General features: G+C 43.1%; 55 protein-coding genes (2 of these 55 running past the window's edge). 27 read left to right on the forward strand and 28 right to left on the reverse strand.

From position 1 onward, the window contains the following. The 6 genes from ACFOHL_RS05040 to ACFOHL_RS05065 form a co-directional block, all read right to left on the reverse strand. Positions 1–265: the start of a hydrogen peroxide-inducible genes activator gene (locus tag ACFOHL_RS05040; protein ID WP_376919111.1), read on the reverse strand. It extends 647 nt beyond the left edge of the window; the window shows 265 of its 912 coding nt (coding positions 1–265); the start codon lies at positions 263–265; its stop codon lies off the left edge, out of view. A 66-nt stretch (positions 266–331) separates the two neighbouring features. Then, positions 332–1,624: an inorganic phosphate transporter gene (locus tag ACFOHL_RS05045; RefSeq protein ID WP_376919112.1), complete on the reverse strand. Its 1,293-nt coding sequence runs from the start codon at positions 1,622–1,624 to the stop codon at positions 332–334. Between the two features lie 113 nt (positions 1,625–1,737). Continuing rightward, complete coding sequence (gene phoU / locus ACFOHL_RS05050; protein ID WP_376919113.1) at positions 1,738–2,451, reverse strand: phosphate signaling complex protein PhoU; 714 nt, start codon at positions 2,449–2,451, stop codon at positions 1,738–1,740. A gap of 69 nt (positions 2,452–2,520) precedes the next feature. After that, positions 2,521–3,327, reverse strand: a complete 807-nt coding sequence (gene pstB / locus ACFOHL_RS05055) for a phosphate ABC transporter ATP-binding protein PstB (protein WP_376919114.1) — start codon at positions 3,325–3,327, stop codon at positions 2,521–2,523. Beyond that, positions 3,328–4,872, reverse strand: coding sequence for a phosphate ABC transporter permease PstA (gene pstA, locus ACFOHL_RS05060; RefSeq protein WP_376919115.1), 1,545 nt, complete (start codon positions 4,870–4,872; stop codon positions 3,328–3,330). Continuing rightward, positions 4,862–7,036: an ABC transporter permease subunit gene (locus ACFOHL_RS05065; RefSeq protein WP_376919116.1), complete on the reverse strand. Its 2,175-nt coding sequence runs from the start codon at positions 7,034–7,036 to the stop codon at positions 4,862–4,864. Before ACFOHL_RS05065 ends, pstA begins: the two co-directional genes overlap by 11 nt. Before the next feature lie 91 nt (positions 7,037–7,127). Between ACFOHL_RS05065 and ACFOHL_RS05070 the strand changes: the two genes are divergently transcribed. The 3 genes from ACFOHL_RS05070 to ACFOHL_RS05080 are packed head-to-tail and all read left to right on the forward strand — an operon-like array spanning position 7,128 to position 11,267. Further along, complete coding sequence (locus ACFOHL_RS05070) at positions 7,128–7,655, forward strand: glycine cleavage system protein R (RefSeq protein WP_376919117.1); 528 nt, start codon at positions 7,128–7,130, stop codon at positions 7,653–7,655. Between the two features lie 3 nt (positions 7,656–7,658). Continuing rightward, positions 7,659–9,722 (forward strand): polyphosphate kinase 1, encoded by a 2,064-nt coding sequence (gene ppk1, locus ACFOHL_RS05075; RefSeq protein WP_376919118.1) that lies wholly within the window; start codon positions 7,659–7,661, stop codon positions 9,720–9,722. After that, positions 9,723–11,267: a Ppx/GppA phosphatase family protein gene (locus tag ACFOHL_RS05080; RefSeq protein WP_376919119.1), complete on the forward strand. Its 1,545-nt coding sequence runs from the start codon at positions 9,723–9,725 to the stop codon at positions 11,265–11,267. Between the two features lie 42 nt (positions 11,268–11,309). On the opposite strand, the gene ACFOHL_RS05085 is transcribed toward ACFOHL_RS05080, so the two are convergent. The 6 genes from ACFOHL_RS05085 to tkt all read right to left on the reverse strand — a co-directional run bounded on the left by ACFOHL_RS05085 (position 11,310) and on the right by tkt (position 18,120). Further along, positions 11,310–12,209 (reverse strand): fructose bisphosphate aldolase, encoded by a 900-nt coding sequence (locus tag ACFOHL_RS05085; RefSeq protein WP_376919120.1) that lies wholly within the window; start codon positions 12,207–12,209, stop codon positions 11,310–11,312. 222 nt (positions 12,210–12,431) lie between these two features. After that, positions 12,432–12,704 carry a hypothetical protein gene (locus tag ACFOHL_RS05090; protein WP_376919121.1) on the reverse strand — a complete coding sequence of 91 codons (273 nt, stop codon included), beginning with the start codon at positions 12,702–12,704 and terminating at the stop codon, positions 12,432–12,434. Between the two features lie 114 nt (positions 12,705–12,818). Continuing rightward, complete coding sequence (locus ACFOHL_RS05095) at positions 12,819–13,325, reverse strand: S8 family serine peptidase (protein ID WP_376919122.1); 507 nt, start codon at positions 13,323–13,325, stop codon at positions 12,819–12,821. Between the two features lie 566 nt (positions 13,326–13,891). Further along, complete coding sequence (locus ACFOHL_RS05100) at positions 13,892–15,067, reverse strand: phosphoglycerate kinase (protein ID WP_376919123.1); 1,176 nt, start codon at positions 15,065–15,067, stop codon at positions 13,892–13,894. A 21-nt stretch (positions 15,068–15,088) separates the two neighbouring features. Next, complete coding sequence (gene epd, locus ACFOHL_RS05105; protein ID WP_376919124.1) at positions 15,089–16,102, reverse strand: erythrose-4-phosphate dehydrogenase; 1,014 nt, start codon at positions 16,100–16,102, stop codon at positions 15,089–15,091. A 26-nt stretch (positions 16,103–16,128) separates the two neighbouring features. Further along, positions 16,129–18,120, reverse strand: coding sequence for a transketolase (gene tkt / locus ACFOHL_RS05110; RefSeq protein WP_376919125.1), 1,992 nt, complete (start codon positions 18,118–18,120; stop codon positions 16,129–16,131). A gap of 356 nt (positions 18,121–18,476) precedes the next feature. On the opposite strand from tkt, the gene metK reads away from it, so the two are divergent. Continuing rightward, entirely contained in the window at positions 18,477–19,628 is a 1,152-nt protein-coding gene (metK, locus tag ACFOHL_RS05115) for a methionine adenosyltransferase (protein ID WP_376919126.1), read from the forward strand. Continuing rightward, positions 19,615–20,421: a M48 family metallopeptidase gene (locus ACFOHL_RS05120; protein WP_376919127.1), complete on the forward strand. Its 807-nt coding sequence runs from the start codon at positions 19,615–19,617 to the stop codon at positions 20,419–20,421. Before metK ends, ACFOHL_RS05120 begins: the two co-directional genes overlap by 14 nt. Before the next feature lie 67 nt (positions 20,422–20,488). Here ACFOHL_RS05120 and ACFOHL_RS05125 read toward each other — a convergent pair whose 3' ends face one another. Then, on the reverse strand, positions 20,489–21,316 hold the full coding sequence (locus tag ACFOHL_RS05125; protein ID WP_376919128.1) for a mechanosensitive ion channel family protein: 828 nt from the start codon (positions 21,314–21,316) through the stop codon (positions 20,489–20,491). A 281-nt stretch (positions 21,317–21,597) separates the two neighbouring features. On the opposite strand from ACFOHL_RS05125, the gene ACFOHL_RS05130 reads away from it, so the two are divergent. The 5 genes from ACFOHL_RS05130 to ruvX all read left to right on the forward strand — a co-directional run bounded on the left by ACFOHL_RS05130 (position 21,598) and on the right by ruvX (position 24,775). Beyond that, complete coding sequence (locus tag ACFOHL_RS05130) at positions 21,598–21,834, forward strand: hypothetical protein (protein WP_376919129.1); 237 nt, start codon at positions 21,598–21,600, stop codon at positions 21,832–21,834. A gap of 117 nt (positions 21,835–21,951) precedes the next feature. Next, positions 21,952–22,680, forward strand: a complete 729-nt coding sequence (locus ACFOHL_RS05135) for a 16S rRNA (uracil(1498)-N(3))-methyltransferase (protein ID WP_376919130.1) — start codon at positions 21,952–21,954, stop codon at positions 22,678–22,680. Positions 22,681–22,808: 128 nt separating this feature from the next. Continuing rightward, positions 22,809–23,756: a glutathione synthase gene (gene gshB / locus ACFOHL_RS05140; RefSeq protein ID WP_376919131.1), complete on the forward strand. Its 948-nt coding sequence runs from the start codon at positions 22,809–22,811 to the stop codon at positions 23,754–23,756. Between the two features lie 26 nt (positions 23,757–23,782). Then, on the forward strand, positions 23,783–24,358 hold the full coding sequence (locus tag ACFOHL_RS05145; protein ID WP_376919132.1) for a YqgE/AlgH family protein: 576 nt from the start codon (positions 23,783–23,785) through the stop codon (positions 24,356–24,358). Positions 24,359–24,361: 3 nt separating this feature from the next. After that, positions 24,362–24,775: a Holliday junction resolvase RuvX gene (gene ruvX, locus ACFOHL_RS05150; RefSeq protein WP_376919133.1), complete on the forward strand. Its 414-nt coding sequence runs from the start codon at positions 24,362–24,364 to the stop codon at positions 24,773–24,775. Positions 24,776–24,785: 10 nt separating this feature from the next. Here the strand turns inward: ruvX and ACFOHL_RS05155 are convergent, their stop codons facing one another. The 4 genes from ACFOHL_RS05155 to ACFOHL_RS05170 all read right to left on the reverse strand — a co-directional run bounded on the left by ACFOHL_RS05155 (position 24,786) and on the right by ACFOHL_RS05170 (position 28,882). After that, on the reverse strand, positions 24,786–25,859 hold the full coding sequence (locus tag ACFOHL_RS05155) for a Gfo/Idh/MocA family protein (RefSeq protein ID WP_376919134.1): 1,074 nt from the start codon (positions 25,857–25,859) through the stop codon (positions 24,786–24,788). 182 nt (positions 25,860–26,041) lie between these two features. After that, complete coding sequence (locus ACFOHL_RS05160; protein ID WP_376919135.1) at positions 26,042–26,377, reverse strand: putative signal transducing protein; 336 nt, start codon at positions 26,375–26,377, stop codon at positions 26,042–26,044. Positions 26,378–26,707: 330 nt separating this feature from the next. Beyond that, complete coding sequence (locus tag ACFOHL_RS05165) at positions 26,708–27,826, reverse strand: PilT/PilU family type 4a pilus ATPase (RefSeq protein WP_376919136.1); 1,119 nt, start codon at positions 27,824–27,826, stop codon at positions 26,708–26,710. A gap of 12 nt (positions 27,827–27,838) precedes the next feature. Beyond that, positions 27,839–28,882 carry a type IV pilus twitching motility protein PilT gene (locus ACFOHL_RS05170; protein ID WP_376919137.1) on the reverse strand — a complete coding sequence of 348 codons (1,044 nt, stop codon included), beginning with the start codon at positions 28,880–28,882 and terminating at the stop codon, positions 27,839–27,841. A gap of 39 nt (positions 28,883–28,921) precedes the next feature. Here ACFOHL_RS05170 and ACFOHL_RS05175 point away from each other — a divergent pair, with 39 nt between their 5' ends. Genes ACFOHL_RS05175 through ACFOHL_RS05190 form a run of 4 tightly spaced genes read left to right on the forward strand, consistent with a single transcriptional unit; the run spans position 28,922 to position 31,486 of the window. Then, the gene (locus ACFOHL_RS05175) at positions 28,922–29,623 is read left to right on the forward strand and encodes a YggS family pyridoxal phosphate-dependent enzyme (protein WP_376919138.1); all 702 of its coding nucleotides are present in this window, start codon (positions 28,922–28,924) and stop codon (positions 29,621–29,623) included. 34 nt (positions 29,624–29,657) lie between these two features. Next, the gene (gene proC / locus ACFOHL_RS05180) at positions 29,658–30,476 is read left to right on the forward strand and encodes a pyrroline-5-carboxylate reductase (protein WP_376919139.1); all 819 of its coding nucleotides are present in this window, start codon (positions 29,658–29,660) and stop codon (positions 30,474–30,476) included. A gap of 15 nt (positions 30,477–30,491) precedes the next feature. Next, the gene (locus tag ACFOHL_RS05185) at positions 30,492–31,037 is read left to right on the forward strand and encodes a YggT family protein (RefSeq protein ID WP_376919140.1); all 546 of its coding nucleotides are present in this window, start codon (positions 30,492–30,494) and stop codon (positions 31,035–31,037) included. A 14-nt stretch (positions 31,038–31,051) separates the two neighbouring features. After that, positions 31,052–31,486, forward strand: coding sequence for a DUF4426 domain-containing protein (locus ACFOHL_RS05190; protein WP_376919141.1), 435 nt, complete (start codon positions 31,052–31,054; stop codon positions 31,484–31,486). A gap of 3 nt (positions 31,487–31,489) precedes the next feature. Here the strand turns inward: ACFOHL_RS05190 and yaaA are convergent, their stop codons facing one another. Beyond that, the gene (gene yaaA, locus ACFOHL_RS05195) at positions 31,490–32,269 is read right to left on the reverse strand and encodes a peroxide stress protein YaaA (RefSeq protein ID WP_376919142.1); all 780 of its coding nucleotides are present in this window, start codon (positions 32,267–32,269) and stop codon (positions 31,490–31,492) included. A gap of 345 nt (positions 32,270–32,614) precedes the next feature. On the opposite strand from yaaA, the gene tal reads away from it, so the two are divergent. From tal to ACFOHL_RS05210, 3 genes are all read left to right on the forward strand, one after another. Continuing rightward, positions 32,615–33,568 carry a transaldolase gene (tal, locus tag ACFOHL_RS05200; protein WP_376919143.1) on the forward strand — a complete coding sequence of 318 codons (954 nt, stop codon included), beginning with the start codon at positions 32,615–32,617 and terminating at the stop codon, positions 33,566–33,568. A gap of 35 nt (positions 33,569–33,603) precedes the next feature. Beyond that, the gene (gene pgi / locus ACFOHL_RS05205; protein ID WP_376919144.1) at positions 33,604–35,238 is read left to right on the forward strand and encodes a glucose-6-phosphate isomerase; all 1,635 of its coding nucleotides are present in this window, start codon (positions 33,604–33,606) and stop codon (positions 35,236–35,238) included. Positions 35,239–35,436: 198 nt separating this feature from the next. Further along, positions 35,437–35,613 carry a DUF3545 family protein gene (locus ACFOHL_RS05210; protein ID WP_376919248.1) on the forward strand — a complete coding sequence of 59 codons (177 nt, stop codon included), beginning with the start codon at positions 35,437–35,439 and terminating at the stop codon, positions 35,611–35,613. A gap of 78 nt (positions 35,614–35,691) precedes the next feature. Here ACFOHL_RS05210 and ung read toward each other — a convergent pair whose 3' ends face one another. Genes ung through thrA form a run of 4 tightly spaced genes read right to left on the reverse strand, consistent with a single transcriptional unit; the run spans position 35,692 to position 41,075 of the window. Beyond that, positions 35,692–36,351: a uracil-DNA glycosylase gene (gene ung / locus ACFOHL_RS05215; protein WP_376919145.1), complete on the reverse strand. Its 660-nt coding sequence runs from the start codon at positions 36,349–36,351 to the stop codon at positions 35,692–35,694. Between the two features lie 12 nt (positions 36,352–36,363). Continuing rightward, positions 36,364–37,647: a threonine synthase gene (gene thrC / locus ACFOHL_RS05220; protein ID WP_376919146.1), complete on the reverse strand. Its 1,284-nt coding sequence runs from the start codon at positions 37,645–37,647 to the stop codon at positions 36,364–36,366. Between the two features lie 11 nt (positions 37,648–37,658). Further along, positions 37,659–38,609, reverse strand: a complete 951-nt coding sequence (thrB, locus tag ACFOHL_RS05225; protein WP_376919147.1) for a homoserine kinase — start codon at positions 38,607–38,609, stop codon at positions 37,659–37,661. After that, positions 38,610–41,075 carry a bifunctional aspartate kinase/homoserine dehydrogenase I gene (gene thrA / locus ACFOHL_RS05230; protein WP_376919148.1) on the reverse strand — a complete coding sequence of 822 codons (2,466 nt, stop codon included), beginning with the start codon at positions 41,073–41,075 and terminating at the stop codon, positions 38,610–38,612. It lies immediately after the preceding gene. 340 nt (positions 41,076–41,415) lie between these two features. Here thrA and cobB point away from each other — a divergent pair, with 340 nt between their 5' ends. The 4 genes from cobB to ACFOHL_RS05250 all read left to right on the forward strand — a co-directional run bounded on the left by cobB (position 41,416) and on the right by ACFOHL_RS05250 (position 45,159). Further along, positions 41,416–42,177 carry a Sir2 family NAD+-dependent deacetylase gene (gene cobB / locus ACFOHL_RS05235; RefSeq protein WP_376919149.1) on the forward strand — a complete coding sequence of 254 codons (762 nt, stop codon included), beginning with the start codon at positions 41,416–41,418 and terminating at the stop codon, positions 42,175–42,177. 216 nt (positions 42,178–42,393) lie between these two features. Then, entirely contained in the window at positions 42,394–43,464 is a 1,071-nt protein-coding gene (locus tag ACFOHL_RS05240; RefSeq protein ID WP_376919150.1) for a GMC oxidoreductase, read from the forward strand. After that, positions 43,464–44,552, forward strand: coding sequence for a ferritin-like domain-containing protein (locus tag ACFOHL_RS05245; protein WP_376919151.1), 1,089 nt, complete (start codon positions 43,464–43,466; stop codon positions 44,550–44,552). The genes ACFOHL_RS05240 and ACFOHL_RS05245 overlap by 1 nt, the downstream gene beginning before the upstream one ends. Then, the gene (locus ACFOHL_RS05250; RefSeq protein WP_376919152.1) at positions 44,542–45,159 is read left to right on the forward strand and encodes a DUF952 domain-containing protein; all 618 of its coding nucleotides are present in this window, start codon (positions 44,542–44,544) and stop codon (positions 45,157–45,159) included. The genes ACFOHL_RS05245 and ACFOHL_RS05250 overlap by 11 nt, the downstream gene beginning before the upstream one ends. An 18-nt stretch (positions 45,160–45,177) precedes the next feature. Here ACFOHL_RS05250 and ACFOHL_RS05255 read toward each other — a convergent pair whose 3' ends face one another. Then, positions 45,178–45,975: a GGDEF domain-containing protein gene (locus tag ACFOHL_RS05255; protein WP_376919153.1), complete on the reverse strand. Its 798-nt coding sequence runs from the start codon at positions 45,973–45,975 to the stop codon at positions 45,178–45,180. A gap of 220 nt (positions 45,976–46,195) precedes the next feature. Here ACFOHL_RS05255 and ACFOHL_RS05260 point away from each other — a divergent pair, with 220 nt between their 5' ends. Together ACFOHL_RS05260 and ACFOHL_RS05265 are read left to right on the forward strand one after the other, a co-directional pair. Then, the gene (locus ACFOHL_RS05260; protein WP_376919154.1) at positions 46,196–46,879 is read left to right on the forward strand and encodes a response regulator transcription factor; all 684 of its coding nucleotides are present in this window, start codon (positions 46,196–46,198) and stop codon (positions 46,877–46,879) included. Beyond that, positions 46,880–48,256: a sensor histidine kinase gene (locus ACFOHL_RS05265; protein WP_376919155.1), complete on the forward strand. Its 1,377-nt coding sequence runs from the start codon at positions 46,880–46,882 to the stop codon at positions 48,254–48,256. Between the two features lie 56 nt (positions 48,257–48,312). Here ACFOHL_RS05265 and ACFOHL_RS05270 read toward each other — a convergent pair whose 3' ends face one another. From ACFOHL_RS05270 to ACFOHL_RS05290, 5 genes are all read right to left on the reverse strand, one after another. After that, positions 48,313–48,876 carry a DUF3833 domain-containing protein gene (locus ACFOHL_RS05270; protein ID WP_376919156.1) on the reverse strand — a complete coding sequence of 188 codons (564 nt, stop codon included), beginning with the start codon at positions 48,874–48,876 and terminating at the stop codon, positions 48,313–48,315. 5 nt (positions 48,877–48,881) lie between these two features. Further along, the gene (locus ACFOHL_RS05275; RefSeq protein ID WP_376919157.1) at positions 48,882–49,385 is read right to left on the reverse strand and encodes a chalcone isomerase family protein; all 504 of its coding nucleotides are present in this window, start codon (positions 49,383–49,385) and stop codon (positions 48,882–48,884) included. 385 nt (positions 49,386–49,770) lie between these two features. Beyond that, on the reverse strand, positions 49,771–50,274 hold the full coding sequence (locus ACFOHL_RS05280; RefSeq protein WP_376919158.1) for a RidA family protein: 504 nt from the start codon (positions 50,272–50,274) through the stop codon (positions 49,771–49,773). A gap of 5 nt (positions 50,275–50,279) precedes the next feature. Then, positions 50,280–50,918 carry a c-type cytochrome gene (locus ACFOHL_RS05285; protein ID WP_376919159.1) on the reverse strand — a complete coding sequence of 213 codons (639 nt, stop codon included), beginning with the start codon at positions 50,916–50,918 and terminating at the stop codon, positions 50,280–50,282. A gap of 10 nt (positions 50,919–50,928) precedes the next feature. Then, the gene (locus tag ACFOHL_RS05290; protein WP_376919160.1) at positions 50,929–52,482 is read right to left on the reverse strand and encodes a flavin monoamine oxidase family protein; all 1,554 of its coding nucleotides are present in this window, start codon (positions 52,480–52,482) and stop codon (positions 50,929–50,931) included. Positions 52,483–52,986: 504 nt separating this feature from the next. Here ACFOHL_RS05290 and ACFOHL_RS05295 point away from each other — a divergent pair. The 4 genes from ACFOHL_RS05295 to ACFOHL_RS05310 form a co-directional block, all read left to right on the forward strand. Next, positions 52,987–54,888 (forward strand): DUF885 domain-containing protein, encoded by a 1,902-nt coding sequence (locus ACFOHL_RS05295; RefSeq protein ID WP_376919161.1) that lies wholly within the window; start codon positions 52,987–52,989, stop codon positions 54,886–54,888. Beyond that, a complete protein-coding gene (locus ACFOHL_RS05300; RefSeq protein WP_376919162.1) occupies positions 54,885–55,868 on the forward strand; it encodes a 1-aminocyclopropane-1-carboxylate deaminase/D-cysteine desulfhydrase in 984 nt (327 codons plus the stop codon). Before ACFOHL_RS05295 ends, ACFOHL_RS05300 begins: the two co-directional genes overlap by 4 nt. Positions 55,869–55,945: 77 nt before the next feature. Beyond that, positions 55,946–56,362 (forward strand): hypothetical protein, encoded by a 417-nt coding sequence (locus tag ACFOHL_RS05305; protein WP_376919163.1) that lies wholly within the window; start codon positions 55,946–55,948, stop codon positions 56,360–56,362. Positions 56,363–56,466: 104 nt separating this feature from the next. Next, positions 56,467–57,671: the 5' portion of a saccharopine dehydrogenase family protein gene (locus ACFOHL_RS05310; RefSeq protein ID WP_376919164.1), read on the forward strand. The gene runs 1 nt beyond the window's last position; only the first 1,205 of its 1,206 coding nucleotides appear in the window; it begins with the start codon at positions 56,467–56,469; only part of the stop codon is in view: it crosses the right edge, with 2 bases visible at positions 57,670–57,671.

A 57,671-nucleotide genomic window follows, 5' to 3' on the forward strand; every position in this document is an offset into this window, starting at 1 on the left:
CCGCAGATTCTGCAAAGTCTAACCAGTCTTGTACTTGCTTCAATAAATCTTTAGAACGTTCCACCATAGCTTCACCAAAATCGGTAAATACAAAGGTTTTGTGTTCGCGTTCTAATAATTGGTGTCCTAGCACCTCTTCTAGATTTTGAATGGCTGTACTGAGTGTCGATTGACTAACATTGCACTTTTGTGCAGCACGTAAAAAGTGCTGTTCTTTGTGGAGTATGGTTAAATAATATAAATGCTTTAAATTTGGGAAACGCAATGATTGAAGTCTATGTTGTGCTTAAGTTTCGCAAATTTACAATAAAATGGCAGCTTACGGAACCGTCTATACCCCAAAAATAAAGCAAAGGGCAAAGAATATTATTATCGACAACGCCGCTCCGGCCGGCAAAGTAATTACCCAAGACGCCACTATCTTGCGTATTGTTTTACCGTCTACCGCAGAAATTCCTTGCGCTATCCCCACTCCCAAAACGGCACCCACCAATGTTTGAGTGGTGGATATTGGCAGCCCAGTTCCCGACGCAACAAGTACTGTAGTCGCTGCAGCTAATTCAGCCGCAAATCCTCTAGATGGAGTAAGATGCGTAATTTTTTGACCAATGGTTTTCATTACCCTGTGGCCAAAAAATGCTAAGCCCATGACAATCCCAAAACCGCCTAATGGCAAAATCCACCAAGCAAGTGGTGAGCTATCCAATATTACGCCTTCATTGCTCACAACACTGACAACCGCAGCTAAAGGACCAATTGCATTTGCTACATCATTCGAGCCATGCGCAAATGCCATACAGCAAGCAGTCAGCACCATTAATACAGCAAACACTTTTTCGACACGGGCTTGCTGTTGTTGGGGCGTCATCGCATCAATGCCCGCGTTTGAAGGTAATTTACCTTTGTTGAGTTTTCGGATTATGACCGCACCAACAAGGGCAACAATCACGCCAATCAACGCTGCCAACGCATATCCCTCAGCAGCAGGTAAACCCAAGCCCACGTGCTTTAAGCCTTTTTTTATGGTCACAAGTGACATAATAAAACCGGCTAGCCCCATGTAGATGGGCACGTATTTATTTGCATAGGCCAAGGGGTGATCGCGGTCAAATATCAGTTTCTTTGCGCTCATAAAAATAAGCACAGCGATGAGTCCTGATATCGCGGGTGTGACTACCCAACTGCCGACAATACCCCCAATTTTTCCCCATTCTACTGCGTCAGCACTCACACCGACCGCAGTAAAACCAACAATAGCACCAATGATTGAATGAGTGGTTGAAACGGGCCAACCGTAGTAAGAAGCAATGACAAGCCAAGTACCAGCTGCAAGAAGAGAGGCAATCATACCCAAAACAAGTAACTCAGGGACAGTTTGAAAATAGGCGCTATCAATAATACCTTTGCGAATAGTCGAGGTGACCTCACCACCAGCTAAATAGGCACCGGCAAACTCAAACACCATAGCAATGAGTATTGCTTGTTTAAGGGTAATAGCTTTTGCACCAACAGATGTGCCCATGGCATTTGCAACATCATTTGCACCAATTCCCCACGCCATAACAAAACCGAAAACAGCGGCAAGGATAACTAGAACCAAGCTATAGCTTGTTAAAATGTCCATTAAAAAATACGAGCCTTTTTAGCAACTGTGAGTGCTGAAAAAATTTGATGCGAAATATAAACCTTTACCCGCACGATAGCAACATCAAGAAATATCTATGGGCAAATACCTGCTTACTTTAACAACTTCTTAACGGTTTTCTTCATTGACGAGCTTTTTAAGTTGCGACCATAGGTCAGATAAATCACATACTCACAAATATTTTGACACCTGTCACCAACGCGTTCAAAAGCGCGAATCGCCCATAAGACATCGAGCCAGTTGTTGATATCTTCTGGGTTGGATTGAATTTCAGCTGCCGTTTGTTCCAGTACCTTTTTATATACTCTGTCAATATCGTTATCCAGTTGATGCGCTAAAATCGCCGCCTTGTCATCTTGGCGCGCAAAAGCATCTAAGGTAGCGCGCATCATGCTGACAATTCTATTTCCGATGTCTAATATCCCTGAAATCACCAAATCGGAATTCGGCATCTGACCTGATGAAACAAGTCTTGCCACTCGCGCTATTTCATCACCGATGCGCTCAAGATCAGTGGCAGTTTTAGCTACTGTCATCACCAATCTTAAGTCACCTGCTGTCGGATTTCGTTTGGCAATGATACGCATGCATTCTTGTTCAACCTGAGATTCCATCGCATCAACTTTACTGTCATTCAAGCTAACTCGTTCCGCTAAGTTGGGGATCTTTTCCTGCATCGCCATCAAGGTATTGACCAACTGCTGTTCGATCAACCCTCCCATTGTCAATACGGAATGTTTTAATGCCTCAAGTTCTTGATTATATTTTGCTGAAATATGCGTGTTTAATTGCAGTTGTCTACGCATTGCAAGTACCCGAGCGACTCACCAGTGCAGAGCCTGCAACGGGATGGCTTATCAGTTTATTCATTGTGCTTATCCGTATCGCCCAGTAATATAGTCTTCTGTTTGTTGTTTTTCAGGCATCGTAAACAAAGAATCACTATCTGAAAACTCGATTAATTCACCATGATGCATAAACGCGGCATAATCAGATACCCTTGCTGCCTGTTGCATATTGTGCGTGACAATTACAATAGTACATTGTTTTTTCAGCTCGTTGATCAGTTCTTCAATATACAACGTGGTAAGTGGATCCAAAGCCGATGTTGGCTCATCCAACAGTAAAATTTCTGGTGACAAAGCCAAGGCTCTGGCGATCATCAACCGTTGCTGTTGCCCTCCTGAAAGCAACAATGCTGAGTCAAACAATCTGTCGCGTACATCGTCCCACAATGCTGCCTGCTTTAGTGAGCGTTCGACAGTATCATCCAGTACCCTACGATTTTTTTCACCTTTAATCTTTAAGCCAAAACACACGTTTTCGTAAATGCTCATGGGAAAGGGATTAGGCCGTTGAAACACCATGCCGATTTGAGCACGAAGCGTAGCAACGCGCTCCTTGCGATTATAAATGTTTCGCTCGTTTATCCATACCTCTCCGTCACACTTGTGGTAACGGTTGAGATCATTCATACGATTAAAACTATTCAGTAAGGTTGTCTTCCCGCAACCACTTTGCCCTATTAATGCAGTAATGCGATGTTTGGGAATACGTATCGATACATCGTTGAGTACTTGTTTGCGATTTAACCAAACATTTAAATGTTTCACATCTATACCGGTTTGCGCCTTTGAGATCTCATCTACAGCGAGCGTCTCTCTTTCAAACAACTTGAACATTTACAACTGACTCCTCTCATATTTATCGCGCAAACGCTTTCGGAACAATATTGCAGAGATATTTAGTAAAAAAACGATAATAAGGAGTAGCATACATGAAGCAAACATCATCGACGAACCTTGGCTTTCGAGCTGGTTGTGAAAGGCGCCGTCATAAATAAACACACCCAAATGCATAAACTGGCGTTCTAAATGAATAAAGGGATACTCTTCGTCGAAAGGTAAGTTAGGCGCAAACTTAACCGCCCCCACTAAAATAAGCGGCGCGACTTCCCCTGCTGCTCGGGCTATGGCCAAAATGATTCCAGTAAGCATGCCAGGACTTGCCATGGGTAGCACGACCTTTTGAATAGTCTCTAATTTGGTGGCACCAAGCGCATAACTGCCTTCTCGCAGTCCCTGAGGAACCCTTTTTAAGCCTTCTTCGGCCGATACGATCACCACTGGTAGGGTTAATAAGCCCATTGTAAGCGCTGCCCACAACAAACCAGGCTTGCCAAAAGTAGGGCTGGGTAAACTATCCGCATACAACAATTGATCAATGGAGCCACCCAGCGTATAGACAAAAAAACCCAGTCCAAATACACCATAAACCACCGAAGGTACTGCCGCCATATTACTGATTCCAATACGAATCATCTCAGTCACACGATTAGCGGGTGCATACTCATGCAAATAAATCGCGGCTATCATGCCAAAAGGGGCAACGACTATCGTCATAATGATAACCATGAGGACTGTGCCAAAAATGGCGGGAAATACCCCACCTGCCGTCGCAGCTTGTTTGGGAACATCACTGACAAATCGCCACACCTTGCTCACAAACTCAACACTGACCTCGAAAAAGCTGAGTCTGTTTGGCTGAGTTAGTGTAATGATCGAGGGCAACTCGATATCAAAAGGCTCACCTTGTGCATCTTGCAAAAACACTTTGTATTCTTGTAATTGATCATTGATGCTATTCGCATATGTCTGCCAACGCAAAAACTCAGTGTTTGCCCTAACTAAGGCAGGACTATCAGCTTGGACTTGTTCACTATGCATTTTAGCGATTTGCCGATGAAGTGGCATAAGTTTGGTAGACTGAATTTCGCTCAATTCGGACAACAAAATTTTGCTTGTAACATGCAAATTATCAAAATCCGATAGCATAATTTGATTTTGTGAAGGGGACTGAATAAAAACAAATCGACCAAAATAACGTTTACCGTTCTCGCTTAATATGCCCACAAGTTCATTGTCTATTTCGACCATCACTTGTGGCTGTAACTCGGGCTGCTGTGAAAACTGCTTTGCCAGTCTCTCATCAATATACTCTTTTACGGATGTGATGCTTTTTACAGATGACTCATAGTAGCGCTCTTGCTTTCCCGTGGGATAAGTTACGTTTATTGTATAAACGTTTTCTGGCATAAAATGCCGGATACCTTGAAAGCTAATAAAGATGACCATTGCACTTAAAAAAATAAATAGAATGGCTATGCAGACTATACTTAAGCTTTCCGCACCAATTTGTCGCCAAGAAACTTGAAAATCAAAAGTCATGGTTTGCCCTCGTTTGCAGACGACTTTTTAACATCGCCGCAAAACTGTTAATGGTAAAGGTAAAGGCAAACAAAATAGCAGCCGTCAAAAACAAAACATGATAGTGAGCGCTACCCACATTGGCTTCTTGTAACTCAATTGCGAGATTAGATGTTAAGGAACGCAGGCCTGACAACAAATCCCAATCGGCTATGGGTGTATTCCCCGTCACCATAAGCACAATCATCGTTTCACCAAACGCGCGACCAAAACCAAGCATAACCGCAGAAATAATACTCGGCATGGCAACCAACAATACCACCCTGCCCAAGGTTTGAAGTTCCGTCGCTCCGAGCGCAAAAGCAGCCTGTTTTACGCCATCCGGTACTTCAAATAAGGCGTCATCAATCAATGAATAGATGGTTGGGGTTATGGCTATTCCTAGCGCAAGCGCCACCACGATGGCCGTCTTTGTTAACGTAACATTGCTCGCAAAACGTGTGAAAGCATTTTCCGGCGAGTGCAAAAACATCTCCTGCACCCAATATGCACCCGAATACACAATGAGTGCAATCATTCCCAACACCACACAAAATAGCGGCACATAATAAACACTCGATACCAGATGTACGTATCGATTTCTAATTACGCCGTGCAAAGCAATAATCCCAAATAAGATAAATGGTGATAGTGTTAACAACAAAAAAATGGCTATGAGGGAACGTTCGGCAAAAGGCGCGAGCCAAACAGCAGCAATAAAGCCAATAATTACAGCCGGGATTGCTTCGATCATTTCAATACTCGGTTTAATCCAAGCTCTGATTTTATTGGTGGCGAAATACGCCGTGTAGATAGCCGCGCCCAAGGCCAACGGAACTGCCACCAACAAGGCAAGCAATGACGCCTTGATACTGCCGACAATAAGAGGAATAACCCCAAATTTTATTTGTGCGTCCGCGCTAGACATGCTTGTTTGCCAAACATGAGACGGCGTCTCGTATCCAATATAGTGCAATGGCTCAAATAAGCTTTTCCAAGTGACAGCCCCTTGCAAATCTTTTGCGCTATAGTGAAACAATTTATTTGGCGTTGAAAGATACACATCATTGCCTTGCACATACATGCCTGTTGCCTGAGTATCTAGAGCTTGCCTAGCAATGATCTCAAAGCTCGCATTATTTATCATCAATAATTGAGCCTCGTCTGTGAGCGCAAAAATCACAGCATGCTCTCTCGCTAGGCGAGCAGACAATATTTGTCCGTACGAGTCGGTTTCGTGCTCATGTAGCTTAAGAAACCTAAAGTGCCCATCAGTATTTCTTGTTCCCCAAACTTCAAAACCTGTATTTTTTGTAAGCAGCAAACCTCTCTCACTGGGAAGCACACTGATCGTTGTAGTTGTGTTCGTCTCGATGCTTTGCACGACTGTTTCAGCACTGTTAGTAAGTTCTATTCTTCCATCATACAAATACAGTTGCTGAGAAAGAGACGCAAGTGGATGATAAAAAAGTACGCTCTCTTGCTTATATACATCTGCGTCCTCAAAACTGCCTAGTTGCTTAGTTATACGAAGTAGTGTTTGGTTACTTGAAATAACCCACAAATAAAGGGTGTCTTTATAAATTTTACTGCGCCAATTTAAGGGGCTTTCTTGCTTATCTTTGAGAATATTGATGTGTTGCTTGGCAACGAGGGGAAGATCAAACGAGCCAAAAAGCACCGATTGAACGCGGTTGCCGCTATGATCCAACCTTGTTAACTCGACCGTGCCTTTCGCAGAGATACTTGCATATGCAGACTCACTATCGCCCTCAATAATGCTCAATTGGGTATCACAGCTATATTGTTTATTGAAAATCGACGACTTTTGCCTTGATTTTAATTCGTCTAATTCGATACCGCATCGCGGATCGCCATCGATAATTTGTTTGTAGTAACTAAGTGAAATCAACCCTTCGCTAGCTTGTTTAAGCTCAAGTATACGGGTCTTATCAGACACGATGTGGGACGCTTCAAATACGAGTTTGGGTGACTTGAACAAAGGAAAAGCATTATAAAGAATATGCGTAACAAGTAATATAAATGTAAGTAGCACGAGCCACCCAAAGGCAGTGACGATGCGTTTTGCGATAATGTCTTTTCGAAAACGACGGATATCTTGGGGCAGTTTTGTGTGGCGCTGCATATTATTTTTGTAATAAATTTCATAAAGATGCAATCTTTCTGCGATAATAACACACTACTTCTATGACATTAAAATGAAAAAGGTAAGAAGTATGCCGACGATGATACTCACCGTGCTCGGAAAAGATAAAGTTGGTTTAGTCAACGAAATTGCACAAGCCGTGCAAACATCAGGGGGAAATTGGTTAAAAAGCAGCTTTTGCTATTTAGCCGGTCAGTTCGCCGGTTTTGTTCAAGTTACCTTACCTGAAGGTAATCAAGACCGCCTCATTGCCGCCTGTGAAACCAACACCAACTTACGCATTACTCTCACGCCCATATCCACGCCCGAAGACGAGCTAGTGCAAACCTCTCCAGTCTTAGGTAAAGCCTTTAGCCTAAGAGTAACGGGCAACGACCGCCCGGGTATTGTCAACGATGTAACGTCAACATTACAAGGTATGAACGTCAATATTGTTGCCATGACAACCAGCTGTGATAGCGCGCCCAATTGGGGGAGCTATTTGTTTACCGCTGAGCTTGATATCGAGTGTGCGAGTGAGCTAAACGCACAAGATTGCAAAGACGCTATCGAAGCTTTAGCCGATGATTTAATTGTAGAATTTGATAGGGATTTTTAACGAATGAGTAGTGTGTATTTTCCTAAAGAGCTAAGTTGGTTGGCATTTAATGAACGCGTATTACAGGAGGCGGCGGATCCCAATACCCCCGTTGTAGAAAGAATTCGCTTTTTAGGTATCTATAGTAATAATCTGGACGAGTTTTATCGCGTTCGCGTGGCGGATGTTAAGCGTATGATAGCTATTTGCCAAAGCGATGGTGAGTTGGCATTGGTTGAACAGTACACGGAGCTACTCAAGGAAATTCAACGCAAAGTTAAAAAGCTATCCAAATACTTTGATCAGTTGCATAAGCAAGTCACAAAAGACCTACGCCGTTACAATATTCATATACTGCATTATCAGCAATTGCTTCCCGAACAAATCGAGTGGGCACAAAATTATTTTAGAGAAAAAATACTGATGCACGTTGCGCCAATACTATTGGACAACAAGGTGCAGTTGTTGCAGCGTTTAAATGACAGTTCGGTATACTTGCACGTTGCGCTCAACCGCCCCAGTAAAGCGCCTAAATACGCTGTATTAGAAATTCCGACTAATGCTATGTCACGTTTTGTCGTTTTGCCACCAGATGGTACACGAAAGAAAAAACAAATTATCCTAATTGATGACATCATCAAACTATGTGTTGATGAAGTTTTTAGAGGTTTCGTTAAATTTGACTCCGCTAAGGCCTTTTCGTTCAAGATCACACGCGATGCCGAGTACTCTATTAACGACGAAATCGATGAAAGTTATGTTGAAAAAATGTCAGAAAGTATGAAGCAACGTCTCATTGCTGAACCCGTCAGAATTATTCATGATCAGGGGGTACCAGAAGAGATGATCAGCGATTTGAGAAAGCGCCTGAAAATTTCCTCTATCGATACTATACAGTCTGCTGGCCACTATCGTAATTTCAAGGATTTCATAGGTTTTCCAAACCCAGGTAGGGCTTACTTAGAACACAGTAAACTGCCAGTCATTCGAAGCAAAGCCTTTGCACAACGAAACACTGTATTTGAAGCAATAGCCGATGGCGATATATTGCTGTATTACCCTTACCATGACTTTACCCACTTTACAGAGTTTGTCAGGCAAGCCGCCTTCGATCCTCTAGTTCGCCATATTCGCTTAAATATATACCGTGTTGCTTCTCACTCTAGAATCATTTCGTCACTTGTTGACGCCGTCGATAACGGTAAAAAGGTTACTGTAGTGGTTGAGTTACGTGCTAGGTTTGACGAAGAAAACAACATTGCTTGGTCAAAACGGATGACAGACGCGGGCATCAAAGTCGTGCTAGGTAACCCCAATGTCAAAATCCACAGTAAATTGTGTATTGTAACAAGGGAAGAACGAGGGAAAATTAAGCACTATGCACATTTTGGCACGGGAAATTTTAATGAAAAAACTGCCAAAATATATACTGACTTGTCTTTGTTTACTTGTGATGATGAGCTTGCAGCTGAAGCAGTACAAGTATTTGATATGATTCAAAATCCTTACAAAAAAGTGAGATTTAATCAACTGCAAGTATCGCCAATAAACGCGAGAAGCAAAATTCAATCACTCATCAGACAAGAAATCCAGCGTTGTACCGAGGGGCACTTTGCACAAATAACACTTAAGATAAATAACCTTGTTGACAACGAATTGATCGACGACCTCTATCGCGCTTCTCAGTCAGGGGTAAAAGTACGAGCAATCATTCGAGGTATGTGCTCATTGATACCTGGGGTTGCGGGTTTAAGTGAAAATATAGAAGTCATCAGTATTGTCGACAGGTTTTTAGAACACCCGCGGATCATGGTCTTTGAAAATGGTGGGGATCCAAAATATTTCATCTCATCTGCAGATTGGATGACGCGAAACATGGACTACCGTATTGAAGTTGGCTGCCCAGTGAAATCCCCAGCGGCGCGAGAGATGATAGACACCTTGCTTGATTTTCAATTTAAAGATACGCTGAAATCACGAGTGATTGACGAACATCAAACTAACACGTATGTGAAGCGCGGCAACAGGAAAAAGTTGCGCTCACAAATACAAATTCATCAATACTTGAAGGAACAAGAGGAGAACTAATTGTCAGACGAAGCGAACATTTATCAAGTATTTGCGTCCAGCGAAGACACGGATCATGAGCATTATGCCGCACTAGACATCGGTTCCAATAGTTTTCATTTGGTGGTGGTGCGCGTGGTAGAGGGTTCGCTTCAGTTAGTCAACAAAGTTAAACACAAAGTACGCTTGGCGGAAGGTTTAGATGACAACAATATCCTCGCGCAAGAATACATAGATAAAGGCACACAAACGCTAAAAGCAATGGCCGCCACCTTGGAGGGCTTACCTCACCAAAAAGTAAGGGTCGTTGCCACCTATACACTGCGAAAGGCGCGTAATTCGCGTGATTTTTTGCGCGCAGCAAAAAAAGTATTCCCTTACCCAATCGACATCGTAGCGGGGGCAGAAGAGGCTCGCTTGATTTATGTCGGTATTAGCAGCACCTTGCGTGAGAGTTCTCCACGATTGATTTTTGATATTGGCGGCGGGTCTACGGAATTTGCGATTGGTTCTACCCTGACACCCGAAATATGTCGAAGTTTAAACATGGGTTGTGTAAGTTTTCAAAAGCGCTACTTTGCAGATGGCTCAATTAGGCAAAACGCATGTGGCAAGGCGATAACGGCAGCAAAACGCGAACTAGAACTACCTTCAATTAGTTTGCAACGCTTTAATTGGGAGTGTGTTTACGCCAGTTCTGGAACGGCTAAAGCCATTGCAAATGTCATACATTTTGAAGAAAGTGGCGAGCCCACCCAAGCCTTCACTCAGCATGATCTTCAGCTTTTGCTAGCTCGCTGTATAGAAAAAGGACACGCAGATAAGCTTGATTTTCCTGGCCTCAGTGAAGAACGCAAAACAGTGTTTGTTGCGGGTCTTTGCATTATGCTGGGCATATTTCAATCTCTGCAAATAGCAGAGGTAGCTTACACCGCACCTGCACTTCGCGAGGGTGTGATATATGAGTTACAACCCAGTCATGCTACACAAAACATTTGCTTACGCACCGCACAAAGTATGGCAAAAAGATACAGCGTAGACACGGCATACGCCCACAATGTGTTGCAAACCTGTATGCACATATACGCTTCGCTGCGATCTGAGTGGCAACTTGATCACCCCAATAATCGATTCATATTAGGCTGGGCCAGTTTACTGCATGAAGTTGGCTTGCAAATAAATTCAAAGGGGATACAAAAACACTCAGCCTACATACTACAACAATCAGAAATGCCCGGCTTCCACCAAGAACAACAGCAACTCATCAGCACCTTGGTTCGTTTTCATCGCAAGCGCATTCGCGTAAAAGAAATCCCGGAGTTTGTTAACTATGGCACTGAACAAGTGTTGCGATTACTCGCGATTTTGCGCATATCCCTGCTACTAAATGTGACACGCAAAGGCACTCTACTGCCCGACAAGGTATGTTTGAAAAACACAAATGAAATCCACATGTCTTTTTCCGAAAACATCGTCAAACACAACCCTTTACTACTCGCCGACTTTGTAAACGAAGCCGATTGCTTAAAGGAAATCGGCTTGGATTTGCAACTCGTCGCTCCTTGAGTAGCGGTAACGCCTGAAGGCTTTGTTTATGTCTAGTCGTGCTTAAGTAGCAGAGGCAGCATAAATGCCATCAATTGCGGTTTCGAGCGCTCCATTAAATTCCCCATCGGACATATCAGCGTACAAGCCTTCAGACAGAGCTCTCGAAAAACTGGCAATCATACCTTTGTTTTCTGATAACTTTTGATTAGCCAGTTCACGTTTATACCCCCCTGATAAAGCGACTACTTTGATGACATTGGGGTGTGTAATTAATGGCTGATAAAAATTAGGAATATCTGGAATAGTCAGCTTAAGCATCACGAGTTGCTCAGTTCCCAGTATATTTAAATGTTTAAGTATTTCAGCCTGTAAGAGAGCTTCAGCTTGTGCTTTGCTATTACTGTGAATATCTACTTCAGGCTCAATGATGGGTACGAGTCCTTTAGCGATGATTTGTTTTGCTAGATCAAATTGTTGTTTTACTAGGGCGGTAATACCCTCAACGTTCGCCGTTTTGATCACTGAGCGCATTTTAGTACCAAATACATTTTGCGCATTTGCTTTGTCTAACAATCCGTCTAACTCAGGAATGGGTTTCATTAGCTGAACACCATCAGCATCTGCTTCCAGCCCTTTATCTACTTTTAAAAACGGCACGATTCGTTTGTTTTCCCATAAAAATACCGCACTATTTTTACCTTCAATATCCCTTTCGAGCGTATTTTCAAATAGTATGGCACCCAAAACACGATCACCAATAAACACCGGACTAGTAATGATGCGTGTGCGCATTGCGTGAACAAGCCCAAACATTTCTTCGTCCGAGCTAAACTGTTCTTCGCCTATACCATAAGCTTTTAATGCTTTAGGCGTGCTACCACCACTTTGATCTAGCGCGGCAATAAACCCTACTTCATTTTTTACTTTTTCTAACATTGCTTGTTGAGCTTGCGTAGTCATGGAGGCGATTCCTTAAACATTTGCGTTTATCCAAAAAAGCTGAAGCAAGCTAGGTGTTCCATTAAAAGGAGCAAACCGGCTTGCTCACTATTCGATAAGTATGACACGCTGTCCTTTGTCATAGACTTATCGAATATGGTTAAAATATCACCTGAGTGGAAAATTGAAAATGCTTTACTTTGAACAATTGCTCAGTCGAACACCATATAGGCCAAAAGCTTGTTATACATCAAGGTTAGTATGTACAGAGGTATCCGCTTCTACCCATTCGATACCATTGCACTTATGGATTAACGACAATTGATTATAGGCTAACTTTGCATAGAGGAGCTGAAACTCGGTAACTTCGCCATTGATTACAATACCCAATGCAGTCAATGTCTTTTTTAGAGCTAGGGGGGATTCCTCGCAACTAATGACAACAGAATAATGATTTTCTGGATTGGTTCGCAGCAAACTAAGCAGTTCAGGATCGATGTTAAAGTGATCTGTCATTGTACTCTCGATTTGTCGTATAGGTAGTGGCTACAGCCTGTTCCTCATAGCAAAAACTGGCGGTAAAACTAGTTTACCGCCGATGGCTTAGGGTCTATAGCGCTTCGTTATTGTTTACCTAACAGAACGGTAAGCATTGACAAGCCCGTAGCCATAAAATGGGGCTCTACCGCTAATACCCACATCTCTGGCTGTACGGTGAAGCCGTCTACGGATCTGATCACCAGTCATAGCTGGACGTCTTGCTTTATTCAATGCAGCCACACCAGCAACATGAGGGCACGCCATACTCGTTCCATTTTTTTTGCCATAGTGACCGTCATGCGTTGTTGACCAAATACCGACACCTGGTGCGGCCAATTCTACCTGTGGTCCAAAACTTGAAAAATTAGCACGACGAATATTGCTGTCAACCGCAGATACGGCCAAAAATGAAGGGCAACGCGCAGGGTTGCCAACGTATGGTCTGTTGGTTCTACCTGAGTTTCCTGCTGCTGCCACAGCCAAAATACCACCACGACGAAGCTGCAAGCCAACTTTATCATCAGCGATCTCGTTTACATTTATATCTTCTGAAGTGGTGATTATGTAGGACTTTCTGCTCTGTGCTTTAGCTGTCATCTTGTGTCTCCTTGGATAACGTTCATACACGATTGAATTAAAAGGTATGATGTATGGAGACGATAAATCTGTATTGTTCAATCAACACAGAAAACACAAATTCGTTTTGAATTGGCCGTAATAAAAAGAGGTGCAAGAGCTGCAATTATCAACGCAATCTTTTTAAAGGTACATCATTCCATCGACATACCACTTAAAAGTCACTTGATACTACTACGACATGACACTGTTAATAATATACCAATTTTTGTTAATTTAAGGTTAAGCCACAATCAAAATCAATAGCTCAACGTATTCAATTGATTAACAAGAACATTTGTTTTTTTCAGAATACAGGGTCTGTTGATCTTTGCTTGAACATGCTTCACAAACAAAGACTAGCAGATCCGGCAATAGGATTATTGACTCAGCTCGGCGGGACGATACTTGAAAGCGCCTTCTCTTTTTTGTCGCAAAATTTATTTTTCATGGATGAAAAATCAAAGCGTACATGGATATACTTGCAGCGGTTTTGCGACAAAAAAGAGAAGGCGCTTTCAAGTATCGTCCCCCCAAGCGTAACTCAGTTAATTTTTATCTAAAATAGCCACTGCTGGCAGTGTTTTTCCTTCCAAAAACTCCAAAAATGCACCGCCACCAGTCGAGATATACGAGACTTTGTCTGCAATATCAAACTTGTCTACCGCTGCTAAGGTGTCACCGCCACCGGCGATGGAAAATGCAGAACTTTCTGCAATTGCTTCTGCAATCACTTTTGTCCCCTCAGCAAACTGGTCAAACTCAAAAACTCCTACGGGTCCATTCCACACAATAGTGCCAGCTGATTTAAGAATCTCTGCTAAATGTTGTGCAGACTGCGGACCAATATCAAAAATCATGTCGTCTTCGGCGACATCGGAAGCCAGTTTAGTTGTTGCTTCTGTTGTCTCAGAAAATGCTTTACCCACTACCACATCACTTGGAATAGGGATATCGCCTCCTTTTGCCTTTGCTTCAGCTACAAGACGATTGGCTTCGTCAATTAAATCTTCTTCAAACAATGACTTGCCCACACTATTGCCAGCTGCAGCAACAAAGGTATTGGCGATGCCACCACCAACGATTAATTGGTCAACCTTAGTCGCCAAACTTGCCAATACCGTCAGTTTTGTGCTGACTTTTGACCCACCTACAATGGCAACTAAGGGACGCGCCGGATTGTCTAGCGCTTTACCTAGCGCTTCAAGTTCTGCACTTAATAAAGGGCCAGCACACGCTTCTTTAGCATACTTCGCTACCCCATGGGTGCTTGCTTGTGCACGATGTGCCGTACCAAAAGCATCCATAACAAAAACATCGCATAACGCGGCATATTGCTTGGCTAGTGATTCGTCGTCTTTTTTCTCACCCACATTAAATCTGACATTCTCAAGTAAAGTCACTTCTCCTACTTCACTTGGCACATCAACATCACCCAAGTAAGCACTTGCAAAGTTCACTTTACAATCCAAATTCTCTGCCAAATATTCAGCGATAGGGGCAAGCGAGTATACCGCTTCTGGCTCACCCTCTGTTGGGCGTCCAAGGTGAGACATAATTAGAACGGCTGCGCCTTTTTCTATTGCTTGCTTAATTGTCGGGATAGACGCTTTTAAACGCGCATCAGAAGTAATGTTGCCATCTTTTAGCGGGACATTTAAATCTTGGCGGATGAGGACACGTTTACCCGCAATATCCACCTCACTCATTGATTTAATTGGCATGATGATTCTCCTGTTAATTTATCAATTATTTATTTTGTACATGTGCAATGCTGTATCGAGCATGCGATTAGCAAATCCCCACTCGTTGTCACACCATACAAGGGTTTTAACAAGCCGCTTGTGGCTCACCCTAGTCTGTGTACCATCAACTATGCAAGAATGAGGGTCGTGATTAAAGTCGACTGAAACCAAGGGTAATTCAGTGTAGTCAATAATGTTTTCAGGGAAATGACGTTTAGCGGCTTTTAGTGCACTATTCACGTCACTCACGCTAACATCATTGTGCAAGCTCACGCTTAAATCCATCGCTGTCACGTTTATCGTGGGAACACGAACAGCGATAGCTTCAAATTTGTTGGCAAACTTGGGTAAAATGCGTTCTATCCCTCTTGCCAAACGAGTATCAACTGGAATGATAGATTGGCTTGCTGCTCGCGTACGGCGCAAGTCAGGATGAAAAGCATCAATGACTTGTTGATCGTGCATGGATGCATGAATAGTAGTAATGGTGCCGCTCTCAATACCAAAAGCCTGATCAAGCGTTTGTATTACGGGTACTATACAATTAGTGGTGCAAGATCCGTTTGAAACGATATTATCGTCTCGAGATAAACTTTTGTGGTTGACGCCATAAATGACGGTGGCGTCCATATCAGCTCCGCATGGCTGCGAAAACAATACTTTGCTCGCCCCATTTTCGATATGCTTTAGCGCGTCTGAACGCTCACTGTATACCCCAGTGCACTCCAGCACAATATCGACCTGATAGGGTTGCCAATCTATTGCGGATAACGAAGCTTCATGCAACAACGCGATATGATCATCACAAACCTTGATTGACTTATCTTCAATTTCCACTTTTTTAGCAAAGCGCCCATGCGCGGTGTCGTATTGAAGCAGGTGTGCAATGCCTTCCGGCTCAGCAATCTCATTAATTGCCACTACTTGCATTTTGTCTCGGTATCCTTGCTCGTAAAGGGCGCGAACAATGTTGCGCCCTATTCTACCAAAACCGTTTATTGCAAGTCGTAGCATCTAATAAAAATTTTAGAAAACGGGAATTAAAGCCCGTTAACTGCCTCCACAACCGCATCAACAGTGATGTTGAAGTGCTTGAACAATTCACCTGCTGGCGCTGATTCACCAAAGGTATCCATACCGATGACTGCGCCATTCAAGCCCACGTATTTATACCATGAATCTTTTGCTAAGGCTTCAACAGCAACGCGTGCACTAACGCTTGAGGGCAAAACACGCTCTTTGTATTCAGCTGATTGACGGTCAAATACATCAGTAGAAGGCATAGAAACCACACGGATTGCTTTACCTTGCTTGCTAAGCTCTGCCGCCGCATCAACGGCTAATTGTACTTCAGAACCAGTCGCAATAATGATCGCATCTGGTGTTGCATCACAATCGACTAACACATAGCCTCCACGCTCTGCATCGGCAAGTTGTTGACTGGTTCTGTCTTGTTGTGCCAAGCCTTGACGAGTAAAGATAAGCGTCGTTGGACCATCTGTTCTTTCAATCGCCGCTTTCCATGCAATGGCTGATTCTACCTGGTCACACGGGCGCCAGTTGTCAAGATTTGGTGTGGCTCGTAATGCCACCACTTGCTCGACAGGCTGATGAGTAGGTCCATCTTCTCCCAAGCCAATAGAATCATGGGTATAAACGAATATCGCAGGTTGCTTCATGATTGCAGCCATACGCACTGCGTTTCGTGCATATTCCATAAACATCAAGAAGGTCGCACCATAGGCTTTAAATCCGCCATAAAGGCTGATGCCATTCATCATCGCTGACATGCCAAATTCACGCACGCCGTAATAAATATAGTTGCCGCTTGCATCATCAGCAGACACACCTTTTGATCCTTGCCAAATCGTCAAATTAGAACCAGCCAAATCGGCGCTTCCACCCAACAATTCAGGTAACATAGGACCAAAAGCATTTAATGCATTTTGTGATGCTTTGCGCGTGGCAACCGTTTGTGGATTTGCCTGCAAAGCGTGAATGTATTTTGTTGCGTCTTTTTCCCAAGATTCTGGTAATACGTTTGTTTTGCGGCGAACAAATTCTTTTGCAAGCTCAGGATAAGCAGTTTGATATTCGGCGAATTTATTGTTCCACGCTTCTTCCGCCGCAGCACCTTTTTCACTTGCATCCCAAGCGCTGTATACATCTGCGGGAATTTCAAATGGCGCATGTGACCAACCTAATGCTTCACGCGTGAGTGCTATTTCATCTTCACCTAAAGGGGCACCGTGACAATCTTCTTTACCTTGCTTATTGGGTGATCCAAAACCAATTGTTGTTTTACAACAAATAAGGGTTGGCTTTGAACTTTGTGATTTTGCTGCATTAATCGCCTTAATAAGGGCATCGGGGTCATGGCCGTCAACATCCGCAATGACCTCCCATCCATAAGCTTCAAAACGCTTTGGTGTGTCGTCGCTAAACCAACCTTCTACTTCACCATCAATCGATATACCGTTGTCATCCCAAAATGCGATGAGTTTACCCAAGCCCAAGGTACCGGCTAGAGAGCATGTTTCGTGTGAAATGCCTTCCATCAAGCAGCCGTCACCCAAAAAGGCGTAGGTGTAATGATCAACAATGTCAAAGCCGTCGCGATTAAATTGAGCCGCTAGGATTTTTTCCGCGAGAGCCATACCTACAGCATTACTAATCCCTTGACCCAATGGTCCAGTGGTTGTCTCTACGCCCGGCGCATAGCCATATTCAGGGTGCCCAGGTGTTTTTGAGTGAAGCTGTCTGAAATTCTTTAGCTCATTGATATCCAGCTCATACCCAGACAAATGCAAAAGAGAGTAAAGCAACATCGAGCCATGACCATTAGATAAAACAAAGCGGTCTCGGTTAGCCCAGTTTGGATTTTTGGGATTATGGGAAAGATAATCACCCCATAATACTTGTGCTATATCTGCCATTCCCATCGGGGCGCCGGGGTGACCCGACTTGGCTTGCTGAACTGCATCCATACTAAGTGCGCGAATGGCATTCGCCAGATGACGACGTGAAGGCATTACTATCTCCTGTTTTTAGCTATTCAAAGTGAATGAGTTTCACTTTCATGCGACTTTAGGTTGTGTTTGTGTCCGACCTAAACGTAAGGTCATGTATTGTGGACTAGCGATAAGCCTTGTTCAATCATTTATTCATATATTGTGGTTATACCAAATGTGATATTTGCGTTTGCACTTTTATCGTCGAAAAGGTGTATGAATTTTGTCTCAACTTCTTAATTGTGAAGTGTGGCTTTCTCGTTTAGACTTTTAGACGTCTAGAAGTAAATACTGGTAAAATAAGTTTTTACTATTACAATATACGCTTGGGTTTATCACCCTACCTCTTCGAATAGAATAATGCTTTAGGATAATTAATGACAACTCGACTATTTACATCAGAATCGGTATCAGAAGGACACCCCGATAAAATTGCCGACCAAATTTCAGATGCAGTTTTAGATGCAATACTTGCCATCGATCCCAAGGCTCGAGTGGCTTGCGAAACCTTTGTCAAAACAGGTATGGTGCTTGTCGGGGGTGAAATCAATACTAGCGCATGGGTAGATATCGAAGAGTTAACGCGCAAAACCGTCAAAGAAATCGGCTATGTGCACTCCGACATGGGCTTCGATGGCGAGTCGTGTGCGGTACTAAACGCGATTGGCAAACAATCCTCTGATATTAACCAAGGTGTTGACCGACAAGCCCCTGAAGAACAAGGCGCAGGTGACCAAGGTCTCATGTTTGGCTATGCCAGTAACGAAACAGATGTACTTATGCCAGCGCCAATCACATATGCACACAGACTTGTGCAGCGACAAGCAGAGGTACGCAGAAACGGCACTCTTGATTGGCTTCGCCCCGACGCCAAAAGCCAAGTGACATTTGTATATGAAAATGGCAAACCTGTAGGGATTGATGCTGTGGTGCTATCCACACAACACTGTGAAAGTGTCAATAATGCCACAATTCAAGAAGCGGTAATGGAAGAAATCATCAAGCCGGTGCTGCCTGAAAAATGGTTGCGAGACACGACGCAGTTTCATATTAACCCAACAGGGAGATTTGTGATTGGTGGACCAATGGGCGACTGCGGACTCACTGGGCGCAAAATTATTGTTGATACTTACGGCGGTATGGCAAGACATGGCGGCGGGGCGTTTTCAGGTAAAGACCCGTCTAAGGTAGACCGTTCAGCGGCCTATGCAGGCAGATATGTGGCCAAAAACATTGTTGCCGCAGGTTTAGCAGACAAATGTGAAATCCAAGTTTCCTACGCCATCGGTGTAGCTGAACCGACTTCAATAAGTGTAGAAACATTCGGCACTGCCAAAGTTGATGAAACCATACTAGTTGACCTGATTAAAAAGCACTTTGACTTACGCCCTTATGGATTGATCAAAATGCTTGATTTAGAACGCCCTATTTACAAACAAACTGCCGCTTATGGTCACTTTGGACGCGAAGCATTCCCTTGGGAAGCCACTGACAAAGCAGACTTACTTAGAGAAGATGCAAGTGTATAACAAGAAATATTACCTCGCTGTATCGGCAATATTCGTGTCAGTATTGCTAAGCGCCTGTGCCACGTCACCAACTGGCAGAAATCAAATATTGTTGTTTACAGAAAGCCAATTGGCCAACTCGGGTTCGCAGGCTTTTGCGGCTATGAAGACGCAACAAAAGATATCCTCAAAAAGAGTCACGAACAACTATGTACAATGCATTACAAGTGCAATTACTAAGCAAGTGTCCGAAGATATTTTTTCAGGTGATTGGGAAGTGGTGGTATTTGACGATCCCGCTGCCAATGCTTTTGCTCTGCCAGGAGGCAAAATAGGGGTGTATACCGGACTGCTTGAGATTGCAGACTCACAAGCACAAGTTGCTTCCGTGATCGGTCATGAAGTAGGGCACGTTATCGCGCAGCACGGCAATGAGCGCATGAGTCAAAGTCAATTGATTGGGATAGGTCAACAAGTCGTCAATCAGGTACTAGCCACTAACGAAGTGGCGGGATCGCAAGCGATCATGTCAGCGCTAGGCCTAGGCATACAAGTCGGAATTTCCTTGCCTTACAGTCGAATTCATGAAAGCGAAGCAGATTTAATCGGCCTTGATTTAATGGCTCGCGCAGGTTTTGATCCGAGAGAATCAGTTAAACTTTGGGAAAATATGAGTAAAAATGAGGGGGGATCTCGTCAACCCGAATTTTTGTCTACGCACCCTGCTCCACAAACTCGTATTGAGCAACTCCAAAGCAATATGGACTCGGCAATGACTATTTATCAAGCGGCTGCAAACAAACCTAAGTGTTGAGGCTAGCAGAGAAAAAATTAACGTAAAAAAACCACTCATTATTGAGTGGTTTTTTGTATACAAGCATTTAGTCGGCTTGTTTGTGAACATGTACATCCATTTGTGGATAGGGGATACTGATACCTTCAGCATCAAATCTAAGTTTAACGGCTTCGGTAAAGTCGAACTTAACTGCCCAGAAATCTGCTGAATTAACCCAAGGTCGAACAACAAAATTCACGCTGCTATCACCCAATTCCGAGAGTGCTACTTGCGGAGCAGGATCTTGCAAAATTCTGTCATCTGCACCCACCATTTCAGTCAGGATTTCTTTTGCTTTCTTAAGATCGTCGTCATAGCCGATGCCAAACACCATATCGACACGTCGAGTATCCATTGCAGAAAAATTGGTAATGTTGCCAGAATAAATCGATCCATTTGGCACAATAATCAGTTTGTTGTCAGGCGAATTCATGGTGGTAGTAAAAATGCTGATGTTTTTAATCACCCCCATCGCGCCACCCGCTTCAACAAAATCGCCAGCTTTGAAGGGTCGAAAAACCAATAACATCACACCGGCGGCGAAGTTCGACAAGGAGCCTTGCAAAGACAAACCGATAGCTAAACCGGCGGCAGCTAATATGGCGACAAGAGAGCTGGTATCTATACCCAACTGATTCAAAGCGGCGATAATGACAAACAGCATGAGTACTGCATTGACAATTGCCTTCAAAAAATCAACCAACATATCGTCGTATTTTGCTTTGCTGAGCAATTTACCAACAACATTTACGACAATTTTAACTACAAATTTACCAACAATATAAATAACGATGGCAAGTGCTAAATTAATCGCAAAAGGAATGATATAGTCATCTAAATATTTGGTAGCATCATCTGCTGTGAAATCAAACATGGCAAGGGTGTCCTTTTGTAATGAAATTTTATATTTCCACGCTAACATACGCAGCTATTAGTACTTACTTCAAAGGCGCGGCGCACATGACCGTAAGCACTTTTCTAGAGGTATGCATGATTTTACTACTTTAGTAGCGATACTTAATTAAAAAATAAACGTTTTTTAATAAGTTCATACATACTTATAAAAATACATAAAAGTTACAAGCCTTTTCGACTTGAATTATGCAATCGAGGGGTGTATAAAATTTAGACAGATTAGAAAAAGGTGGTAACAGTATGGATGCTCTTTTGATTATTTTAGTTTCATTGTTTGTTGTAGTCGTGGGATTGTTGGCGTTTTGTCTAACAGAATCGAAAGGCAAAAATACTGCATATGCGCGCAGAAATGCTCAGCTAGCTGAACTAGAGCGTCAGTCGACCCAAGACGACAATACTCACTTGGGATTGAATAAAGAAACAAGTAAAGCGGCGCAGCCATCATGCAAGCCAAACCAAGGTGTTGTTAATTGTTGACTACTCATTGTTGATATCTAACTCCTCGTTCAATTCTTATTCGGCTAATGACAAAAAGCTCGACATGCCATGCTAAGTTTGTAAGATTGCGACAAGTTTAATACACAATAGTTTGCAATGAGAATTTCTCGTTTTTTTTACAACGATGTCATATCCGTAGATGATGAGCTTACACTTCCCCCTGAACTATCTCATTATTTAGTGAGTGTACTCAGGGTAAAACTGGGACAGCCTGTTATTTTATTTAATGGTAACGGCAGCGATTATCCAAGCGAAGTCACTGAGATTCACAAGAAACATTGCAAAGTACTCGTCAACTCTCAGCTTTCACTCAATGTTGAGTCGCCACTAGAGTTGCACCTTGCACAAGGTGTGTCTAAAGGTGACAGAATGGACTACGCGATACAAAAAGCCGTTGAGCTTGGTGTAACGGCAATCACACCCGTAATTACTCACAATTGTAACGTTAAACTGTCGGAAGAACGCTGGGCAAAAAAGGTCGAACAATGGCAGAAAATAGCGGTAAGTGCTTGCGAACAAAGCCAAAGAAATATTGTGCCAACCGTACATGCTCCTTTGAGTTTTAGTCAACTAGTGGCAAAACAAACAGATTTAACCAAGTTAATGTTAGCGCCCGGATCAGCGACTTACCTCAGTGGTCTTAAAAAACCAGCTAGAGGCTTCATGCTGAGCATTGGGCCAGAAGGTGGCTTCACGGAGCAAGAAGTGTACACTGCTGAACAATGCGGATTTATCCTAACCAACCTTGGGCCGAGAATTTTACGAACAGAGACCGCGACGGCAGTGGGTTTATCTGTACTACAAAGTCTATTCGGTGATTTGTAGTCCTGTTAAAAACCCTCACTGCGAATTGCAAACTAGCTAAAATTCTATAATTCAGCTTGCAAAAGCTTCAGCAAGCACCATATTTTAGTAAACGATACACAACCTCAAAAGATTGCTAAGGACGCCTTATGTCACTAAAAATTGGTTTTGTGATGGATGACATTAATGCTATCAACACCAAAAAAGATACCAGCTTTGCGATGATGCTCGAAGCACAACGCAGAGGACACGAAATCTACTATATGTTGATTGAAGATCTCAGTATCAATAATGGTCAACCTCTTGCTTTCACACGACAAATTGAGGTGAGCGATCGTAGCGAAGACTACTATTCTGTATTGGCAAGTAAAGACATCACCCTTGATTCTCTTGACGCCATCCTGATGCGTAAAGATCCCCCTTTTGACAGTCAGTTCCTCTATGCAACGCAAATTTTAGAGTTGGCTGAAAATAAAGGCACCTTGATCGTTAATAAACCATCGGCCTTGAGAGATTTCAACGAAAAGCTATTTACAGCGCTATATCCTCAATATATACCTGATACGCTCGTCACAGCCAACAAAGCACAAATAAGAGCTTTTCAAGCACTGCACGGAGACATTATTTGTAAACCCTTGGATGGCATGGGGGGAACGTCGATTTACCGAATAAAACAAGACGGCCTAAACCTTGGTGTCATTACTGAAGTATTGACCGACAACGGCAAACGTCATGCAATGTTCCAGCGTTACATGCCCGAAATAGTAGATGGCGACAAACGCATACTATTTGTAGATGGTGAAGTCATACCTTATTGTTTGGCTCGCTTACCTGCCAAAAACGAAACACGTGGCAACCTTGCTGCAGGTGGAAGTGGCAGACCTCAAGAAGTCAGCCCTCAAGAACTAGAGATTGCTCGTTCCATCGCAAAAGATATGCCTGATCGAGGCATTATTTTTGTTGGCTTGGATATGATTGGAGACAAAGTCACTGAAATAAATATTACCTCTCCGACATGCGTCAGAGAAATAGAAGCGGCATATCCAATCAATATTTGCGCTAAATTATTTGACGCTATCGAAAAACGTATTGTTTAACAGCGAGCGAAAACAGGAAGTATAATATGGCAGCTATACCGTCTATAAAAAGTTTACAGAATCATTTTTTGATAGCCATGCCCTCGTTGACAGACAAGTATTTTTCGCGTTCTGTTACCTATATTTTGGAACACAATGAGGAGGGTGCGATGGGGATCGTGATTAATCAACCCTCTCCGATGACATTTCGTGAACTCATCAATCAAACAGACGAAAATGCCATCGTTGATGATGAAAAAAGTGAAAATATTGTCGTCTGTGGCGGACCGGTTCACCAAGACAGAGGCTTTGTTTTGCATTCATACCAAGCCGGTTGGTCATCCAGTGTAGAACTAACCTCAGAAATCATGATCACGACATCAAAGGATATACTCTCTGTTATCGGCAACCATGCTGGACCAAGCAAGTCGCTGGTTGCTCTGGGTTATGCAGGTTGGAGCCCTGGACAACTTGAACAAGAAATACAGGAAAATTCGTGGTTAACACTCGAGCTAGACGAAGAAATTCTGTTTGATGTGCCCGTTCAACAAAAATGGCAGACAGCGGTGAATAGACTCGGAATAGATGTATGGCAGCTATCTCATCAAGCGGGCAGTGCATAAACAATGAGTACTGTTTTAGCTTTTGATTTTGGAACCAAAAGCATTGGTGTGGCAATCGGACAAACTATAACAGGCACAGCCTCCCCTTTAGATGCACTAAAAGCAAAAGATGGTATCCCCGATTGGCAGAGTATTAGCAAGTTGTGTGAACAATGGCAACCCGAATGCATAGTTGTGGGTCTTCCCTTAAATATGGATGGAACGGAGCAGCCTCTGACAGCAAGGGCAAAAAAGTTTGCTCATCGCCTTGCTAATCTCACACGTTTACAGATTCATCAACAAGATGAACGCTTGTCCACTGTCGACGCAAAAGCACGATTATTTGAACTGGGGGGCTACAAAAAACTCACTAAAGGAAAAGTTGACAGCGTAAGTGCATGTCTTATTTTCGAAACTTGGTGCGTAAATCAATACTAAACTGCAGCTTTCAAAGCGTAATGAGTTCCCCATTATTTCGCGCAGACTTGAAGGCACCTTCAACAACTCTAATATCTTGTAGTCCTTCTTCTCCTGGCACAAATACTGGCTTATTTAACTTGATAGCAAGCGCATCATTATCCATTTGCTGCGCTTGCTGGTTACCTGAGAAACTCGGTAACACCAAACCGTCTGAAGTGCGCCCAACGACACCAGAGTATGATTGCATTGGCTTGAGCTCGTACCAGCCAGAAGCGCAATTTGCTCTTAAATAATTAAAGCCTTTTACAACACTGGTACCACACTTGGCTTCGAGCCCATTTTTAAACTTCATTGTGAAGTAAGTCGTGGCATCGACCCATTTAAACCCCTTTGTCTTCTCGATTTTTGCACTCACCGATTGAGGTTCTAGGCCACTGATAAAGCGAGCGCCATTGATGGCATATACACCCATATCATAAAGCGCGCCACCACCCATTTCGGGGATCATTCGCCAGTTTGATTCTGAACCTGGTCCGCCAGGATAACCAGCAAACACACTCATTCCAGTTAAATCACCAAAAGGTTTAGTATGTGACAACTCAGCAAACGCTCGAGTGCTCGGCTCGTGCTGCATACGGTATCCAATACTGAGTTTTACTTTATTTTGTTGGCAAACATCAATCATCTGTTGACATTCATTTACCGTCATTGCCATGGGTTTTTCGCACCATACATGTTTACCCGCTAATGCAGCCATAGTAGCAAAGCGCAAATGTGTTGCTGTGGGAGTGACAACATAAACCACATCAATACTGTCGTTGTCGGCAATAGCTGACATCGTTTCGTATGTGTATACATTCTTGTCTGGGATGCCGTACTTTTTTTGCCATCGGGGGACCTTCGCTGGTGAGCCCGTGATAATGCCTCGTAATTCACAATGCTCAGTATACGATAGCGCAGGGGCGAGAATATCCGTGCTGTAGTAGCCCAATCCCAGTAATGCCACGCCGATTTTGTTGTTTGAAAACGCGCTAAATGAAGTACTTAGTGCCCCAATCCCAGCAGCGGTACCTAAAAGAAACTGACGTCGACAGATAGACATTCGCTATTGCTCCTAAAAAATTCAAAACCAATACTGCAATGTTTACTTTGGCTATCAAATGGTGAGTAAACACTAATACACTACGACAAAGCATAGTCAATTGGATCTGAATTTAGGCTATGGTGTCAACTGTCTTGAAAAACGCTGGAGCTGAGGGCATTCGTGTTGGGCAGGAATATCTCTCACGATTGAAACTCTTCATACTGTTGAGACTCGCTGCAATTCCAGCAAACCCCAAATTCAGCATCGTTTTGTTCTAGGCAATGCTTGCAGACCCACTCTCCCTTTTTTCTTGTCAGGCCGAGTTCTTGTTCAAATTTTTCCAGTACTTTTTCTGCTTTAGGTAACCACTCCTCATCGAGTATCCATACTTCGGGCATAGCTTCATGTAACGGAATTTCACCACCCGCACCACTTAATAATTCGTTTTTAATGATGCACGGAATACCGGCTTCTTCGAGTACATTTTGCACTTGATACACACGGAAGCGATTGTAGTCTTGGTAAAAACGTTTCATTGGATTGCCTCCATATATTTATAGCTCAGGATCTGTTTATCAATTTTCTAGATTAAAACTATAGATTTTAATCATTATATTTATTTTTACGTCTGCCCTATATTTAAGTCTCTACAAAAGGAGAACGATATGAAGTCTAAAATATTTCCAGCTATACGCCAGTGGTTTGTATTAAGAAAGCCAAACAATGTTGTAAAGATTTGTAATTTTGAAAATAACTACTACGGAGACCAACACTGCTTTGTCGCTAGATTGGATAACAAATAAAGCTTACTGTAATTTTAGGCTATGTGCTTTCTTGAGTGTCAACACTCTCAAGACACATAGCCTTTAGTCCATATCAATCGATACATTTGACAACGACCCCAAAGACGAACTCGTGTGTTGGCTATCCAGCTTAATCATTAGACGTAAATCATTGGGCGAATCAGCATGATGCAAGGCTTGCTCTTGGGTAATTCTTCCTGATTTATACAGATCCAGCAGTGCCATATCGAAAGTTTGCATGCCCATCTCTTTGCCCTTAGTCATGGCTTCCTTCAAACCACCTATTTCGTTTCTTTGAATTAAATCCGAAATTAAAGGAGAGTTTAATAAAATTTCAATCGCCGCTACCCTGCCTTTGCCATCAGCGGTCGGTACTAGCTGCTGCGCCACGATTGCACGTATATTCATGCTTAAATCGAAACGCAACTTTGCATGAAGATCTTTTGGTGCTAGATGCATGATTCTTTCTATCGCTTGGTTAGCATTGTTTGCGTGCAATGTCGCCACGCACAAATGCCCTGTGTCAGCAAAAGACATGGCGTATTCCATGGTTTCCATAGAACGAATTTCACCAATCAAAATAACGTCAGGCGCTTGCCGAAGCGAGCTTTTTAGCGCATCATCAAACGACAGCGTATCAATCCCTACTTCACGTTGCGTTACCACACAGTTTTGATGCTCATGGACATATTCAATCGGATCTTCGATAGTCAAAATATGTCCAAATGAGTGCTGATTTCGATGACCAATTAACGCGGCTAAAGACGTAGACTTACCTGTTCCTGTGCCCCCCACAAACAAGACTAGTCCTTTCTTTGCCATGATAATGTCTTTAAGTACGGGGGGTAAGCCAAGATCCTCTGCTCGTGGAATATCAGTAACAATGCGACGAATGACCATTCCAGCGCGGTCTCGTTGCCAAAACGCACTGCAACGAAAACGGCCTATTTGATCCCGAACTATAGCGAAGTTACATTCTTTGTCTTGTGCAAAACTCGCTTTTTGCTCTTCCGTCATGGCTTGATGCACCAATCCTAAGGCATCGTGCTCGGTGAGTTTCATGCTAGTTAGCGGTTCGAGTTTGCCATTTATTTTGGCACTAACGGGCATACCCTCAGTCACAAACAAATCTGATGCCTGATGTGCCACCATATCTGCCAAACATTGATCAAGTGTCATCATAGTCAACACTCCTTAAAAACCATTACTGGCGGGTTTGTCCACCGACTTGGCATTCGCATCCTGTTGCGTGATCAAGCCTTGAGCTACCAAGCGTGATAAACACTGATCCATCGTTTGCATGCCATGTGCTTGCCCTGTCTGAATCACGGAATACATTTGTGGCACTTTGTCTTCGCGGATTAGGTTTCTAATCGCGGGAATACCGAGCATGATTTCGTGTGCTGCAATTCTCCCCCCGCCTATTTTTTTCAACAGCGTTTGCGATATCACTGCCCTCAATGATTCGGATAACATTGAACGCACCATGGCTTTTTCTTCTGCGGGAAACACGTCGATGATACGGTCAATCGTTTTGGGCGCCGAGTTGGTGTGTAAAGTACCAAATACCAAGTGTCCAGTTTCCGCAGCAGAGATAGCCAAGCGAATAGTCTCGAGGTCACGTAATTCGCCGACCAAAATAACATCGGGGTCTTCACGCAGTGCGCTTCTCAGCGCATTATTAAAACTATGCGTGTCTCGGTGCACTTCCCTTTGGTTAATCACACTCAACTTATTTTCGTGCACAAATTCGATTGGGTCTTCTATCGTCAATATGTGGTCGCGTTTGTGTGCATTAATATGATCGACCATCGCGGCCAGTGTTGTACTCTTACCTGAACCGGTCGCCCCTGTCACCAACACAATACCCGTTGGTTGATCAATAACAGATTTAAAAATACTGGGTGCCCCCAAATCGTCGAGCGTCAGTATTTTGCTAGGAATAGTACGCAACACTGCGGCAGCACCGCGGTTTTGCATAAAGGCATTGACACGAAAACGTGATAAATCAGCGACTTCAAAAGAAAAATCCACTTCGAGATTTTCTTCGTATTCTTTGCGTTGACGATCATTCATAATATCGTAGATTAACCCGTGGACTTGTTTGTGAGACAATTTGTCCACATTTAAACGCCGCATTTCGCCATCAACTCGAATGATCGGCGGTAACCCAGCGGATAAGTGTAAATCTGAAGCGCCATTTTGTACGCTAAACGCTAATAGTTCATTAATATCCAAAGTATGATCTCCAACAGGTATGAGGTTTTATAAATATAAATGTCAATCAACAACGCAATAGCCCAAAACCTCAAGCACATAAATCAACAAATACACACTGCTGCGAGTGAATGTTCACGCAGCCCAAACGATATTCATTTACTGGCAGTAAGTAAAACCAAACCCGTATCCGATGTAATCCTTGCGTATGAAGCAGGACACCGAAATTTTGGCGAAAACTATGCGCAAGAGGGTGTAGATAAGATCCAAAGCACACGGCATTTACCCGATATCGTTTGGCACTTTATCGGCCCCCTGCAATCAAACAAAAGTAAATTAATCGCTGAAAACTTCGACTGGATGCATTCTTTGTCGCGTTTAAAAATCGCTAAAAGATTAGATGCGCAGCGCCCAAGTGATATGCCAGCACTAAATGTGTGTGTGCAAGTCAACATCGACAACGATCCAAACAAGGCAGGGGTAATGCCTGACGAGGCGCTTGACCTCGTTGCTTCGCTTCAGTATCTGCCAAATCTTCGCTGCCGCGGTTTAATGACAATTCCTCAACTTGAGCAATCAGAGCAGCAACTTGCGCAGAGCTTTGCTAAAATGCACTCGCTTTTTTTAGAAGGGAAAAACAAGTTCGAATATTTTGACACACTTTCGATGGGGATGAGCAGTGACTTGCACCTTGCAATCTCGCAAGGCAGCACCATGCTTAGGATAGGTACAGGAATTTTTGGCGCCCGCGTACCCAAGTGATAAGTGTGCACCTTTCATAACATTTAAGGAATGTATGATTAATAAAAAAATAGCCTTTATTGGGGCTGGTAATATGAGTGCAGCGATAATTAGAGGTTTAGTCGCTGATGGTTATCCAGCAAATCTCATCATGGCAACCAACCCTAGTCAGGAAAAATTGGATATACTTGCACGAGACTGCGGAATAAGCGTATCCAACGACAACCAAGCGGGTTTAAGCTTTGGCGAGATTGTTGTGTTGGCGGTTAAGCCACAACTTATATCAGATGTTTGTGCATCATTTAACTTTGAAGAACTAAACAATCCTTGCTTTGTTTCGATTGCAGCGGGTTTACCCCTCAAGCGCTTGGGTGAATTACTCAATCACAGTACCAATATTGTTCGCGTCATGCCTAATACTCCCTCTGCTATTGGCGAAGGAATGAGCGGTATTTATGCAGGTGCAGGTGTACCTCAAGACAGTGTCGATTTTATTGTTGAAATGATGAAAAAAGTCGGTGATGCCATTGTCGTTGAAAATGAAAGCGATATTAATACTGTTATCGCAGCAGCAGGTAGTAGTCCAGCGTATTTCTTTCTGATTGCCGAAGCTATGCAAAACGAAGCAATGAAAATGGGGATTAATAAATCTGACGCGCGCAGATTGGTGCAGCAAGCCATGCTAGGCAGTGCTAAAATGTTGAAAAGTAATGAAGGCACAGAAGCTGCGCAACTTCGAGCAAATGTAACGTCCAAGGGCGGCACTACCCATCAGGCGATAGTGAGTTTACAAGACAATAATATTGAAGACATTTTCGCAGAAGCGATGCGTGCAGCTGTAGCACGCGCCAACGAAATGGCAAACGAATTTTAAGGAACACAACAACACATGAACGCAACTGTATTTTTAATTGAAACCCTATTTAATTTGTACTTAATGGTCATAATTTTACGCATTTGGCTGCAGGCAGCACGTGCCGATTTCTATAACCCCTTTAGTCAATTTGTGGTAAAAGCCACACAGCCCGTCATTGCCCCCCTTCGTCGTTTTGTTCCGTCTTTGGGTAGCCTTGATTCTGCTTCGTTACTGTTTGCTTTTGTTGTGGCTGGTATAAAAATCGCGCTACTCAACACGTTTTTTGGTGCTGGCTTTCCTCCCATGATCAGCCTTTTGTTAACTGCGGTACTGACTGTACTGAGTGAATTTTTATCCTTGTTGTTTTTCATCTTAATTATCAGAGCGATTTTAAGTTGGGTGAGTCAAGGTGGCAATCCAATTGAATATGTGATGCAACAGCTTACTGAACCAATGTTAGCCCCAATTCGCAAGATCATTCCTCCGATGGGCGGATTGGACTTATCTGTATTAATATTGATCATTGCCCTACAATTTTTACGTATTTTGTTAGGTGATATTTTCGGGCCTATTTTTTAACTCGGAGAGCAATCATGCAGTTTTTTTATTACTTGAAACGTTTATTGCTACTCGTCTTTTTGTGCTTGAGTCTTTCGGTTCAAGCAGAGCAAAAACAAACCTTAGGTCAGTGGGATGTACACTACATCGCCATTCCGACGACATTTTTAACGCCTGAAGTCGCTTCAAGCAATCAGATTGTCCGCAGCAAATATAGCTCACTTATCAATATATCTGTGTTAGATAACGACTCTAAAGCTGCGCAAAGTGTATCTGTGAGAGGAAAAGCAGTGAATTTACTAGGTACTACTAAACCCTTAAGTTTTAAACAAGTTAAAGAAGGGAGCGCAATATACTACCTGGCTACGGTAGGTTTCTCTGATCAAGAAACCTTGCGCTTTACTATCGATATACAGCTTGGAAACGAAATACAGCAGCTTAAGTTTCAGCAAAAAATGTATGCTGAGTAGGGGCTACTTTTTCTGCTCTTTACGTTTGAAGATTAGATCAGTCTGCGTGCTTTCTTCTGGGCAAAAACGATAGCCATCAGTGTCAAATTGGCTCAGTTCAGAAACAGAGCTCAGTTTATTCTGAATAATAAACCTAGCCATCAAGCCTCTCGCTTTTTTTGCATAAAAACTAATGATCTTATATTTCCCATTTTTTTCATCTTTAAAGTGAGGCGTGACGACCATCGCGTCTAAAGATGATAACTTTACAGACGAGAAATACTCGTTGGAAGCGAGATTGATGAGTACATTATCACCTTGCTCATTCAAGTCCTTATTCAACAAATCTGTAATATCGGTTCCCCAAAAATCATATAGATTCTTTGCGCCCCCAATATTTAATTTTGTACCCATTTCTAGTCGGTAGGCTTGCATTAAGTCAAGTGGACGTAATAGACCATACAAACCCGATAGAATTCTCAGGTGAGACTGAGCGAAGTTGAGGTCTTGCTCATTTAAGCTTTTCGCATCCAAGCCAGCATAGACATCACCATTGAAGGCAAAAAGCGCTGGCCGAGAATTCCGCTCAGTGAAACTAGCTTCAAAACTGTTAAAACGTTCAGCGTTTAAAGTAGCTAATTTATCGCTGATTTTCATCAATGAACTTAAATCACTGGGAGCAAGCTGTTTGCAACGCTCAACAATCGTATCTATTTGCTTACCCAACCTCGGCATTCCAGTCTTAACACTTGGAATGGAAGACTTGTAGTCCAAGTTTTTTGCGGGTGAAACAACCATCAACATAAACACGCCCTAGAAAAATAATAATATGTCCGCATAGTATAACGTAGGTAAAAGAAATGTGCTGCTCATGGTGGGATTATACTTGGAAGTTACTCCTCTTTTATCGCAAAATTTATTTTTCACGGATGAAAAATCAAAGCGTACATGGATGTACTCGCAGCGATTTTGCGATAAAAGAGGGCTTACTTCTATGTATAGTCTCACCGTGATGTGCTATTAAAAAGTACATTTGTCGAATTGAACAATCAGCTATACATTAATGTAATAATCATGATCATATAATATAATTGTGTATGATATTAATTTGAGCGTAAAGCTCTACAAACCTTTATTAATGGGAAGAACATGTCAAATCAGTTAGCTTCATTACGCGCCCTCACTACTGTTGTTGCCGACACTGGCGATATAGACGCAATCAAAAAGTACAAGCCTGTAGATGCAACCACCAACCCTTCACTATTATTGAAGGCAGCAAGCTTGCCTCAATATAAGTCTTTACTCGAAGAAGCGGTGTCTTATGCGAAGTCTCAAACAGACGATACAGAGCAGCAAGTAATAGAAGCGGGCGACAAGCTTGCCGTACTTATTGGCAAAGAAATTGTCAACGAAGTACCTGGAAAAGTCTCCACTGAAGTGGATGCGCGTCTGTCATTTAGCACAGAAGCTACCGTAGAAAAAGCGCGTAAACTCATCGCAATGTACGAAGAGCTCGGTGTAGATAAAGCACGTATTTTGATAAAAATCGCTTCAACGTGGGAAGGCATTAAGGCGGCTGAAATTCTAGAAAAAGAAGGCATCGAATGTAACCTAACCTTGTTGTTCAATTTTGCCCAAGCTAGAGCATGCGCCGAAGCCGGCGTATTTTTGATTTCGCCTTTCGTTGGCCGAATTCTAGATTGGTACAAGGCTAATACAGATGAGACTGACTTTGAAGGAAGCAAGGATCCGGGTGTTCAATCAGTCAGTAAGATTTACCAGTACTATAAGTCTCACGGTTACAAAACGATAGTGATGGGCGCAAGCTTCCGTAATACTGGCGAAATCGTCGCACTTGCAGGCTGTGACCGTTTGACAATAAGCCCACAACTTTTAGAGCAATTAGAAACAACTGACGGCGAACTTAGCCCTGTATTAGTAGACAGTGGCAAAACGAAAACCGCAGAGGCTAGCTTAACTGAAGCTGAATTTAGATGGGATATGAACCAAGATCCAATGGCAACTGAGAAGCTATCAGAAGGCATTCGTAATTTTGCGGCAGATCAAGTAAAACTAGAAGCGCAATTGAAAGCATTGTTTTAAACAAACCGTAATAACGCAAAAGAGCGAGTTAAATCATGGAAAAACTAAAAAATGCTTCTGCGTGGGGAGAGTTAGAAGCACTCGCCCCGCTTGTTAAGCGCAAACACATGCGAGACATGTTTGAGCAAGATGACACTCGTGCCGAGCGTTATTCTCTTGAGTCCAGCGGTATATTTCTGGATTACTCAAAAAATAGAGTAAACGACGAAGTGATGACGCAATTGTTTGCACTAGCAGAACAGCGCAATGTTAAGCAAAAAATAAACGATATGTTCAGTGGTCAGGCAATCAACACGACTGAGAATCGAGCAGTGTTGCACACAGCACTCAGAAACTTCAGTAACAAGCCTGTGCTTGTGGATGGCAAGGACGTGGTGCCAGAAGTAAAAGCTACATTGCAAAAGATGGAAGCGTTTACCCAAGCTATTCATTCAGGTGAACATACTGGTTTTACTGGCAAAGCTATCGATACAGTGGTAAGCATAGGCATTGGCGGCTCGTTTTTAGGGCCTAAAATCGTCACCGAATCACTCAAGCCTTATCAAAAAACAGGGATAAAGGTTATTTTCGTGGCTAACGTCGATGGTTGTCATATTCATGATGTACTGCAAAGCGTCGATGTCGAAACCACGCTCTTTGTCATGTCTTCAAAGTCATTTAGTACGCAAGAAACCCTACAAAACACCTTGAGTGCTAAAGACTGGTTTCTGTCAAAAGGTACGCAGCAAACTGATATTGCAAAACACTTTGTCGCCGTATCATCTAACGTAAAAGCAGCTGTCGCATTTGGTATGGCAGAAGAAAATGTCTTTCCTATGGCCGATTGGGTGGGGGGGCGTTACTCACTTTGGTCTGCGATAGGCTTGCCTATATGTCTCTCGCTTGGCTTTGCGCACTTTAGGTCTATTTTGCAAGGCGCGTATGATATGGATGTTCACTTCCAAAACGCACCTTTTGAAGAAAACATGCCGGTGATTTTAGCCATGCTTGGTATTTGGTACCGTAATTTTCTCGGTGCACAGTCACACGCATTGCTGCCGTATTATCATTATTTGCGTGGCTTTCCTGCTTATGTTCAGCAGTTGGATATGGAGAGCAATGGTAAATCCACTACATTAAATGGTTTAACTGTAGACTATGGCTGTGGTCCTATCATTTGGGGTAGCGAAGGGACTAACGGCCAGCACTCGTTTTACCAACTTATTCACCAGTCTAATTTACCCATACCGGTAGATTTTATGTTCCCTGTTAAGGTGCCAAACCAGAATGAAACGCACCATAATATGCTCGCATCGAATTGTTTTGGACAGGCTCAAGCACTAATGCAGGGCAAAACCTTTGATGAATGCTTGGCTGATTTAGCTGATACCGAGCTGTCGGAAAAAGAAAAGCAAGTACTTGCTAACCACAAAACAATGCCTGGTAATAACCCAAGCAATACTTTAGTTTTTGAACAACTCGATCCCAAGACACTTGGTGCGCTTATTGCTCTGTATGAGCATAAAGTGTTGGTGCAAGGTTGCATCTGGGGGTTGAATTCATTTGACCAATGGGGAGTTGAGCTTGGAAAAGTGCTGGGGAACCAAGTCTTGGACATGATAGATGGTAAATCGGATTTATCATCTGCAGATAGTTCAACTCAACAACTGATCAAACGTTTCACTTCATAGGCTTTCTTGCTTTTTTGCCTGAGCGTTACACCCAATTGACACTCAGGCACTCCTTCTCTTTAATAAAAATTAAATATAAATTTAACATTACCTTAACTTTTATATTTTATTTTTAACCTTGTTATGTTATAACGATATTTGATGGCAAGATTGATGGAAAAGCCATCAGAGCATGAAGTAGCTGATAGGAGCCTGCCAATGGAATCAGTAGATATTCTTTCAATGATCGACAATGAAACTCGCCCTTGTAAAACTAAAAGTAAAAAGCGCAAATGGCGTGAGATAGAAGCAATAAAAGAAAAGTATCGACTGCAACGCGAATTATCTGATATGGACGTAGCATTAGAAATTGAATTAGAACAACTTGCTCGGTAGCCTTTTATACCAAGTAATATTTAGCTGATGTGTGCTGTTGATGAGCCAAAAAGCTCCCAATGAAGATCGTGTAAGCAATTAAGAGATTTGCCAATTAATTGCTTCACGTCCTGATTCAGTTAAAATCTTGTTTGTTTTAGAAAAGTGCTGACAACCAAAAAATCCTCTGTGCGCCGATAGCGGTGAAGGATGAACAGCTTTAAGAATATGATGCTTATCGGTATCAATAAATGAAGCTTTTTTCTGTGCTGGTGATCCCCAGAGTAAAAAAACAAGTCCCGAAAGTTTTGTGCTTATTTGGCGAATAAGTGCGTCAGTGAATGTTTCCCAACCTTTACCTTTGTGTGAGTTAGCTTCTCCTTGCCTGACCGTCATCACGGTATTTATCATCAATACCCCTTGCCTCGCCCATTCAGTCAGCTCACCGTGAGATGGAATTTGAAAACCACTGATATCGCGTGCGAGTTCTTGATAAATATTGCGAAGCGAAGGCGGTATTTTATTGCCTTTTAAAACAGAGAAGCACAAGCCGTGAGCTTGATTAGGGCCGTGATAAGGATCTTGCCCAAGAATCACGACTTTTAACTTATCAACATCAGTGTACTTAAAAGCATTGAATACATCTTCCTTAGGTGGATAAATCACCTTTCCCGACGCCCTTTCCTCGGCGACAAATTGCATTAACTCGGCGAAGTAAGGTTTGTGCTTTTCTTCGCCGATTATGTCTTGCCACGTCATAAAAAAGACGACCTATTTCAACAAGGCGAACATGTGCTGTTTTAAGGCCTCGTAGTCATTAGGAAGCTCGACTTCTAATGATGCTTTCCCGCTGGCATCCACCAATGCTTTAGGCAAGCTCAAGGGCTGTCCAAGCACATTTTCAACCACTTCTTTAAATTTCGCTGGGTGCGCAGTACCCAAAAATACACCTACTTCGTCTTCTTGTAACTGTTTTGTCAAACAGCGGTATGCGATGGCTGCATGAGGCTCAGAAGTATACCCTTCTTGCAGAAGCTGACGCATTGCCACTTGCGTATACTCTTCATCCACTGCTTCGCCAAGCAGCAATGCTTTATCAAAATAACCTTGCTCTACTAAGGCTTCAATCCGAGGCCAGTTGTTGGGCTGCGATACATCCATTGCATTAGACATCGTCGCCACCGTTGGCTTGGGTGCCCACTCTCCTGTAGACAGATACCTAGGCACGGTATCGTTGCTATTAGTACCTGCAATAAAACGTTTTATGGGCAAACCCAATGTTTTTGCAATAATACCCGCAGTCAAATTTCCAAAGTTACCGCTTGGTACAGAAAATACCGCTTTGTCACGCGATTCTTCAGGCAACTGAGCGACAGCTTCAAAGTAGTAACATACCTGTGCTAAAAGGCGACTAATGTTAATTGAATTCGCCGAGTTTAAGTGCAAGCCCTCGCGTACTTCAGGATCATCAAACGCCGTTTTTACCAACTGTTGACAAGCATCAAAATCGGCATCTACCGCGACAGTATGAATATTGTCACCTAGCGTGGTAAATAGTTTTTCTTGTAGTGGACTGATCTTGCCTTTTGGAAAGAGAATGACAACATTGATGTTTTCAATACCATGGAAGGCATGAGCAACCGCCGCCCCCGTGTCGCCAGACGTAGCGGTAAGTATCGTCACTGGCGCACCGTCACTTATACTCGATAAGCATTGCGCCATGAAACGACCGCCAAAGTCTTTGAAAGCAAGCGTTGGGCCATGAAACAATTCTAAACAATATATATCTTTCTTAACCTTGGCTAGCGGCGCAGGAAAAGTAAATGCGCTATTTATTAGGGTTTCAACTAACTCGTCACCTAATTCATCACCCACTAAGTGTTGAAGAATCTTTGTGCTACGCTCTGCCAAAGGAAGAGCCAATAGCTCATTAATATTTTCCATCGGTTTAATGTCGTTAGGAAAATACAAACCTTGATGTTTACCTAAACCTTTTTTAACCGCTTGCGCAAATGAAACGGTGTCACTTGCATCTTTTAGATTAACTAATTCCACTGATTTTTCCTTTATTCGGATACCACACGGGTACCCGCTGTATCAATTTTACAAATATGGCTAAAGCCATCTTCGTTTTGTATGTAATGTTCGTTCAACCATGTCTGCACCGCTTGCGCCGTCGACAAGCTATCCGCAACAGCAAACACTGTTGGCCCAGAGCCAGAAATACCAAAAGCCAAAGCACCTTGAGCCTTAGCGTATGATCTCGCCTCATCAAAATGAGGTAACAAAGACTTTCTGTGCTGCTCCGCAATGACATCCGTCATGACCGATGACGCCAATTTTTTATCACCTCGATACAAAGCATCAATAAACACGCCAATTTGACGACCAAAGGTTAAACAAGTCTGCATATCAAACTCTTTCGGCAATATGCGCCGTGCTGCGGCCGTTGACACCGATAAGCCAGAATAACATGCTACCCAATACCACTCTTCAAACGAGGGTAAACACAAAGCAACGGGCGCATCCTGCCCAGTCATTAAAGTCATACCTCCAAGGTAACTGGGTGCCACATTATCGTAGTGCACACTGCCGCTAATTTGTCCTTCTAGCTCGCCCATCATTAACAACAAGGTATCTTTATCAAAAGGCCGGTTTGCATGCGCATTCAAAGCGTAAAACGCCGCCACAATAGAGCTCGCACTTGATCCCAAACCACTGCCAATCGGCAAAGCTTTATGCAAGTGCATACTTACTTTTAACTTGGCTACACCCTTTGTAGCAAGGGCATCTTGAAAAAAGTCATAGCACTTGGTTACGATATTGTTTTCAGTGCCTGGTGGTAGTCTATCGGCAAAACGTCCATCAACAGTTAAAGAAAATTGCTCAGCATCACTGACCGCGACCCAATCACCTAAATTTTGCCCATCAACAGGCGCCAAGGCTGCACCCAATATGTCAAAACCAAGACTAACGTTACCAATAGATGCGGGAGCATAGGCTTTGGTTGTGACCATTTATCTGTACTCCGCTGCATTAGGTAAGGTACGTAATAGGTCGGCAAAGACACCTGCGGCGGTCACCGTTGCGCCAGCGCCGTAGCCTCGAATAACAAACGGGATAGGTGAATAATACTTTGAGTTTATAGCAAGGGCATTTTCACCGTCCTTAACCGCTGCCAAAGGATGTGAGTTCGAGACTGCCTGCACACTGACTTTACATTCGCCTTTATTTATTGAACCTACGTAGCGCAGTACTTTACCTTCGCTTTTTGCTTGTTGAGCTAACTCTGCGATTTGCGCATCTAGCTGCGGTAGTCTAGCCATAAACGTGTCAATATCACCGCTAGCATCAAAACTTTCAGGTAACACTGACTCAATGCATATATCGTCCAATTCAAGAGAAAGGCCAGACTCACGAGCCATGATCAATAGTTTGCGAGCCACATCCATCCCACTCAAGTCGTCACGCGGATCTGGCTCAGTGAAACCGTTTTCTTTGGCAATGCGTGTTGCCTCTGACAAGCTTAAACCTTCATCGAGTTTTCCAAAGACGAAAGAAAGAGAGCCAGAAAGTATGCCTTCAAAGGTTTCCAGTTGATCACCGGCAATCACTAATTTTTGTAGATTATCAATGACTGGAAGACCTGCGCCGACCGTCGTTTCGTATAAGTACTGTCTTCTAGCCTGTTGAGCGGTATCCTGTAACTTGTTGTAGTATTCGATAGAGGCGGTATTCGCTTTTTTATTAGGCGTAACTACATGAAAACCCGCTGCCAACATATCACAATACTGATCAGCGATTTGTTGGTTACTGGTACAATCGATAATAACAGGATTGGTTAGGCTGTTTGCACGTACAAACTCAACCAAACGCGCCAGTGAAAATGCGTCTTTTTCAGCAGTAAGTAAAGATTTCCAATCGTTCGATACATCGATGCCTTCAGGCACTAGCAAATTGGCTTTGCTATTTGCTATGCCGTAAACAGTGAGTTTAATATCTTTCTCTTGCAGGGTTGTTTGTTGCTCGCTAATTTGGCGTAGTAGTTCTTCTCCAACTGTGCCACAGCCAATAAAAAACACATCAATAGGTTGCATGTTTGAGAAAAAGTTTTGGTGAATGACTTTTACGGCTTTTTTGGCTTTACTGTTTTCAATCACCGTAGAGATAGAGCGCTCTGACGACCCTTGAGCAATAGCAACATTGTTCACGCGGGCTTGCGCTAGGGCGTCAAAAAACTTAGCCGCCATTCCTTTTGAATCTCTCATACCATCTCCCACCAGTGTGACGATAGCCAAATCCTTTCGGACTTCTATAGGCTCTAACAAATGGTTGCTTAGTTCTAAAGCAAAGCTTTCTTCAAGTAAATCAAGCGCTTTGTCTGCATCCTTGTTAGGGATACAAAAGCTAATACTGTATTCGGACGAGCTCTGTGTAATCAGCGAGATTGAGATACTGCCTTTTGAAATAACATCGAATATGCGACTCGCCATGCCCACCATGCCTTTCATTCCAGGACCCGAGACGTTAAACATAACAATATCTTCTAAATGAGATATTCCCTTAACGCTTGTCCAACGAGTACTTGCTTCATTGCTGATGAGTGTACCCGGCGCGGCAGGATTAAGTGTGTTGCGAATTAAACAAGGAATACCGTATTGAGCAATCGGTCCGATGGTTTTAGGGTGAAGTACTTTAGCACCAAAATAAGACAGCTCCATTGCTTCTTGATACGTCAATTTGTCTAGCAATACTGCGCCATCTACTTGGTTTGGATCGGCGTTATACACACCATCGACATCAGTCCATATTTCGCAACAACTGGCATTAATGCAAGCAGCCAAAATAGCCGCGGAATAATCAGATCCGTTACGCCCTAGTGTGACTTTCTCACCCGCTTCATTTGCAGCAACAAAGCCAGGCATAATCAATAACTCAGATCCATCCGTGTTGACGTCACTGAAGCGCGCCCTACTCTCATCCAGTAAAGCTAAACTATCAAGGTAGTCACCGTCTGCAACGACAAAATCAACAGGGTCGATAATGCGGTTTTGAATGCCTTTTGCTGACAATATCGCACTGAATATATTGACACTGACATACTCACCCAAACTCAAAATTGTAGCTGTCACTTGAGCAGGACATGTTCCTAGCAACTGAATACCAGCAAGTTGTTTCTCTAAAGTCGATAGCTTTGCGTCTATATATTCAGCGAGAGGGGCAAGTTGAAAGTCAGGTAGAGTGTCATTAAGTTCAGCAGCGATGCTTGTGAGTGTCATTTTTAATTTGGCAAACAGTTCTCCAAAATCAACTTTACCTTCTGCTTGCTCACACAACAAAGACAAGGCATTTGTGACGCCTTTTGGTGCTGACAAAACCACTGCCGCCCCCTCTGCTTGGTGTGTTTGTTGGCTAATGTCGTATACACGCATGTAACGTTGTGCATCTGCTAACGACGAACCACCAAACTTTAACACTTTCATCCAAAAACTCCTTGCTAATATCGACTAAATAAGACCGCGCTAGATACAAAAAAACCCGCTTATTATGCGGGCTTTCGTTAACTAGAAACAGGCACTGGCTAACGACCGCCCTCTGGAGAGGTGGTAATAATAATCATGTCGTTAGTCATTAGAATTGTTTTCATGGCGACAATTTGCCGTATAGACGTCTAAATGTCAACTAGATATCCAATAAAGATAAGATATATCTTAGAGCCTGTTAGGGTCTGTTGACCTTTGGTCTTTGTTTGTTTTGACCCTAAGGATAAGCATAGTTAGGATGACCATTAGCACAATTAGCAAAAACAAGAGTTAACACACAATGCTTACAGACAAAATACTACTCTCTAAAATTAGCAAAAATAGTACATGTAAAATAGTCGTGCTAACCGGTGCCGGAATTTCTGCAGAATCGGGACTCAAGACCTTTCGCGACAACAATGGTTTATGGGAAAATCACGCCATCAAAGAGGTCGCGACGCCTGAGGGCTTCGCTCGTAACCCTGACCTAGTCTACCGTTTTTACAACGAACTCAGAGCCCAACTACTCGACGAGACAGTCAAACCTAACCCCGCTCACTATGCATTGGGGAAATTGCAAAGTCTGATGGGCAATGAGTGCGTTATTGTCACACAAAACGTCGATAACCTGCACGAAAGAGGCGGCGCAACAAACGTTATTCACATGCACGGAGAGTTATTGTCGGCAAAGTGTGGGAAAACGAATAAATCAGTGATATCGCATGATGATGTTACCCGCGAGTCACGTTGTACCTGTTGTTCTCCTGCACAAGCTTTACGACCAGACATCGTTTGGTTTGGTGAGATGCCCTACCATATGGATGACATCGAATCCCACCTTTATGATTGCGACATATTCGTATCAATTGGCACCTCCGGTAATGTTTATCCAGCAGCAGGCTTCGTCAATTTTGCGAACCAATGCGGCGCACATTCTATTGAACTCAATTTAGACCCGAGTGATATAAACACAGCGTTTGCAGAGGCACATTATGGCCCAGCTTCAAAGTTAGTGGTTGAATTTGTAGAGCGCGTGCAAAGCCTGCTCCAAAACAGCCAATAAGATCTATAAAACAAGCTAGCACGGCGAGTAATCTCAACTACACTGAAACTTACAATATCGAAACGCCTTATCCTTATTTAGAAGACAGTCTGCAAATTGATTTCGCTACATTTGACCAAATGTGGCAACTATTTGCTCAAATTTTCGAATATTGGGAGTTGCATATGCCTGCATCTGGCGTGAAGTCTCAGCTGCTCGTAATTCGCTCGGCATGGTTTGTCTGGCTCTGAAAGTAACCATCCGCCTTGCCAAACTACCGGCACTTGTAAGTATTGTCCATTTGGCGCGCGCTATGCTGCGGCAAACTATTTGGACGATTTACAAACATTTTATGACTATCCCAACTTGCAAATTATCAGTAATGCCGCTGTAGAATCTCTCATCATGTCTGACAAAGACACGGTTAAAGGAGTTAATTACATTGACAAAAACCTTGATCTGCACAGCGTAAAAGAGCTGTATGCCAAGCAAGTAATCTTGGCTGCCGGTGCCATAGAGTCGTCAAAAATCCTATTGCGCTCGCAGAACGAAAACTGGCCAAATGGTATTGGCAACAATCATGACCTTGTGGGCAGAAATTTAATCACTCATCCCTATTTAATGTTTGAAGCTGAATTACCAGAAAACCCTTTAGGTTTGATGCCAGAAATGGATTTCCCCACTATGGTATCGCGCCACTTTGACAGCCCTGAAGAGCAAACAAATGGTAAATACATTATTGTCAATCCACCGTCCAGTATAGGCGTAAAACTCGCTCAGGAAATGCAAAACGGTAAGCCACTGGCGGTAATAAGAGATGAGCTCACCGGTAAAACCAAGCTACAACTGCATGTCTTAGTTGAGATATTTAGCCAACGAGACAACCGTTTATACAATATTAGTAAACGCAATCACATTGGACTTCAAGAGACTGCCATTGAATTTGACCAAGGGCCAGACTTCGATCCTCGCATTCAACAGATACAGCTAGACATTGAAAAAATATTTACCGCAATGGGTGCACAACACACGCGATTAAAAACGATTTCGTGGCGAGCGGACCATGCAGCATGCACAACCAGAATGGCAAGTTCTCCCGAGCTTGGCGTGGTCGATAAAAACTTACAAGTATTTGGCGTCAACAATCTCTTTGTATGTTCGAATAGTTCGTTTTCCAGTTTGGGCGCAGTAAACCCAACACTCACATTATCTAGCCTTGCGCTGCGGTTGGGGGACTATCTAAACAACAATGTGCTCAATTCACCACAGAACGAGTGCCAACAAGCTGATAATAAGGAAGTAAACTAGTGAGCCAGAATACACAAGCACTGAGGCAGGCTATTCAAGAAAAATTGCAAACCGCAATCACCTTGGAGTTAAGTACCTTACCGCCATATTTGACAGCCTATTTTTCCATATGCCCCAATACGAATATTAAGGCGACAGAAGCAATCCGTAGTGTGTTTATGGAAGAAATGCTGCATCTTTGTTTAGCCGCAAATGTACTGGTTTCCATTGGAGGAACGGTAAGCTTTTCTGCCAAGACAATTCCCCAATACCCCTGCGTATTAGGCTTTAAGGGGCGCGAATTTAACATTGACTTGGCAAGGTTTTCCCGTCAGTCGGTCAATACATTCAGGCGAATAGAGCTGCCTGATTACATGCCACCTTTAGACGAGTCTTTGCACGAAAAAGAAAACGTTAGCGTGAGTGGTTACAGTATCGGTGAGTTTTACAACAGCATATTGGACGATCTCCACACTTTGCACGATAGCTGTATTTCTAGCAAAGAAGCACTGTTCATCGCCGATGCGAGTAAGCAAATTACCGAGACTTATTTTTGGCGGGGTGGTGGAAAACCCATAGCCGTAGTGGATATGGATACGGCACGCGCAGCACTTAAGGAAATCATTGAACAGGGAGAAGGCACACATATCAGCCTTTACGACAATGATAATGTTGAATTTGGGCAAACGAGAGAACTCGCGCACTTTTTCAAGTTTAATGAGATTTATTACGAACGGGAATACGAAGAAAATGACGATCCCCTTAAACCACCGTCAGGAAAAAAATTTGCGGTTAGCTACGGCGAAGTGTACCCACTGAAAACAAACTGTAAACAAAGCGACTTTGCAGACAATGAAGAGCTCGCGCAACTTAATCACAAATTCAATATGACTTACACACTCATGCTGAAACAAATTGAAGATGCCTATGCTGGAAACCCGCATGTGCTATACAATGCCATCATGAACGGGATGCATGATTTAAGTCCTATTGCTCGAACGATGGCGAAAATTAAGATCGATCCAAATGATCCTCTCAGTGAAACGGGCGCGCCGTCATTTGAATGGGTACAACCACTAGAAATTAAGGAAACAAAAAATGGGATTTAGAGTAGAGTTTAATTCCATACTGCGCAGTGACAACTACGGAGATTTGACGGTAGGGAAGATATACGATTTCAATAAAGCAGGGAGTCGGGTATTTTTCGACGATATCCCTGTTTGGCTGTGCAATTCAGATTGGCAGGTACTTGCCGAGATCAGCATCATGTCGCAAACCCGAGAGAATGCTAATCTAACAGGTACATTCAGAGTGGACTATATTTATTCTGGTGAAGAACAAAAGACGATAAGCAAGGTGTTTGTACGCATGTACGACGGTGTATTAAGCCCCTATATTTATCTATTGTCGTCACAATCAGAATATGAAAACACATGCAAAACGGGCGAACTTGTCAGAGATAGCTTGTCTAGTGAAGGATTTATCCACGCCAGCCCGAAAAGCCAGTTGAATCGGGTAGCCAATAAATATTACAAAGAAACGGCAAAACCGCTGGTGATTACCTTGGAGTTAGAGAAAATAGAGCCGTCGGTTTTGTGGGAGCCGGCAACTGGCGGTTTATACCCACACATTTACGGCCCCTTAAATACAAGCGCAATTAAAAGCGTTCAGCCTATTGCGCTCAACGCCCATGGTGAATTCGATATAAAAATATAGAATTCTGTTGACGCTAGCTTAGGCTCCCCAACAGACTTGGTCCCGGCCTGCTTCTTTCGCTTGATAGAGCAGGTCATCCGCTTGCTTTATTGCTTGTTTTGGCAGCGCGACGCTTGGTTTACAACCGACCGCTCCCACACTAATCGTCACTACACCGTGATGACTAGAGCGATGTTCGATTTCAAGCTCACGCACGGCCTTGCAACAGTTGTCTATGACCGTTTGTGCACCAGATTTAGTTGTATCTGTGAGCACAATCATAAATTCCTCACCGCCATAACGCGCCACAAAGTCCCTTGAGCGATGGAGTTGATCAGATAAAGCTTTGGCCACCAATGACAAGGCATTGTCACCTTGGTCGTGTCCATACTCGTCATTGTATAATTTGAACTGATCAACATCGACCATAGCAATCAGAATATTGGACTGATTGCGTTGCGCTGAATTCCACTGGGATAGTAAGTATTGATCACATTTTCTGCGATTGGCAATGGCGGTTAAGGTATCGACCTTTGCTATTTTTCCTTCTGGCGTTACCGTCGTTTCTAAATTGCAAACCGTCTCGGCGGTTTCAAAAATATGTTTGTCCAGCGCTCTGATTTTTTTGACGGACGCTTCGTTGGAAAATATTTCTTCGTCTAACTTGCCAGTGAGATCTTGTTTTGGACAACCAACAAGGCTTGCGAATGCTTTGTTGTGAGCAATGTATTCAAAATTTTTATTCTTCGCAAAAACAAGATCAGGGGTGGCGTCAAGAATGGCGTAAAACAGTGATGCTAAGTTTTCAGTGTGCTCTTGTTTGGACCGATTTGCCATTACTACTATCTCTATTGGGGCGGTTAAAAACCAAAAAGCAAGCATCCATACTTGAGGGAGTGGGCTAGAATTATAGACTTACTCCACTCTAAATGGCGTTCAGTATGTCAGTGCAAGCAAGTTGTATCAAGTTAAATGTGAACAACAAAAGTGTTCTTTTTTTGAATAAAAGCAGTATCTTATTCCTGACATTACGACTTAAATTGGCTATGGTAATAGCATGAACATTTTACTCATTGAAGACGAGCCCACAGTGGCCGACTTTATTATTAAAGGCATCAATAACGCAGGACATACTTGCGAACACAAAAGCGATGGCGAGAGCGGACTGCGCGAAGCCCTTAACGCCAGCTTTGATGTGATTATTCTTGATCGTATGCTACCCAAAATGGATGGTATGACGGTACTTGAAGAACTAAAACGAAGCAATATATCTAGCCCCGTGCTTTTTTTGAGTGCTAAAAATACCGTCGAAGATCGCGTATCAGGTTTACGCGCCGGTGCTGACGACTACCTCACTAAACCCTTCGCCTTTGAAGAACTACTTGCCAGAGTAGAAGTCATGGCCAGCCGCTCTTCAATAGACGTAGCCAGCAACACGGAAATAGTCGCAGGTGAGCTATCCTTGGACTTAATTGAACGTACCGCAATTAGAAACGGCGTCGAAATAGAACTTCAATCCAAAGAATTTAAGTTGCTCGAGTACCTCATGCTAAATCAAGACAAGGTCATAACACGGGCTATGCTACTCGAAAAAGTGTGGGAGTATAATTTTGACCCGCAAACCAATGTTATTGATGTTCACATCAGCCGCTTAAGAAACAAAATCGACAAAGGGTTTTCGTTTAATATGATTTCTACTATTCGCGGTGCCGGCTATCGCTTTACAGCAAACTGCGAATAAATGCGCGCGATTAAAGCCTATTCGAAAAGCTCTAGTTTTCTAGTCAGTTTTATTTTCACATTTTTGCTGTTTGTAGGCGTTGCCTTCAACACCTATGTCTTATCAGTGTCCAATGACGACTTACTCATTCGTGAGACAGAAGCGGCTATTTTGGCAGATATTGGCGGATTTAGAAGTCTATACGAATCCGCAGGGCAAAGCGCAGTCATTGCGGCGTTAGAGAACCGTCTAAAAAACAGAAACAATGATTTTTTGTACTACTTAAAAAATGCTGATGATGAGTTTATTGCAGGCAATTTGAAGGACTGGCCAGAATCTGATGTTAAGCTAATTCGCAATGGCTTATTAGAGATTGAAGTCAGCACGCGGACATCGAACGAGCACGACACGCCCTCAGATGCACAAACAGCCATAGCGATGATTGTGGCTTTTTCCAATCAAGATAACTTACTCATTGCCAGAAGTGTACAAAACTATGAATTTGCCGTGTGGCTGGCGCAAACATCCTCTTGGGTAATGATTATTATCGTTTGTATCATATCAATACTGAGTCTTGCTGTAGCTTATTACGTTGTGAGTCGCATAAATAAAATCTCTGACACAGCAGACGAAATCATTTCCTCCGGCAATTTAAGTGAACGCCTGTATGTAGAAAGTGATTGGGATGATTTGAGTAAGCTAACTGTATCTCTCAACTTGATGCTCGACAAGCTCGAGCAATCTGTCAACGGTATTCGCTCAGTTTCGGATAACATTGCCCACGATTTGCGCACACCACTCACCCGTTTAAAAACTCACCTCGAACAGCTTAAAGAGGATGAACTCAAACACAATCTTATTGCAGAATGTGACAACATCTTAGCCATATTCAATTCCTTACTACGCATCACGTACATCGAAACAAATGCCAAACGAGAGGGCTTCGAGCAAAGCAACCTTAGCTTGGTTCTCGAGGATGCCATCGACCTTTACCAGCCGATTCTCGAAGAAAAACACATTGAATTGTCTACAGATATTGGCAATGACTTATATGCAATATGTGATAAAAGCTTAATATTTCAAGTATTTACCAATTTAATCGATAATGCCAGTAAATTTACGCCTGCAAAAGGCAGCATAAAATTAGTGCTGAGCCAGCAAGGCAACAATGTCTTTTTTTCGGTATGTGATTCAGGCATTGGTGTCGACGACGCAGCCCTATCAAAACTAACACAACGCTTTTATCGCGCAGATAAAAGTCGCACAGCTAGAGGAAATGGACTAGGACTATCTTTAGTATCAGCCGTTGTTGCCCTGCACTTAGGTGAAATGTCGTTCTCAAATTCGACCATAGCCGACACAGGGTTATGCTGCAAAATCACAATACCTTGCAAATAAGCGAAAGAGTTCGGTACAAATCTGAACGGTATGTGTCTCATTTTTTTTCATGGATCTCATTGTTTTTGCATGAATATAGTGACTTCTGCCATGACAATACCAAACTTTTTGATATACGAACGATTCATAATCGTCGAATCGTCGAAGGCCCAGAACCAATCATCAAAATTCACACGATACGTCGTATCGTTTACCTGCAAGTCCATTTCATAAGCGAAGTTAAATGCATTACCGTAGGAGATACCCTTTGCCGAACCCGCTATATCACCTGCGCTCCCTGAAAACGTCCCGTCAGCGTTTCTTTGAATTGTCCATACTCGAGTTTTTGGCCCGTCACCAAAGCCATACTCAAACACCTCGTCTAAAATGAGCTTGTCATCTTGTTTGTCACCCACTATCGAGACAGTGAAGCGCTGTACGAGCTCGCCACTTCTATTTTGCACTATCCCCCACGCTTTTACCTCACCAGTAAAAAATGACGCTAAATCAAATTTCGGCGAAATATCTTCGTAGCTCTCGCCTTCGATTGAGATCGAACAGGCGGTTAAGGTGAGCATAGTGATACCGAGTAAAACGGCTCGAACTAATGACATAGTTGATTTTTTAGGCTGAGTAATCATATTGATTACAGTCCTAACAAACGTTTTCGCATTTTTGGTTCAGAACTTTTTTCAGACAACCAAATATCAAAAAACCATTGCGAAAACTCCGGGTCTTCTACTACCCCTAAGCGTTGTTCGTCAAAGTAAAAAATACTGTAAGCTCTGTCGTCAACAATACCTGTGATTGTGTTCCCTTCTTTCACATCAGGGAAAAGGATTTGCATTTGTTCAAACCACTTTGCCAGCTTGCGTTCGTCTTCCATTCCTAAGTCTCTGATTTCATCAATCGACCTACTAGCGATTTCCTTACCGTCGAATGCACGTAAATAAGTCAAACTAAGTGCAAACGGTTTGTCCTTCGACCACTGTCCTTTTGGCGCGACTAACTCCGCATCGTAGATATCCCAAAACAACACTTCCAAGCGTGTCTTACCTACTGTTTTGGGGTCATCAATATATTTGATATAGCTTTTTGCCTCAGCAAGTGACGAACAAAGCAGAATAAGTACAATGCATAAATACCGCATAAAAAACCTTCATTGCCATTAGAAAAACACGGGTAAATACAAACAATCAGCATTAATAATGCCTTTATAGCGATCCCTCGAAAGAGGATACAATAAGTGATAAAACTATCTTTTTATTGACCCGCTGATATTACCCATTAATACCGCTTTATTACTTACTATTTGTCTCGGGTTAGAGTTATTAACGTTAGAAAACGGCAATACAGATCATTAAACTTGTTTTAGTTTTCGAGGGTCCGTTGACCTTAGCATTGATGGAGGGAGTGCGGGATGTGCTGAGCTATCTTGAACTAGCTCCACACAACCCGACTTGATTAGAAAGGTAGTGGCAGTACTTCCTTGTTCGTAACTTCAACAAAGCCATACAATCCACAATAGTGCGCAGTTACTTGCTCGGCTTCGCCAATACCATTTCAATCTCAACCAGCATATTTGGTGCTACCAAGCCCGCTACTTGCAGAGCAGAGCGAGCAGGTAAGTTTGGCTGCTCTTTAGTGCCAAAGTACTTTGTATAAGCACGCATAAAACCTGCAAAATCCATTTTTCCATCTAAGTTAGGATCGCCCACAAGGAACACCGTAAGCTTAACAGCGTCACCAAAGTCTACCCCCAAGTCTTTAAATGATGATTCGAACTTTTTTAATACCGACAAAGTTTGTGCTTCTGTGTCTCCCCAATACTCCATGCTGTATTTTTCAGCGTCAGGATTGGCAGGACTGGGTACCTGACCGCTGTGGTATATAAGCGTAGTCGTCGCCGGCACTTCTACCGCTCGTGCAATCGGGAAGGTACTATTATTTGGCAATTTGTGGCGTGTTACTTCGGCGTTTACGTTTGCAGAAATTAATAAATAAGTCGTTAAAACTGACAATAACTTGATAATTTTCATTGTATTTATTTTCCAATAGTTAATTGTTGTAATGATGAAATATAAGCGGTTACATCGGCTATCATCTTGTCGTCTGATAATGATTGTGCGGCACTTGCCATAATCACACCGTTTGTATTTTCAGGATCACCTCCTCTGACGCCTGATTTAAAATAATTTAACTGAGTACTTATGTACCAATCATTTAAGCCGGTCAGTCGAGGTGCGCCCAAGGCTTCGTTGCCTTCACCTGAGGCACCATGGCATGCCGCGCATTGAGTGTAAAGCTTTTCTCCACTAATCGGGTCGCCATCAATGGTCTTGTCAGGTAAAGGGGCTGTTGCTCTGGCAATAAAGTTAATGGCTTCTTCAAGCATTTCTGGCGTTATGGATTGTGCCACGGGTAACATTTCATACCCCGTCACATCGTCTTCGTGTACGCCACGCCAACCTTTTTTGAATGCGTCGATTTGGTTTCTGAGGTACCAAGGCTGAAGCCCAAGCAAACGAGGGGCACGCGTTCCTTCGCTCCCCATCAGTTGGGAGCCATGACAGACCATACATGTTACCAACGACTCCGGCACGGGTAACAAATCCTCAAAATCTGAACCTGCAATCGCAAAAAGTGGAGAACACAAGCACAACATCCATAATTTTTTAAACATGATTACCTCCTCACGCCTCAACAAGTTCAGAAAAGTGCGCTAAGGAAGTTTCCATCGCAGCCAAGGCACCCTCTTGCCACCCTGGGTGATAACTAATTTGATCCCCCATCATAAAGTGTCTGCCCTCAGGTTTTTGCAAACGCGTAAAGTAGCGCTTGCGGTCTTCGGTACTCATGGTGCTGCCACAACCCATCATGTGATTCATGCGGCTCCACGGGATTGAAATACCCGTCTCGATGTAAGAAGAGTAATTTGGATGGATTTGATCACCCATCGCAGCAGCCACTTCTAGACGTTTTTGGGGAGTCAAGCGCGCAAAGTAATCATATTGTTTTTCTTCCCAAACATAGGCACCCAGCATAATGCCTTTATTGCTAAAGATCCCACTGGATGGGTACCAGACTTGGCGAATAGGCAAGTTGGTATAACTAATGCCACCGTATATATTTTCTTTTTCCCAAAAACGTTCCTTCATTTGGAAGCCAATTTTGAACAATTTGCCACGCTTGAGAGTGTTAAGCGCCTGCTTGTATTCAGTCGAAAAGTTATTGACAATCCCATTCATAAAGTGCGCAGGAATACAGTTAAAACAATAGTCTGCATCGATTGTTTTCATTTCTCCCTTTTGAGAGTAAGCGATATGCACGCCGCTCTCATGCAACTTGATTGCACTTACCTGAGAATTATAGTGAATAGGTGTCGCAATGTTGTTCAAAAAGCCATCTACTATTTTATCCATCCCGCCCACTGGGGTCATCAAGGGTTCTGCCCAGTCATACAACTCAGTCATGCGTTGTATTCGCGAGAATAAAGGTGAGTTGACCAGGTCTTTTAAGGCTGGAGGCGTTCTCAGTTCAGGTTTAGACAGCATTCGATCACCCAAGGCACCTGAGCGCTCACTGCCGACGTAATTTCCTGCTTCGTCTAGATCACCAAAAACGTTCAAAAAGTTTGACAAATTTTCAATGTCATCTTTGCTTAATTCGGCATCGAAACGACTAGAATCTATGGCTTTTTGTGCCAGTTCGGCAACAAAACCGCGGCTGTCCGCGATATGCTCGCCAATGCGAATAGGTTTACCATCAAAATTATTTGAGTCATGCAAATACGCGAGTCGGTTGCTGTTGGCGATAATACGCATCGGGACATTAAAGGTTTTACAATAGTGCAGTGTGCGTTCGTGGTGGCCCGGTATGCGTGCTGCACCACAATTCATATATAGGTCGGGATCATCATCGAACTGACAAATCGAAGGTGCGCCGAGTTCGTCAATTAGATCGCCGTGACGCGCAGTAAAAACTCGGCCACCTGCTCGATGTGAAGCCTCTAGGATGATGCATTGGTAACCCGCGCGTTCCAACTCATAGGCGGCGGCGAGACCAGAAATACCCGCCCCTAAGATCACTATTTTATTCTTGCCTTTTTTTGCTGAATGGAGCGATATGGATCGCTTTCCACTGCTAGTAGAAATCAAACCCATTGCAGCACTTGCTTGGTAAGCCAGCGAGCTGCCACCCACTGTCGCCAGCATATTCAGAAACTGTCGCCTGTTAAAATTTCTCATGCCCTACCTTTCGACAAGCCTATATAAAAATAAGGCTTTAAAATTTGATTCACTTATGCAATTAGCAAACCAAATATAAAAACCTTATAAATCATACAATTACTGTTTTCGGTGCGTGAACTTGCACTTTTTTGGATGCATATCTAACAAAACTAGTTGGTTCTGCGCCATTAAGGGTAAGGTTGGTGAAATGCGTGTTGTAAACTGAACCGCTTATTTCGAATTCGCTGTCATAGCACTTATACATGAAGGCAAGGTTTATTGATTGTGCTAATATGCCCGAGTGTGTTGTTCGTCTCATTACAATGACGAAGCAATGATGTAGCAATGCTCAACAAACAATAATAAATAAGGCTAAGTGCCCTTTAAGGGTAGATACTCAAAAAACAAAGTCGCTGCCAACCTATCCATGGGACTCCAAAAAGGCTTCCATGCCTTTTTGGCTTTGCTTTGTGAGTATCTACACTTAAAGGAAACTTAGCCATAAATAAAAAGGGAGAAATAATGCGAAACCAATTAATCGCACTTGCAGTAGCGGTGGCCGTTGCTGGTTGTAACAACGACAAAAACCAAACCGAAACGCTAGACGCAACGACTAGTCAAACCGCAGTTTCAGCCGAGAATGCACCAGTCACCCAATCTCAAATCGAAGCAGAGACTGAGCGCTTAAACGCGTGGTTTGAAAATAAATACGAAGAAGAGCTACTAAACAGCCCTATCCAATTGACCTTTTTAGGACGTGATGAGCGTCAAGGTGAAATTGATGATGTATCTGAAGCGGCACAAGATGAAGCACTTGCACGCAGCCGTGCAAACTTAATTGAGCTCAAGCGTGACTTTGATTACAACAAGTTAAGTGAAGATGCCAAAATTTCTTATGACATTTGGGTGTATCAAGCTGAGCAAGCCGAAAAAAGTAACGAATTCAGGAACAATGCCTACATATTTGAACAAATGAGAGCGATTCATAGCTTCTTTCCACAACTGCTTATTGCTTTTCACAAAGTAGAAGATGGCGAAGATATGGACAACTATTTGTCTCGTATTTCGGGCAGTGCTACGGCTATCAACGAACTCGTCAAACAATCTAAAAAGATTGCCAAAAATGGCGTTAGACCTCCTTATTTTTCTTTCGAGTCTGTAATCAAACAGGCAAGCGACATTATTAGTGGTGCCCCTTTTGATTCCAACGAAGACAGTGCAATCTGGGCAGACGCCAAAAAGAAGATTGCACAATTAGTCGAAGAAGAAAAAATAGATAGTCAAAAAGCTCAGCAGCTTACCGACGATATAAAGGCCGCGCTTTTAAATGAATGGATGCCAGCTTATCAAAACCTGATTGCTTGGCAAAAAGAAGACCAAGTTAATGTGAGCCCTAGTGCTCAGGGCGTCAGCCAATTACCGCAGGGGACAGCTTATTACAATGAAAGGCTGGCTAACCATACCACAACGAATCTGACAGCAGAAGAAATCCATGAAATTGGCTTGGCCGAAGTGGCAAGGCTAAGAAAAGACATGGAATCGGTAAAAGAAGCATTTGGATTTAGCGGCTCACTTCCAGAGTTCTTCAGCTTTTTGAGAGACACCAAAGACGATGAACGCTTATATTACCCAAACACAGATGAAGGTCGTCAAGCCTACATAGACGACGCCACTGCTGCCATTGATGGTATTCGAGCCGTCTTGCCCGACTATTTTGGTATCATGCCAAAGGCTGACATGGTAGTAAAACGCGTAGAATCGTTTAGAGAGCAAGACGGTGCTGCACAACATTATTATCCTTCCTCTCCTGACGGCTCGCGTCCGGGAATATATTACGCGCATTTGTCAGACATGACTGCTATGCCCAAACGTGAATTAGAGGTCATTGCCTATCACGAAGGCTTACCCGGTCATCACATGCAAATAGCGATTCAACAAGAGCTTGAAGGGATTCCAACTTTCCGTACGCAGGCCAGTTTTACCGCTTACAGTGAAGGTTGGGGGTTATATTCAGAATGGCTTGCCAAAGAAATGCCGAATACCTATGTCGATCCACTTTCAGAGTTTGGCAGATTGGGGTCAGAGATTTGGCGGGCAATTCGTTTAGTGGTCGACACAGGCTTACATGCTAAAGGCTGGACTGAACAGCAAGCTGTTGATTATTTTATTGCTAACTCTGCAGTGACAAAGGAACAAGCGAGCAGTGAAATTCGCCGTTATTTAGTGCTGCCTGGACAAGCCACCAGTTACAAAATCGGTATGATTAAAATTCAAGAACTACGCAAAAATGCTGAAAAGGTCTTACAAGACAAATTTGATATAAAAGGCTTTCACGATGTTGTGCTAGGGGGTGGAGCAATGCCCATGTCCTTGTTGGAGAGACGCGTGAATAAATGGGTTGAGGAGATACAAGCAGGCGCGTGAGTATCAAAGTGTTAAAGAAAACTGCACTTGCGAGTGATATAGAAAAATCACTCGCCCTCCAATTGCCCTCGCCAGTTCAACACGTGAACTGGCCTTTTTTTATTCAAACTACAAAACCAAAGGCAAACAATGGTAACGAAGCGCAGACCCGAAGCATTGTAGTCAAAAGAGACGACCTCATTCACCCAATAATCTCGGGCAACAAATGGCGTAAACTATCGCCTATTGTGCTTCTCGCAATAAAAAACAACTGGCGTCATCTTGCCAGTTTTGGTGGTGCTTATTCCAATCATTTACATGCCTTGGGCTATGTATGCAAGGAACTTGGGATAAAATGCACGGCGATTATTAGGGGTGACTATTCCCAACACCCTTCTCCAACGATCATGGACTTGATTGCGTGGGGAACAGATATTGTTTATGTGACAAAGCGCGAGTACCAATTTCGCCAAGAGCCAGACTATCAGCAACAAATGACCAAACGACTCAAAGCTGACATGCTCATTCCCGAAGGCGGTACGACTACAAAGTACTTGCAAGGCGTGACGAGTATTATTGATGAGCTAAACGCGCAATCAAATATCGAACAACTTGTGTTACCTATTGGTAGTGGCGGCACCATGGCAGGCTTGATCCAAGCTCAAAGCACAACTAAACCGCTCAATATTCACGGCATCAGTGTATTGAAAGGAGAAGGCTACCACCCAAAAATTATACAACACTTACTTAGTTCGAGATCCCCAAAGAATACTTGGCAAATACATGAACAGTTTCATCATGGCGGCTATGCAAAAACAAGCGAGCCTCTGCTGCAGTTTTCGCAGCATTTTAGTAAACATACCTCAATAGCACTCGATAAGGTTTACAATGCAAAAAGCTTTTACGCGCTGAATCAATTACTTATTGAACAGGCATTTGAAGAAGCAGAAAAAATTTGTATTTTGCACACGGGCGGCACCCAAGGAAATAGAAAAATTTAATCAAAATGCGCTGAACTTTTTGCAATAGGCTGCCGTTAACCTAGGTAAGTTTGTTATGCATCGCCAGGTTTATTTACATGAAGCAAAACAAGATGCTCAAAGAGAATATCCCCTACGCCAAGCTCATTTATTCGGCGCTTGATTTATGTGAAGCGATGCTTTCAAAATCTGCCTTACTCTACCCCTTTGCGGTCGTATCGATCGATAATGACGTTCAGTGCTTGTTTACCCATTATGAAAATAGAGACGCTCAACAGGGCATGATTGAAGAACTCGAAGAACAGATTGGCACCATCCGTTTGACCGCCAATAACACGGTTGGCGTGCTCGTATATGCAGCAACAATCGCTGCCCCCAATGGCGAAGAAAGTGATGCCTTAGTGTTTAGTATATCTGACTCAGCAAACAATAATACCATTACACTATATCCCTACACCCTAGGTGACAATACTGTCGAGTTAAGCAAGCCCTACACATGTGACTTTTTTAATTAACAGACGACTGGTATCATCGGCGCCTTAAGTAACGCATACAGTTTGTTCGTGCAAAAAAGGTGCACAGGCAACTATTCTACATATTCTTAATAGGACTACCGGTTATGTCTCGAGTATTGATTATTGGCGCTGGCGGCGTGGCGTCCGTCACAATAAAAAAATGTGCCCGCTTACCTGAGTTTTTTGATGAAATCTATTTAGCGAGCCGCACATTGTCAAAATGCGAAGCCTTGCAACAAGAAATCGGCGAAGACAGAGTAAAAGCGGTTTATGCTGTCGATGCAGACAAGGCTAGCGAAGTCGAAGCCTTAATTGTAAAAATCAAACCCGATTTGGTGATTAACCTAGCACTACCCTATCAAGACTTACCGATTATGGATGCGTGCCTTGCGACAAAGACTGATTATCTCGATACCGCCAACTATGAACCCAAGGACGAAGCCAAGTTTGAATATTCGTGGCAATGGGCATACCAAGAGCGCTTCGAAAAAGCCGGTATAATGGCATTATTAGGCAGTGGCTTTGATCCCGGTGTAACAAATGTGTACACAGCCTACGCGGCAAAACACTACTTTGATGAAATTCACTACCTAGATATCGTCGATTGCAATGGCGGCGATCATGGACAAGCTTTTGCTACCAATTTTAATCCTGAGATCAATATTCGGGAAATCACACAACGTGGTCGCTACTATGAAAACGGCGAATGGAAAGAGACAGACCCCCTCAGCGTCAGAGAAGACTTAGACTACCAAAATATCGGTGTACGGGCTTCTTATTTGATGTTTCACGAAGAACTGGAATCCTTGGTTAAACACTTCCCTACGATTAAGCGCGCTAGGTTTTGGATGACCTTTGGCGAGGCATACTTAACCCATTTGCGCGTGCTTGAGGGGATTGGGATGACAAGCATTGAACCCATTGAGTTTCAAGGGCAACAAATTGTTCCACTCGAATTTTTAAAAGCCGTATTGCCCAACCCCGGCTCGCTTGCCGATGGCTACACAGGTAAAACCTGTATTGGCACATATATTACCGGTATAAAAGACGGTAAAGAAAAAACGATTTTTATCTATAACAACTGTGATCACGCTGCTTGCTTTGAAGAAGTGGGGGCACAAGCCGTCTCATACACCACCGGCGTGCCAGCAATGATTGGCGCTGCCCTGATGTTAGACAAAACCTGGCATAAACCGGGTGTTTGGAATATGGAACAATTTGATCCTGATCCCTTTATGACGCTATTAAATGAGCATGGTTTACCTTGGCAAGTCATTGAATGTGACGAAAGCCCGTTTAAACCGGCGTG

Origin of the sequence: Agaribacter flavus, assembly GCF_042646125.1 — a bacterium.
Lineage (GTDB): Bacteria > Pseudomonadota > Gammaproteobacteria > Enterobacterales > Alteromonadaceae > Glaciecola > Glaciecola flavus.

Bases quoted from the DNA above. Each gene is read 5' to 3' on its own strand.
- ACFOHL_RS05045 (WP_376919112.1), bottom strand. From the start codon at position 1,624: ATGGACATTTTAACAAGCTATAGCTTGGTTCTAGTTATCCTTGCCGCT.
- phoU (WP_376919113.1), bottom strand. From the start codon at position 2,451: ATGCGTAGACAACTGCAATTAAACACGCATATTTCAGCAAAATATAAT.
- pstB (WP_376919114.1), bottom strand. From the start codon at position 3,327: ATGTTCAAGTTGTTTGAAAGAGAGACGCTCGCTGTAGATGAGATCTCA.
- pstA (WP_376919115.1), bottom strand. From the start codon at position 4,872: ATGACTTTTGATTTTCAAGTTTCTTGGCGACAAATTGGTGCGGAAAGC.
- ACFOHL_RS05065 (WP_376919116.1), bottom strand. From the start codon at position 7,036: ATGCAGCGCCACACAAAACTGCCCCAAGATATCCGTCGTTTTCGAAAA.
- ACFOHL_RS05070 (WP_376919117.1), top strand. From the start codon at position 7,128: ATGCCGACGATGATACTCACCGTGCTCGGAAAAGATAAAGTTGGTTTA.
- ppk1 (WP_376919118.1), top strand. From the start codon at position 7,659: ATGAGTAGTGTGTATTTTCCTAAAGAGCTAAGTTGGTTGGCATTTAAT.
- ACFOHL_RS05085 (WP_376919120.1), bottom strand. From the start codon at position 12,209: ATGACTACGCAAGCTCAACAAGCAATGTTAGAAAAAGTAAAAAATGAA.
- ACFOHL_RS05090 (WP_376919121.1), bottom strand. From the start codon at position 12,704: ATGACAGATCACTTTAACATCGATCCTGAACTGCTTAGTTTGCTGCGA.
- ACFOHL_RS05095 (WP_376919122.1), bottom strand. From the start codon at position 13,325: ATGACAGCTAAAGCACAGAGCAGAAAGTCCTACATAATCACCACTTCA.
- ACFOHL_RS05100 (WP_376919123.1), bottom strand. From the start codon at position 15,067: ATGCCAATTAAATCAATGAGTGAGGTGGATATTGCGGGTAAACGTGTC.
- epd (WP_376919124.1), bottom strand. From the start codon at position 16,102: ATGCTACGACTTGCAATAAACGGTTTTGGTAGAATAGGGCGCAACATT.
- tkt (WP_376919125.1), bottom strand. From the start codon at position 18,120: ATGCCTTCACGTCGTCATCTGGCGAATGCCATTCGCGCACTTAGTATG.
- metK (WP_376919126.1), top strand. From the start codon at position 18,477: ATGACAACTCGACTATTTACATCAGAATCGGTATCAGAAGGACACCCC.
- ACFOHL_RS05120 (WP_376919127.1), top strand. From the start codon at position 19,615: ATGCAAGTGTATAACAAGAAATATTACCTCGCTGTATCGGCAATATTC.
- ACFOHL_RS05125 (WP_376919128.1), bottom strand. From the start codon at position 21,316: ATGTTTGATTTCACAGCAGATGATGCTACCAAATATTTAGATGACTAT.
- ACFOHL_RS05130 (WP_376919129.1), top strand. From the start codon at position 21,598: ATGGATGCTCTTTTGATTATTTTAGTTTCATTGTTTGTTGTAGTCGTG.
- ACFOHL_RS05135 (WP_376919130.1), top strand. From the start codon at position 21,952: ATGAGAATTTCTCGTTTTTTTTACAACGATGTCATATCCGTAGATGAT.
- gshB (WP_376919131.1), top strand. From the start codon at position 22,809: ATGTCACTAAAAATTGGTTTTGTGATGGATGACATTAATGCTATCAAC.
- ACFOHL_RS05145 (WP_376919132.1), top strand. From the start codon at position 23,783: ATGGCAGCTATACCGTCTATAAAAAGTTTACAGAATCATTTTTTGATA.
- ruvX (WP_376919133.1), top strand. From the start codon at position 24,362: ATGAGTACTGTTTTAGCTTTTGATTTTGGAACCAAAAGCATTGGTGTG.
- ACFOHL_RS05155 (WP_376919134.1), bottom strand. From the start codon at position 25,859: ATGTCTATCTGTCGACGTCAGTTTCTTTTAGGTACCGCTGCTGGGATT.
- ACFOHL_RS05160 (WP_376919135.1), bottom strand. From the start codon at position 26,377: ATGAAACGTTTTTACCAAGACTACAATCGCTTCCGTGTGTATCAAGTG.
- ACFOHL_RS05165 (WP_376919136.1), bottom strand. From the start codon at position 27,826: ATGATGACACTTGATCAATGTTTGGCAGATATGGTGGCACATCAGGCA.
- ACFOHL_RS05175 (WP_376919138.1), top strand. From the start codon at position 28,922: ATGTCAATCAACAACGCAATAGCCCAAAACCTCAAGCACATAAATCAA.
- proC (WP_376919139.1), top strand. From the start codon at position 29,658: ATGATTAATAAAAAAATAGCCTTTATTGGGGCTGGTAATATGAGTGCA.
- ACFOHL_RS05185 (WP_376919140.1), top strand. From the start codon at position 30,492: ATGAACGCAACTGTATTTTTAATTGAAACCCTATTTAATTTGTACTTA.
- ACFOHL_RS05190 (WP_376919141.1), top strand. From the start codon at position 31,052: ATGCAGTTTTTTTATTACTTGAAACGTTTATTGCTACTCGTCTTTTTG.
- yaaA (WP_376919142.1), bottom strand. From the start codon at position 32,269: ATGTTGATGGTTGTTTCACCCGCAAAAAACTTGGACTACAAGTCTTCC.
- tal (WP_376919143.1), top strand. From the start codon at position 32,615: ATGTCAAATCAGTTAGCTTCATTACGCGCCCTCACTACTGTTGTTGCC.
- pgi (WP_376919144.1), top strand. From the start codon at position 33,604: ATGGAAAAACTAAAAAATGCTTCTGCGTGGGGAGAGTTAGAAGCACTC.
- ACFOHL_RS05210 (WP_376919248.1), top strand. From the start codon at position 35,437: ATGGAATCAGTAGATATTCTTTCAATGATCGACAATGAAACTCGCCCT.
- ung (WP_376919145.1), bottom strand. From the start codon at position 36,351: ATGACGTGGCAAGACATAATCGGCGAAGAAAAGCACAAACCTTACTTC.
- thrB (WP_376919147.1), bottom strand. From the start codon at position 38,609: ATGGTCACAACCAAAGCCTATGCTCCCGCATCTATTGGTAACGTTAGT.
- thrA (WP_376919148.1), bottom strand. From the start codon at position 41,075: ATGAAAGTGTTAAAGTTTGGTGGTTCGTCGTTAGCAGATGCACAACGT.
- cobB (WP_376919149.1), top strand. From the start codon at position 41,416: ATGCTTACAGACAAAATACTACTCTCTAAAATTAGCAAAAATAGTACA.
- ACFOHL_RS05250 (WP_376919152.1), top strand. From the start codon at position 44,542: ATGGGATTTAGAGTAGAGTTTAATTCCATACTGCGCAGTGACAACTAC.
- ACFOHL_RS05255 (WP_376919153.1), bottom strand. From the start codon at position 45,975: ATGGCAAATCGGTCCAAACAAGAGCACACTGAAAACTTAGCATCACTG.
- ACFOHL_RS05260 (WP_376919154.1), top strand. From the start codon at position 46,196: ATGAACATTTTACTCATTGAAGACGAGCCCACAGTGGCCGACTTTATT.
- ACFOHL_RS05265 (WP_376919155.1), top strand. From the start codon at position 46,880: ATGCGCGCGATTAAAGCCTATTCGAAAAGCTCTAGTTTTCTAGTCAGT.
- ACFOHL_RS05270 (WP_376919156.1), bottom strand. From the start codon at position 48,876: ATGATTACTCAGCCTAAAAAATCAACTATGTCATTAGTTCGAGCCGTT.
- ACFOHL_RS05275 (WP_376919157.1), bottom strand. From the start codon at position 49,385: ATGCGGTATTTATGCATTGTACTTATTCTGCTTTGTTCGTCACTTGCT.
- ACFOHL_RS05280 (WP_376919158.1), bottom strand. From the start codon at position 50,274: ATGAAAATTATCAAGTTATTGTCAGTTTTAACGACTTATTTATTAATT.
- ACFOHL_RS05285 (WP_376919159.1), bottom strand. From the start codon at position 50,918: ATGTTTAAAAAATTATGGATGTTGTGCTTGTGTTCTCCACTTTTTGCG.
- ACFOHL_RS05290 (WP_376919160.1), bottom strand. From the start codon at position 52,482: ATGAGAAATTTTAACAGGCGACAGTTTCTGAATATGCTGGCGACAGTG.
- ACFOHL_RS05295 (WP_376919161.1), top strand. From the start codon at position 52,987: ATGCGAAACCAATTAATCGCACTTGCAGTAGCGGTGGCCGTTGCTGGT.
- ACFOHL_RS05305 (WP_376919163.1), top strand. From the start codon at position 55,946: ATGAAGCAAAACAAGATGCTCAAAGAGAATATCCCCTACGCCAAGCTC.